Source organism: Ectopseudomonas toyotomiensis (assembly GCF_017167985.1).
Classification (GTDB): Bacteria; Pseudomonadota; Gammaproteobacteria; order Pseudomonadales; family Pseudomonadaceae; genus Aquipseudomonas; species Aquipseudomonas toyotomiensis.
Genome location: NZ_CP070505.1, coordinates 3,165,904 through 3,223,574 on the forward strand (window position 1 = coordinate 3,165,904; position 57,671 = coordinate 3,223,574).

The window sequence follows — 57,671 nt, forward strand, 5'->3', positions numbered from 1 at the left end:
ACCCTTGCCGCCGATCAGCCTGTCGACGCCACCTTTGCCGTCGAGAACGTTGTTGCCAGCATTGCCGGTGATGACGTTTTTCAGCCCGTTGCCGGTGCCATTGATATCGTCGCTGCCGGTGAGGATCAGGTTTTCGACGTTTTTTCTGCCGTCGGTAAGATCGAGGTTGTAGCTGACCGAGGCCTTGACCGTGTCGGTGCCTTCCTTGTCGTTTTCCACGACCTCATCGTCCTCATGATCGACGATATAGGTGTCGTTACCCTTGCCGCCAATCATGGTATCGATACCAGCGCCGCCGTCGAGGATATTGTTGCCGTCGTTGCCCCGCAGGATGTTGTTGAGTGCGTTGCCCGTGCCGTTGAGAGCCGCCCTGCCGGTCAGGATAAGCTCTTCGAGATTCGCGCCGAGAGTGAAGTGAACGGAGGAAATGACCTTGTCCCAGCCTTCGCCAGCGTTTTCGTGCACCTGTGCATTCCTGTGGGCCACATGGTAGGTGTCGTTACCCTTGCCGCCGCGAAGGATGCTGGTGGTCTTGCCAGCATCAAGCACATTATCGGCATCGTTGCCGATTATCTCGAACAGGCCGCTGCTGGCGATCTGTACGTTTTCCACTTCAAGCAGGTTAACCGCGCCCAGGTCGATCACTGCCGGAGCGGAGTTGCTGCCGCCTTTGAAGGTGATACGCAGGGTATCGTTGCCGGAATCATGGTAGGTGTTTTCGTGATCTCGGTTGATCCACATCCAATTCGCGGATGTCGTCAAGGATATAAAGGTCGTCGCCATCCCCGCCGACCATGATGTCGACACCTTTGCCGCCATCGAGCAGATCGTTTCCGGCGCCGCCATATAATTGATCGTCGCCAGCCAGGCCGAACAACTGGTCGTCGCCATCCCCGCCATAAAGTTCGTCGGAGCCGACATTGCCGGTGATCCTGTCATTGCCATCCCCGCCGAAGAGCCAGTTGTGGCGCTTATCGGTGCCGGTGATGACGTCGTCGCCGCTCAGTAGGGCCAGTTGTATGCCCTGCAAATCACCCGTCCCCGTCAGATAGGCGGAAAGTGCCGTCAGCACGTTGGGGGACAGGCCGGTGGACTGGAACGAACCGTTGAAATTGTCCAACGATGACTGGGTCGAGGAGTTCTTGCCGGTGTATGTCAGGCTGTCGAGCGTGCTGGCTGGAGTAAACATGCCTGCAGTGGCGTCATAGGTAAGTCCGGCCTTGCTGGTCAGGCCGAAATTGTAGGATGAACTTGTGCTCTGGCTCTGAGTGCCCTGTGGCGTATTGTTCTTTTCGCTCTGGCTCCAGCTGTAGTTGTCGGTGTAGCGGTTGATAGTGAGTGACTGGAGCTGAGGGCTGCCCGCGCTTTGCTTGTATTCGGCCTGTCCGGTGAAGGCCAGGGAGCCGACCTTCCTGCTTGAACTGCTGTCGCCGCTGAGCGATGCGTCTTGAGTGTAGGTATAGCTCGACTGTGCCTGGCTGATGGAGAGTGGCTTGCCGGCGCCGTACTTCTGCAAATTGAGGTTGGCGCCGAGGCTTTCCTTGTAGACGTCCTTGCTCATGGAGCCCGGCTGATTGTCGGTGACGGAGTAGTTTTCGTTCCAGGCCAGCTTGGAGTATGTGTAGTTACTGCCGGTCAACTCAGCCTTTCTGCTGCCATTGGCGAAACCGACGCTATTGCCGCCGCCATCATGGGCCGGTGTATTGCGGTAGAGGATGGCCTTCGAGATCAGGTTACCGGCGTTCATGTTTACCGATGGGTTGCCCCAATCGAGATTGCCGCCTTCGAGTCGATAAGTCTGGCTGGCGACCATGCCCGTGATGCCGAAGCTGAATGCGTACTGCAGGGCGAACGCCGTATCGTAGATAAGCGTAGATACGTCGTTAGTCTTTATCGTGGCCATAAATGTTCTTCCCTGATCAATAGAGTTCTGCTTATCAGTCCGCCGCGCTCCGGGACAGTGCAATTTCTCTTGTTGCGTTCGAATGTGGCGCTGGATTTTATAATTCGGCGTATAGCGTGGAAAGGCGAGTTAGCGCGTAGTGTGAGTTCCGTACAATTCCACCCGATTACGCCCGCCATGTTTGGCCTTGTACAGCGCCTCGTCGGCACGCTTGGACAGGGCATTGCCATCCAGCCCCGGTTGCAGCATGGCGATGCCGCAACTGAAGGTGCAGGACAGGTCCTGCGGCTGGGCAGGGTAGTGAATCTCGGCGAAGCGCTGGCGAATCTCCTCCAGTACCTTGAGCGCCGATTGCTCGTCGGTATCGGGCAGCACCACGGCGAATTCCTCGCCGCCGTAACGACCGATATGGTCGGTCTTGCGCAAGCGCTGCTTGAGGAACAGCGCCAGGCTCTTGATCACCCGGTCGCCCATGGGGTGACCATAGGTGTCGTTGACCTTCTTGAAGTGGTCGATGTCGAGCATGGCGAAGGCCAGCGGCTGCTCTTCGCGGCGTGCGCGAAAGCAGGCGTCATCGAGCAGTTGCAGGGTATGGGTGTGGTTGTACAGACCGGTCAGGCTGTCGCGCACCATGCGCGCCTTGAGGTTGCGCGCACGGGCCGCGCGGTTGCGCACGGTGGCGATCAGGTGGCGTGGTTTGATCGGCTTGGTGAGGAAGTCGTCGCCGCCCTCGCTCATGGCGTCGAGCTGCTTGTCCAGGTCGTCCTCGGCCGACAGATAGATGATCGGTACGCTGACATAACGGTCGTTATGGCGGATCACCTTGGCCAGCTCGGTGCCGTTGCACTCGGGCATGTACATATCGAGGATTATCAGGTCCGGCTGGAATTCGGCCAGCGCGTCCATCGCCTGGATCGGCTCGGTCAGAGTGTGGGTGAGGATGCCGGCGCTGTTGAGTACGCGCTCGGTATGGGTCGCCTGGGCCTTTGAGTCGTCGACGATCAGCACCTTGTACGGGTCGTACTGCGAGACGTGGGTCAGTACCTCGATACGTTCGAGCAGGCTGGAGGCATCCAGCGAACCGGTGAAGAACTCCTGCCCGCCGGCGCGCACGGCGGCCAGGCGCGTTGGCGTGTCGGTATCGCAGTGGCTGAAGAACAGCAGCGGAATCTTCTGCTCCAGACCCTCTTGTACCGAGTTGGCAAGTTCCAGGCCGGCACCGGCGAAGTCGACGTCCATGACGATGGCCGCCGGGTGGCGCTCGCTGATGGCGGCGCGGAAGGCGAGCTCATCACCCAGGGCCTGCGCGGCCAGGCCGAAGAAATCCAGTTGCTGGGCCAGACGCTCGGCACGCTGGGCATCCTGCAAGGCCAGGTACACCGGTTTGCGCAGTGGTGGCAGGAAGGTCTGTTCGAAGGCATCGCTATGCCGCAGACCGGTTCTCGACAAGCGCTGCATGGCCTGATTGAGACGGGCGATCAACGTGCTGTTGAGGCGGCCGCGATTTTCCACCACTTCATCGAGGCTGACGCCAATGCTTTGCGCCAGCTGCGCGTGCTCGATCTGCTCGAAGCGCTCGGCGTAACGCAGCAGTCGCAGGTTGGCCTCGGTCAGCTCAGCCATGCCGGCATCGTTCCATTCGCTGCGTTGCAGGCGCTGCCAGACTTCCAGCACCTGGCGTGCCTGGTGAATCACGCGCTGGGCGAAATGGTGCTTGAGGCGATCTCGACTGGGATCCGGGTGCTCGGTCATGGGCCGACTTCTATAGATGGTTAAGTCAGTGGTGGCTTGATGCTATCACTTGCTGGAAGCGCTGACATTGCCGTCGATCAATTGGCGTCGGTATTTCTGTCGAATAAGCGACAGAAATGTAGTTTTCCCTTACCAGCGGTAAGTTTGCCCCTCTGCCCTGCGTTTTGCTGTGGGCTTGCCTTATAGTGCGTAGCAGGTCGCAACCCGTTGGTCGGGTTGTGGTCGAACACTCGAATTCGTTTGAAAAGGACACTGCCATGCTGGATTGGAAGAATCGCGCGACGAACTCGCCAGACGACGCCGCCAAGACCTCAGGGGGCAGTCGCACTGGCGGCAGCCTGATCGCTCGCGCTCTAGGCAGTCTGATCGGTGTCTATCTGCTGATCGCCCTGGTGGTCGGTTGGTACTGGAGTCAGGAACCGTCTGCCTTCCAGGTCCAGCAGCATGCGCAGAATTCGGCGCAGCAGGCGCAACGGCAGATGGTCACCGGCTACACCTCGGTGGAAACCCTCAAGCAGGTCGCCAGCACGCTGCTCGACAAGCCAGGTGGTTATCTGTCCAACGATCTCGCGCCGCCCGGCCTTTGGCTGGACAACATGCCGAGCTGGGAATACGGCGTGTTGGTGCAGGTACGCGACTTTTCGCGTGCGTTGCGCAAGGACTTCGCCCGTTCGCAGTCGCAGTCCACGGAAAACCCCGACCTGGCCAAGGCCGAGCCGCGCTTCCACTTCGATAACAAGAGCTGGGCATTGCCGGCCTCGGAGTCCGAATATCGCGAAGGCATCAAGGCGCTGGATCGCTACCTGGCCAGCTTGAGCCAGAAGGACGCGCAGTTCTATGCCCGTGCCGACAACCTCAACAACTGGCTGGGCGATGCCGGCACCCGCCTGGGTTCGCTGTCGCAACGCCTGTCCGCCAGTGTGGGGCAGGTGCGCCTGAACGAGAGTCTGAAGGTCGGCAACGACGCGGAGGAATCCGGCATGGTGGGCGAGGGCGGGGTCTACGAGACGCCCTGGCTGCAGATCGACAATGTGTTCTACGAGGCCCGTGGCCAGGCCTGGGCGCTGGCGCACCTGCTGCGCGCCATAGAAGTGGACTTCGCCGACGTGCTGGCCAAGAAGAACGCCACCGTCAGCGTGCGTCAGATCGTCCGTGAGCTGGAGGCCGCGCAGGCCACCCTGTGGAGCCCGATGATCCTCAACGGCAGTGGCTACGGCGTTCTCGCCAACCACTCGCTGGTGATGGCCAACTACATCTCCCGCGCCAATGCGGGTCTGATCGACCTGCGTCAGTTGCTGAGCCAGGGTTGATGGTCGCGATTTCGGCAGCGGAGGCGGCGCATCGTGCTGCTTCTGACCGCGAGCGGGTGGCCTGGGTCGACGAGCATGATCGGCCACTGGGTGGTGTTTCCCGGGCCGAGATGCGCGAGCGCCGGCTGATCGGGCGCGGTACCTACATTCTCCTGTTCAACACGGCTGGTCTGCTGTGCGTGCATCGGCGCACCCTGAGCAAGGCGCTGTATCCCGGTTACTGGGACGTGGCGGCCGGCGGCATGGTGCTCGAGGGCGAGGACTACCGCCTCTCAGCCGAGCGAGAGTTGGCCGAGGAACTGGGCATCGTCGATGCCGAACTGGTCGAGCATGCGCACTTTCTCTATGACGCCCCGGAAAGTCGCCTGTGGTGCATGGCCTATTCGGCGGTATCCGACGCGCCGCTGGTGTTGCAGCCGGAAGAAGTACTGGAAGCGCGTTTTATCAGCGTCGAGCAGGCCCTGGAAGAAACCCATCGTCTGCCCTATTGCCCCGATTCGTTGGCGGCGCTGGAGCGCTATATAAAAAGGCCATAAACAGGCCGCCTGCGGCTAGCTGATGTCCCTCTCCCATTTATGGGAGAGGGTGCCCGAAGGGCGGGAGAGGGTGTTTGTCTCGCCTCCTGTGTGTCGTCTAACTCGTAGGGTGCGCTGTGCGCACCGGCTTTACTCGGATGTGGGACCATGGTGCGCACGGCGCACCCTACGGGCCGAGCTCGCTACGGCGTCGCGGATTCCGAGCGCGCCGTGCGCGATGGCGAACAGCGTCGCCAAAGTGCCGCACAATGACGCAAATTTGGTCTTAGCAAGCCTGGCCTTTGCCGTTACACTGCGCGGCCTTTTCGGCGGACGTCTGTCCGCTTGCGCTGCCCCTGCCTGAGTGGGGCTTCGCGGCTGAACCCGTTCAGCCAGTCGCTATCCTGACCCCTACGAGGACAAGCCGGTGGTCAAGAAAGCCTCTTCATTTGCCGCCCTGAGCGGTCTCGTCTATTCCACCGATGGCGGTCGCCATTGCCCGGATTGCAACCAGGCGGTGGATGCCTGCATCTGCAAACAGACACGCATTCCCGATGGCGACGGTATTGCCCGTGTGCGCCGTGAAACCAAGGGCCGTGGTGGCAAGACCGTCACCACCGTCAGCGGCGTGCCGCTGGCCGAGGAGCCGCTCAAGGAACTGGCCAGCGCCTTGAAGAAACGCTGCGGCACCGGTGGCGCACTCAAGGACGGGGTGATCGAGATTCAGGGTGATCATGTCGAACTGTTGCTCGCTGAGCTGAGCAAACGCGGATTTACCGCGAAGAAGTCCGGCGGCTGATAAGTCCTTTTCTAAACTTCGACGATGCTCGTGCGGTCAACCGCCGAGCAAATGTCATCTTGCTTTCATAATTTCTAAACTGGCCGCCAGCAAGGTCAGGCTTTTCTCATGGGAGAACCCGATGTCCGCACGACGCACCCGCAAAGACGACGGCAGCCAATGGACCGTAGCCGATAGCCGTAGTGTCTATGGCATTCGCCATTGGGGCGCCGGTTACTTTTCGATCAACGATGCCGGACGTATCGAAGTGCGTCCCAATGGGCCGGACAGCCAGCCCATCGATCTTTATCAGCAGGTCGACGAGCTGCGTCAGAGCGGCCTGTCGCTGCCGCTGCTGGTGCGTTTCCCGGACATTCTGCAAGATCGCGTGCGCCGCCTGACCGGTGCCTTCGATGCCAGTATCGAGCGCCTGGAATACCAGAGCCGTTACACCGCGCTGTACCCGATCAAGGTCAACCAGCAGGAAGCGGTGATCGAGAACATCATCGCCACGCAGAACGTCTCCATCGGCCTCGAGGCCGGCTCCAAGCCCGAGCTGCTGGCCGTGCTGGCACTGGCGCCGAAGGGCGGCACCATCGTCTGCAACGGCTACAAGGACCGCGAGTTCATCCGCCTGGCGCTGATGGGGCAGAAGCTCGGCCACAACGTGTTCATCGTCATCGAGAAAGAGTCGGAAGTCGCCCTGGTGATCGAGGAGGCCGCTGACCTCAAGGTTGCGCCGCAGATCGGCCTGCGCGTGCGCCTGTCCTCGCTGGCATCTTCCAAGTGGGCCGACACCGGTGGCGAGAAGTCCAAGTTCGGTCTGTCCGCCGCGCAGATCCTGCAGGTGGTCGAGCGCTTCCGCGCTGCCGGGCTGGATCAGGGCATCCGCCTGCTGCACTTTCACATGGGTTCGCAGATCGCCAACATTGCCGACTACCGCAAGGGCTTCCGCGAGGCCATCCGCTATTACGGTGAGCTGCGCGCCATGGGCCTGCCGGTCGATCACATCGACGTCGGCGGTGGCCTCGGCGTGGACTACGACGGTACTCACTCGCGTAACGCCAGCTCGATCAACTACGACATGCAGGACTACGCCGATGCCGTGGTCGACATGCTCAAGGAGTTCTGCGACCGCCAGGAAATCCCCCATCCGCACATCTTCTCCGAGAGTGGCCGGGCGATGACCGCGCACCATGCCGTGCTGCTGGTGCAGGTCACCGACGTCGAGCGGCACAACGACAAGGTGCCGGAGATCGATGCCGGCGCCGAACAGCCGGAAGTGCTGCAAGTGCTGATCGAGCTGCTGGAAGACAGCGACCCGGAAATGGTCGCCGAAACCTACTGGCGCGCCACCCACTACATCGAGGAAGTGGCAGCGCAGTATTCGGCCGGCAAGCTGAGCCTGGCGCAGAAGGCCCTGGCCGAGCAGTGCTACTTCGCCATCTGCCGTCGTCTGCACAACCAGCTCAAGGCGCGTCAGCGTTCGCACCGTGCGGTGCTGGACGAACTCAACGACAAGCTGGCCGACAAGTACATCTGCAACTTCTCGGTATTCCAGAGCCTGCCGGACACCTGGGCCATCGGCCAGATTCTGCCGATCCTGCCGCTGTCACGCCTGGACGAAGAGCCGCTGCGCCGCGCCGTACTGCAGGACCTGACCTGCGACTCCGATGGCAAGATCCGTCAGTACGTCGACGAACAGTCGATCGAGACCAGCCTGCCGGTGCACGAGATTCGCGAGGGTGAGGACTATGTGCTGGGCATCTTCCTGGTCGGCGCCTATCAGGAAATCCTTGGCGACATGCACAACCTGTTCGGCGATACCGACTCGGTGAACATCTACCAGGGCGCCGATGGCAGCGTGGTGCACGCCGGCATCGAGACCCACGACACCATCGAGGACATGCTGCGCTATGTGCACCTGTCGCCGGAAGAGCTGATGACCCACTACCGCGACAAGGTGGCCAGCGCCAAGATCAGCGCCCGTGAACGTACGCAGTTCCTCGATGCCTTGCGTCTGGGGCTGACCCGCTCGTCCTACCTGGCTTCGTAAGCCGTCAGCGGCAACTTCGATAGCCCGGATGCAACCGGCTACGGTGCTTCCTGAGGCCCTTGGTGCGCACGGCACACCCTACTATAGGGTGCGCCGTGCGCACCGAGCCGAAGATTCAGCCGATCATCCCGTAGCCACGCGCCATCAGCGTCGCCAGCAGTGGTATCACCAGCAACAGCAGCAGTTCGATGCGGATGCTCCAGGTCACCAGGCGTACCTGCCGAGCGCTCGGCGTGGGCACCTGGCCTGCCTTAACGGTTTTGCGCCATTTGATGAACACCACCGTGGGCAGGATCGACAGCAGGCCAACCAGGATGAACAGCCCTAACTTCGCATGCAACAGGCTGTTACCCATGTAGTAGGCGGCGCCCTTGCCGAACCACAGCACGCGGGCGACACCGGTGGCCAGCACCAGACCGGCACAGATGCCGTAGACCAGGTCGGTGATCATCAGGCTGCGCGCACGGGACAGATCCAGCGGCGCCTTGAACAGCACGTGTTCGATGCTGAGCAGGGCGAACAGGGCGAAGATCGACAGGTAGTGCAGGTAAGCGACGAACGCGGCAGCCATGATTGCTTCCTTTCAGTGGGAACTTGGGGCGATTTCACTGCGGTTGCGGCCGCCATGTTTGGCCCGGTAGAGCGCCTGGTCGGCGCGTTTGAGCGCATCCACGCTGCTCTCGCCGGGGCCAAGCAGCGTGCAGCCCAGGCTGATGGTCTGCTGCAGTTGGGCGTGCTCCAGTAGCATCGGCTGGCTGGCGATGGCCAGGCGGATGCGCTCGGCGATCTGCAGCAATTCCTGGTCATCGTGCACCTGGGTGAGGATGACGAACTCCTCGCCGCCATTGCGGGTCACCACATCCTGCGGGCGCACGGCACTGCTCATGCGTCGCGCGCTTTCCCACAGCACGTGGTCGCCGCCATCGTGGCCATGCCTGTCGTTGACCTGCTTGAAGTGGTCCAGGTCGCAATAGATAACGCCCAGGCGCAGCTGGTTGCGCTCGGCAGTGGCCTGCTCCTGCGGCAGAAAGTGCAGCAGCCCGGCGCGATTCCACAACTGGGTAAGTGGGTCGAGCATGCCCTTGCGCTGCTCGCGGCTAAGGGCGTCGCGCAGGTCGTTGGCCTGTTGCGAGCAGTGCTGCAGGTGCAGATAGTTTTCGGTCAGGTAGGCCAGGTCGCGCAACTGGCATCTCTCCTGACTGCCGAACAGACGCGGTTTCGGGTCGGCCAGGCACAGCGTCCCCAGCGGCAGACCATCGGCGTCATGCAGCGGCCAGCCGGCATAGAAGCGCACATCCGGCGTGCCGCGGGCCAGTTCGGTACCGGCGAATCGCTCGTCCACCTGGCTGTCCTCGACGATCAGCGGTTCGTCGCGCAATACCGCATGAGAACAGTAGGACAGACTGCGCGGCGTCTCTGCTACATCCAGCCCCTGGCGGCTCTTGAACCACTGGCGATCTCGGTCGACCAGCGTCACCAGTGCGGTTTTTACCTGGAACAGGTCGTGCGCCAGGCGCGTCAGGGTATCGAGGTAAGGGTCGGCAGGTGTGTCGAGCAGTTCCAGGCGATCAAGGGCCTGCTGGCGTTCGGCTTCATTGGCGGGCAGCGGGACGTTGAGCATGAGCGATCTCTCCTAATGCCGGGGAAGGGAACCACTGGTCGCGACGGCTCAACTTCCAAGCATAGCCAGCCAATATCAGGCTGCGCAGCCCCATGAAACTCAGAAATGCCAACCACAGCCCATGATTGCCCAGGCCTTGCAGCCCCCAGGCCAGCGGCAGGGCCAACGCCAAGGCGATGAGCATGGCGTCGCGCATTTCCCGGGCGCGGGTGGCACCGATGAACAGACCGTCGAGCAGGTAGCTCCACACCGCCAGCAGCGGCAGCAGCGCCAGATAGGGCAGGAAGTTCAGGGCCAGTTCGCGCACTTCGGCGATATTGGTGAGCATGCCGACGAACCAGTGCCCGCCGAACAGGAAGAACAGGGCGAAGCCGGCGCTGGCCAGCAGCGACCAGGTACCGGCTACCAGCAGCGAACGGCGCAGCGCAGCGCGATCACGCGCGCCCAGTGCATGGCCGCATAGGGCCTCGACGGCATGGGCCAGACCGTCGAGGGCGTAGGCGGTCAGCGTCAGGCCATTGAGCAGCAGCGCGTTGGCGGCCACCGTGGCATCGCCGAGGCGCGTGCCTTTCACGGTGATCAGGAAGAACACCAACTGCAGCGCCAGGGTGCGGATGAAGATATCGCGGTTGACCGCCAGCAACGGGCGCCAGTTGCTCCAGCGTTTCAGCGCGCTACTGTCGAGGTGGCCGGGATAGTGTGCGAGCGCACCGCGGGCCAGCCACAGGCCGAGCAGGGCGCCGCTCCACTCGGCGATCACCGAGGCCCAGGCCGCACCGGCCACACCCCATTCGAGCCCGAGCACGAACAGCAGGTCGAGCGCCACGTTGATCAGGTTGGCCGTCAGCAGAATGGCCAGCGGGCCACGGGCGCTCTGCGTGCCCAGCAGCCAGCCGATCAGGGCATAAGTCGCCAGGCTGGCGGGCAGGCCGAGCAGACGGATATGGAAATACTGGCGCGCCAGTTGATCCAGTTCGGCCGAGGGTTGCATCAGGCTCAGCGCGGCGTGACTGAACGGCAACGCCAGCAGGCCCAGGAGCAAGGCCAGCAGTACACCCAGGCCCAGCCCCTGCGCCAGTACCTGACGCAGGGCGCTGCCATCGCCGCGGCCTGCAGCCTGGGCGGCGAAACCGGTGCTGCCCATGCGCAGAAAGCCCATGGCCCAGGTCAGCAGGGTGTAGAGGCTTCCACCCACCGCCACGGCAGCCAACTGGTGGGCATGCGGCAGGTGGCCGACCACGGCGGTGTCGACCAGCGCCACCAGCGGCACCGAGAGGTTGGAGAGAATCATCGGCGCCGCCAGTGCCCAGACCTTGCGCTGGGTCGGGGTGTGGCGCCAGGCATCGAGCAGGGCGGACATGGGCGACTCCGACAAAACGCCGATTATAGGCACAGCGCCGGGGTGGTCGCACGTCGCCTCAGGACTGTGAGTGGCTTGGCGAATTCTTATGCACGGCTCGTCGTCGGCAGGGCGCCTCGGCTATAGTTGTCGGTCTCTGCGCCCCCTGATTCCGGAGCCCGCAATGCCGAACAAAGGACTGCTTCTGGCCTTGGTGCTGACCCTGCTCAGCGCCTGTGATTCTTCTGAACCCCCTGCCACGGTGACCCCCGCTGCCCCTGCTGCGCAACAGCCACAGGCGCCCAAGCCAGCGGTCGACCGCGACGCGCTGGCCAAGCGCTACGCCGGGCGCGAGCTGGAGGTGGTCGACGTTTCCGAGGTGCAGCTCGACGGTGCCAGTGCGCTGTCGGTAACTGTCTCTATTCCGCTGGACCCCGACCAGCCCTTCGCCGAGCGCCTGCACCTGGTCGACAGCACTGCCGGCAAGGTCGACGGCGCCTGGGAGCTGACCGACAACCTCAGCGAGTTGCGCCTGCGCCACCTGGAGCCGCAGCGCAAACTGGTGCTGACCATCGATGCTGGCCTGAAGTCGATCAATGGCGGCAAACTCGCCAAAGAGCATGTCAGCCGTTTCGAAACCCGCGACCTGCAGGCCAGCGTCGGTTTCGCCAGCCGGGGTTCACTGCTGCCGACCCGCCTGGCCGAAGGCCTGCCAGTGATCGCGCTGAACGTCGACAAGGTCAACGTCGAGTTTTTCCGCATCAAGCCCGAGGCGCTGCCGCGCTTTCTGTCGCGCTGGGGCCGGGCCAGCAACCTGGATACCTGGGAAGCCCGCGAACTGCTGCCGATGGCCGATCTGGTCTATGGCGGGCGTTTCGACCTGAACCCTGCGCGCAACACCCGTGAAACCCTGCTGCTGCCTATCGCCGGCCTGGAGCCGTTCAAGCAGCCCGGCGTGTACCTGGCGGTGATGCGCGTCGCCGGCAGCTACAGCTATTCGCAGCCGGCGACGCTGTTTTCCCTGAGCGATATTGGCCTGTCCGCGCATCGCTATCGCGACCGTCTCGACGTCTTCACCCAGGCGCTGGAGGGCGGCAAGGCGCAGTCCGGTGTGCAGCTCGAGCTGCTCGATGGCGATGGCGCGCTGCTGGCCGAAGGCAAGACCGATTCGGCCGGCCATGCGCAACTGCCGCTGCCAGCCAAGGCCCAGGTGCTCCTGGCCAAGCAGGATGAGCAGACCAGCCTGCTGCGCCTGAACAGCCCGGCGCTGGACCTGGCCGAGTTCGACATCACCGGCCCGAAAGCGCACGCCCTGCAGTTCTTCGTGTTTGGTCCGCGCGATCTGTATCGCCCCGGCGAGACCGTATTGCTCAACGGCTTGCTGCGCGATGCCGACGGCAGCCCGGTCAAGGCCCAGCCGGTCAGCGTCGAGGTGCGCCGTCCGGACGAGCAGATAAGCCGCAAGTTCGTCTGGAATGCCGGCGATGATGGTCTCTATCAGTACCAACTGCCGCTCGCCGAAGAGGCCCCGACCGGCCGCTGGCAACTGCTGCTCGACCTCGGTGACGGCAACCCGCAGCTCTACGAATTCCTCGTCGAGGACTTCCTGCCCGAGCGCATGGCCCTGGAGCTCAAGGGCCAGGACCAGCCCTACGCGCCGGGCGACAGCGCCGAGTTTGCGGTGACCGGACGCTACCTCTATGGTGCGCCGGCCGCTGGCAATCGTCTGACCGGCCAGCTCTATGTGCGTCCACTGCGCGAGGCGGTGGCGAGCCTGCCGGGTTACCAGTTCGGCGACATCACCGAGGCCGATCTGAGCCAGGATCAGGAACTCGACGAGGTCAATCTCGACGACCAGGGACGCGCCGTACTGCTTCCGGAAAACCGCTGGGGTGATGCCAAATCGCCGCTGCGTTTGATCCTCCAGGCCAGCCTGCAGGAGTCCGGCGGCCGTCCGATTACCCGCCGCATCATTCAGCCTGTATGGCCCGCCGAGCGTTTGCCGGGGCTGCGCGGCCTATTCGACGGCGAGGAAGTCGACGCCGATAGTCTGGCCGAGTTCGAAATACTGGTGGCCGACGCCGCCGGCAACAAGCTGGCGGCCGACAACCTCAACGTGCGCCTGGTGCGCGAACGCCGCGACTACTTCTGGAGTTTCTCCGACGGTGAAGGCTGGCGTCACAACTACAACGAGAAGTTCCTCACCCTCAGCGATGAGCCGTTGAAGATCAACGCGGGCGGTACCGCCAAGGTCAGCTTCCCGGTGGAGTGGGGCCCGTACCGGGTCGAGGTGGTGGACAGCCAGACCGGTCTGGTCAGCAGCTTGCGCTTCTGGGCCGGCTACCGCTGGCAGGACAACGCCGACGGCGGCGCGGTGCGCCCGGACCAGGTCAAGCTGGCGCTGGACAAGCCTGCCTACGCCGCGGGCGACGTGGCCAAGATCACCGTCACCCCGCCGGCTGCCGGCAACGGCTACCTGCTGGTCGAGTCCAGCGACGGTCCGCTGTGGTGGCAGGAAATCAGCGTGCCGGCTGAAGGCAAGACCTTCGAACTGCCCATCGACGAGAAATGGGCACGCCACGACCTCTACCTCAGTGCTCTGGTGATTCGCCCTGGCGAGCGCAAGGCGCAGGTCACGCCGAAGCGCGCCGTCGGCCTGCTGCACCTGCCACTGGAGCGCGCTCCGCGCAAGCTGGCGCTGAGCCTGGAAGCGCCGGAAAAAATGCGTCCGAAGCAGCCGCTGAAGGTCAAGGTCAGTGCGCGCAACGCCGACGGCAGCATCCCCGACAAGGTGCATGTGCTGGTCGCCGCGGTGGACGTGGGCATCCTCAACATCACCAGCTACGCCACGCCCGATCCTTTCGCCAACTTCTTCGGGCGCAAGGCCTATGGCGCTGACCAGCTGGATATCTACGGTCAGCTGATCGAAGCGCAGGGGCGTGTTGCCAGCCTGGCCTTCGGCGGTGACGCCGGCCTCACCGCCGGTGGCAAGCGCCCGGATACCAGCGTGCTGATCGTCGCGCTGCAGAGCGATGCACTGAAGCTCGACGACAGAGGGGAAGGTGAAGTCAGCCTGGATATCCCCGACTTCAATGGCGAGCTGCGTCTGATGGCGCAGGCCTGGACCGACGAGCGCTTCGGCATGGCCGAAGCCAAGACGGTGGTCGCAGCGCCGCTGATTGCCGAACTGTCGATGCCGCGCTTCCTCGCCGGTGGTGATGAAACCACCCTGGCGCTGGACCTGACCAACCTGTCCGGCAGCGAGCAGAAGCTCGATGTGCAACTGGGCGTTGAAGGCCAACTGCGTCTGCTCGGCAAGGGTGAATCGCCGATCAGCCTGAAGGATGGCGAGCGCACCACCCTGCGTATTCCGGTACGCGCCGAGGGCGGTCTGGGCCAGGGCCGTATCCATGTCGAGGTGCAGGGCCTGGTGCTGCCGAATGAGGCGCTGGGTGATTTCAGCCGTGAGTGGACACTGGGCATCCGTCCGGCTTACCCGGCGCAGTTGCAGCACTTCCGCGCGGTACTGGGGGAGGGCGAGCCCTGGAGCCTGCCGGCGGGCACCCTCAATCAGTTCGAGCCTGCTGGCCTGGAGGCCGTGCTGGCGCTGTCGAGCCGACCGCCGCTGAATCTCGGCGAGCAGATTCGTGCGCTCAAGGCTTACCCCTACGGTTGCCTGGAGCAGACCACCAGTGGCCTGTACCCGTCGCTGTATGCCGATGCTGCCAGCCTCAAGCGCCTCGGCCTGGAAGGCGAGCCGGACGAGCAGCGGCGCAAGAGCATCGAGCTGGGCATCGAGCGTCTGCTCGGCATGCAGCGTCACAATGGCGGCTTCGGCCTGTGGAGCGCCGAGAGTGAAGAGGAATACTGGCTCACCGCCTACGTCACCGACTTCCTCCTGCGCGCCCGCGAGCAGGGCTTTGGCATACCGGCCGAGGCGCTGAAGAAGGCCAGTGATCGCCTGCTGCGCTACCTGCAGCAGAGCAGCCTGATCGAGGCCAGCTACAGCCAGGACTTCGCCCACACCCGCTTCGCCGTGCAGGCTTACGCGGGCTACGTGCTGGCACGCAGTCAGCAGGCCCCGCTGGGCGCGCTGCGCAGCCTGTTCGACCGGCGCAGCGAGGCGCGCTCCGGCCTGCCGCTGGTACAACTGGCCGCCGCACTAAAGCTGATGGGCGATGCGCCGCGTGCCGAGCAGGCGTTGAATCAGGGCTTGATCCAGCAGCGCGATGGCGAACGTTGGATGGCCGATTACGGCAGTCCGCTGCGCGACCAGGCGCTGATCCTCGCCCTGCTGGAAGAGCACGACCTGGCTGCGGGCCAGCGTGAGCAGCGCCTGTTCAACCTGGCCGATGAGCTGGCTGGCCAGCGCTGGCTGTCGACCCAGGAGCGCAATTCGCTGTTCCTCGCCGGTCGCGGCATTCTCGGCAAGCCGGAGCAGGCTTGGAGCGCTGCGCTTACCAGCGGCGCCTTCCAGTTCGAGCTGAGCAACCAGCAGCCCGGCATCAAGCTGGAGCGTGGCGAACTGGCCGAACCGCTTAGTGTGAGCAACGCCGGCAGCGCCACGCTGTATCAGCAACTGACCCTGTCCGGTTACCCGACTCAGGCGCCGCGCGCCGGTGGCGAGAACCTCAGCATCGAGCGCGAGTACCTTGGCATGGACGGCCGTCCGCTCGATCTACAGCGTCTGGACAGCGGTGAGCTGGTACTGGTGCACCTGGCTGTGCGGGCCAAGCAGCGCGTACCGGACGCGCTGGTGGTGGACCTGCTGCCGGCTGGCCTGGAGCTGGAGAACCAGAACCTGGCGCAGAGCGCGGCGAGCCTCGATGACGCTGGTAGCAACGTCAAGGAATGGCGCCGCTCCATGCAGAACGCGCGGATCAAGCACCAGGAATATCGCGGTGATCGCTACGTGGCGGCGGTGGACGTGGAAGGCTACGGCACTACCCATCTGCTCTATCTGGCCCGCGCCGTGACGCCTGGCAGCTATCGGGTACCGCCACCGCAGGTGGAGTCCATGTACCGGCCGAGCTGGCAGGCGCTGGGCAGTGCGCCGGAAGGGATGGTGGTGCGGGGCCGGTAAGAGCGGCCCTCTCCCCAGCCCTCTCCCATGAATGGGAGAGGGAGCCGATCATGTCAGCTGTCAGATGTGCGTCACACGGCTTGCAAGGCAGGGTGCACTCGGTATCAGGCTTACCTCATATCGCTCCCCTCTCCCGCTTGCGGGAGAGGGGCTGGGGGAGAGGGCAAAAAAGGTTCAAGGAGGAACCATGACCTTACTCGACAACGCCAAACGCCTGCGCCGCCAGATGACCGATGCCGAGCAACGGCTCTGGTATTACCTGCGTGCTCACCGCTTCCTGGGCCTGAAGTTCAAACGGCAAAAACCCATTGGCCCCTATATCGTCGACTTCATCTGCACCGAAAGCTGGCTGGTCATCGAACTGGACGGTGGCCAACACCAGCAGCAGACGGAATACGATCAACATCGTGAGCGTTATCTGGAGACTCGAGGCTATCGTGTGCTGCGTTTCTGGAATCATCAGGTGCTGGCCGAAACGGAGGCGGTACTTGAACAGATTCGCCAAGTTGCTCGTCCTGATGAATAGGTGCGGCTTCGTTGTGGGCGGGTGTTGATATGACTGATGCCAAACGCCGAACGGCTCCCCTCTCCCGCTTGCGGGAGAGGGGCTGGGGGAGAGGGCAGCGAGCGCTCCTTATCCTCCTGCTTCCCCTCGTCCTGCTCTGGCTAGCCGACCGCCTGTTCCCGCTGCCTCTGCCCGAAGACGACCTGGCTCGCGTCGTGCTGGCCGAGGACGGCACGCCGCTGTGGCGCTTCGCCGACCACGACGGCGTATGGCGTTACCCGGTGACGCCCGAAGAAGTCTCACCCTATTACCTCGAAGCCCTGCTGACCTACGAGGACCGTTGGTTCCGCCAGCACCCCGGCATCAATCCACTGGCATTGGGGCGCGCGGCCTGGCAGAACCTCACCGGCGGGCGCGTGGTGTCCGGCGGCAGCACGCTGTCGATGCAGGTGGCGCGGCTGCTCGATCCGCATGGCCGTGACCTGCCAGGCAAGCTCAAGCAACTCTGGCGCACCGCACAGCTGGAGTGGCACCTGTCCAAAGACGAAATCCTCACCCTGTATCTCAATCGTGCGCCCTTCGGCGGCACTCTGGAGGGCGTCGCGGCGGCGAGCTGGAGCTACCTGGGCAAGCCGCCAAGCCAGCTCACCCGCGCCGACGCCGCGCTGCTCGCCGTGCTACCGCAGGCCCCCAGCCGCTTGCGCCCGGACCGCCACCCCGAGCGCGCCCAGGCCGCGCGTGACAAGGTGCTGCGGCGCCTGGGCGAATTTCAGGTATGGCCGCAGACCCTGGTGGACGAAGCGCTGGAGGAACCGGTGTTCCTCGCCCCGCGCCGTGAGCCGAGCCTGGCTCCGTTGCTGGCGCGGCGGCTGAACCGCGTCGGCAGTCCGCCGCTGATTCGCACTACGCTGGATGCCGGTTTGCAGCTGCGCCTGGAGGATCTGCTGCTCGGCTGGCGCGCGCGCCTGCCCGAGCGCACCTCGGCGGCGATCCTGGTGGTGGAGCACGAAAGCATGGCCGTGCGCGCCTACCTGGGTTCGGTGGATATCGCTGACACCGCGCGCTTCGGTCACGTCGACATGGTGCGCGCCCTGCGCTCGCCTGGTTCGACGCTCAAGCCCTTTCTCTACGGCATGGCCCTGGATGCCGGGCTGATTCACTCCGAGTCGCTGCTGCAGGACGTGCCGCGGCATTACGGCGACTACCGCCCCGGCAACTTCGCCGCCGGCTTCATCGGCCCGGTGTCGGCCAGCGAGGCACTGGCCACCTCGCTTAATCTGCCAGCCGTGCAACTGCTCGAAGCCTATGGGCCGAAGCGCTTCGCCGGCGAGCTGCGCAGTGCCGGCGTGCCGATTCGCCTGCCGGCGCTGGCCGAGCCGAACCTGGCGCTGATCCTGGGGGGCGGCGGCTCGCGCCTTGAGTCGCTGGTGGCTGGCTACAGCGCCTTCGCGCGAGGTGGCACGGCGGCCAAGCCTCGCCTACAGCCGGGTGATGAGCTGCGCGAACGGCGCCTGCTGTCGCCCGGCTCAGCCTGGATCATCAGGCGCATTCTCAGCGGTCAGGCACGGCCTGATCGTGACCCACGCGCACAACTGGCGCAGCGCCCGACCCTGGCCTGGAAGACCGGCACCAGCTACGGCTTTCGCGATGCCTGGGCCATCGGCGTCGGCCCGCGCCATCTGATCGGTATCTGGATCGGCCGCCCGGACGGCACCCCGGTGCCCGGCCAGTTCGGCCTGGCCTCGGCCGCGCCGCTGCTGCTGCAGGTGCATGATCTGCTGGTCAATCGCGACAGCCAACGCGGCATCGCTGCACCGGCCGACCCGCAGCCGGCCGAGGTCGGCGTGGCCGCCATCTGCTGGCCGTTGGGCCAGCCAATGAGCAAGGACGATCCCAACTGCCGTCGCCTGCGCTTTGCCTGGACGCTGGAAGGCACCACGCCCCCCACGTTGCTGGCAGCCGATCAGCCATTGGGTAGCGGCCTGCGCGAGCGCTATTGGCTCAATGCTGAAGGGCGGCGCGTTGGTCCAGGTTGTTCCGGGGCCGAGGCGCGTGAACTGGCCTTGTGGCCAGCGCCATTGGAACCCTGGCTGCCACGCCGTGAGCAGCGCACGGCACGATTGCCGAGCGTCGATCGAAGCTGCCCGCCACCGCGCAGCAGCCAGGTGGCGCCGCTGTCCATCGTCGGGGTGCGCGATGGTGATCGTCTGCGTCGCCCGCAAGGCAATCACGAGCCACTGCGGCTCAGCCTTTCGGCGCTAGGGGGAAGTGGCCGGCGCTGGTGGTTCCTCGATGGCCGACCGCTGGGTGACACTGCGCTGGATGCGCCCTTCAACCATGCCTTCGACAGCGGCAGGCATCAACTGAGCGTGCTCGACGAGGGTGGCCAGACCGCTCGTCTGGAATTCAGCGTAGGGCCGTGACGCGACTCGCTGGCGGTGTGCGAGTGCCGACCGCTCTGGCCTGAGCCCTGATCATCCCTGCAAATAATGCCGCCTAGAGCGAATAAAGCTTGGTCGTGAGCCGCCGATATGAAATCTGGCGGTAACCGATTTGCAATTTGTGTACATTTTTGTATCCAATTGTTCGGCGAGCTCAAAATAATAACCGGGAGAAGCCTCCATGCGCCTCTGGCAACGCAGTATTCAGTGGCAGTTGATCCTCAGCATGGGCGCTGCCCTGTTGGCCAGTATTCTAATCGTCGTCGGCATCTACTCGGCGGTGGTCAATCGCCTGACCGAGCGCTACCTGATTGAGGAGGCCTTGCCGGCGCGGGTGCTGGCGATCCGCAACGATCTGGAACGCGTTCTCACCGCACCGATCACCGCCAACGCCTCGATTGCCGAGAACAGCCTGGTACAGGACTGGTTGGCCGCTGGCGAGGACGCGGCCCGGCGTGACGAGTTCGCGCGCTATCTGGAGGGCGTGCGCGCCCAGCAGAACGCCATGACCACTTCCATCGTCGCTCTGGCCAGTGGCAACTACACCACCGGTGAAGGGCTGATGCGTACCCTCGATCGCAGTCAGGCCGAAAACCAGTGGTTCTATCGCCTGGTCGACAGCGACCGTGATCGGGTGCTGGAAATCGATATCGACAAGACCACGCGGCTGCCCACGCTGTTCATCAACCAGCGCATCAAGCACGGTGGCAAGACCCTTGGTGTTTCCGGCCTGGGCTACAACCTGGCGGACATGTCGAAGATGATCAGCGAATTCCGCTTCGGCGAGCGCGGCCAGGTGTTTCTCATCGACAGCCAGGGCAGCATCAAGGTGCACCCGCGTTCGGAGCTGAGTGGCAGTGGCAAGCTCGCCGAACTCTTCGGCGCCGATGCCAGCCGTCAGGTGCTTGCAGGCGATAGCCGGGCGGTACGTTTCGAGCGTGATGGCGAGACCTTTCTCGCCGTGGCGCAGAGGTTCGCCAGTATCGACTGGCTGCTGGTCAGCGAAGTGCCCGAGGGCGAAGTCTACGCCGAGGCGCGGCAGGCGCTACTGATGACCAGCCTGATCGGTGTGGCCGTGGCACTGTTGTTCCTGGGGCTGGTGGTGCTACTGGCTCGCGGCCTGGTGCGGCCGATCCGTCAGGTGACTCAGGCGCTAGTGGAGATCGGTGGCGGCGGTGGCGACCTGACGCGGCGCCTGGATGAATCGCGGGCCGATGAGCTGGGTGACCTGGCGCGGGGTTTCAACCGCTTTCTCGCCAGTCAGCGCGATCTGATCGGCGATGTGCTGGCCACCAGCGAGCGACTGCGTACCGCGGTCGGCCAGGTGGCGCGGGTGGTGGAGAACACTGCAGGGCGTGCTGTGCAACAGCAGGAAATGACCGACATGGTGGCCACCGCCGTGCACGAAATGGGCCTGACCGTGCAGGAGATCGCGCGCAACGCCAGCAACGCCGCGCAGTCCTCACACAGCGCGCGCGACGAGGCGCAGAGTGCGCGTCAGGTGGTGGGCCAGTCCATCGCCCATATCGAGCGCATGTCCGCCGATATTGGCAGCGCGGCGGGAGCGGTGACCGAATTGGCCGAGCAGGTCGCGTCGATCGATCAGGTGCTGGCGGTGATCCGCGGTATTTCCGAGCAGACCAATCTGCTGGCGCTCAACGCGGCCATCGAAGCCGCGCGCGCCGGGGAGATGGGGCGCGGTTTCGCCGTGGTCGCCGACGAAGTGCGTACCCTGGCCAGCCGCACCCAGGCCTCCACCGACGAGATCCAGCAGATGATTCAACGCCTAAAGCAGGGCGCCGAAACTGCCGTCAGCTCCATGCACGCGGGGCAATCGGCCACCGGTACCGGCGTCGAATCCAGTCAGCGCACCGGGCAGTCGCTGGGCGCCATCACCGAGCAGGTCGAGCGCATCAGCGACATGAACACTCAGGTGGCCGCGGCGACCGAAGAACAGAGCTCGGTGACCGAGGAAATCAATCGCAACGTGCAGGGCATCGCCGACCTGGCGCACGCCACTGCTGGTGAGGTGCGCGTCTGCCGTGAGGATTGCCAGACCCTTAGCCGCCTGGCTGATGATCTGGCCGGGCAGATGGGCAAATTCAGGCTGTAGTCCTGAGGTCCGTTCTCAGTGATCGGCTGCAACCAGGCGGTTGCGGCCCTCGCGTTTGGCGCGATAGAGCGCACCGTCGACGCGCTTGAAGAAGGCATCGGCGTCGCCGTCATGACTGCTGCTGAAACAGCCGACGCCCAGACTGGTGGTCAGCTCCAGGCGCTGGCCGGCCAGCATCAGGCCTTCTGTTTCCAGTTCCTGGCGAAAGTGTTCGGCCAGATCCCACGCCTGGGCCAGGGTGGTGCCCGGCAGCAGTACGCCAAATTCTTCGCCACCCAGACGCAGCAGTGCGTCGGCATCACGGCGAAACACCTGGCGCATGCGTTCGGCGAAGGCGCTCAGGCAGGCATCGCCACCGGCGTGGCCGTGTTCGTCGTTGACCTTCTTGAAGAAGTCGATATCCATGAGCACCAGTGACAGCGGCTCGCCCTGGCGTACCGCATTGGCCACCAGGCTGGGGAACAGGTTGTTGAACTGATAGCGGTTGCCCAGCTGGGTCAGGCTGTCGGTGCGGCTGAGCAGATCGAGCTGACTCTGCTGCTCCAGCAGCTTCAGCTCCAGATCGAGGGTGGCGCGGTATTCACGGTGATTTCGCCCCAACACCAGAATCAGATAGCCGAGGTAGAAGGTCAGGGTGATCAGCATCGCATGCTTCTGCTGCCAATTCAGCGCCATCACTGTCAGGCCCGGCAGGTAGAGCAGGGCCAGCGCCAGCAGGGCGCAGCCGCGGCGCATGGCGAAGTTGAAGGTCATTGCCGTGGCGAAGGCTACCGTGGCCAGGGTGGCGATCATTTCCGAGTCATTGTAGGCGTCGCTGTACACCGCCAGCGCATGGGCCTGGCCCCAGCACAACGAAGTCAGGAGGATCAGACCCCAGTGACGATCCAGCCAGCACTGCAACTGTTCAGGGCTGTCGAGGCCATCGGGGCGGTGCAGCAGGCGCGCAGCCAGGAGTACGACGAACACCGTGCAGCCCAGCACGCCGCTGACCATCAGGCTGCCCGGTGCCGCACTGAATACCCAGGTCAGCAGCCAGGCGAGGACGTAGAAGAAACCTCCCAGGCGCGTACGGATGCGAGTGTCATCCACTTCACGCCACAGGGCGAAGGTATTGGGCTGGCGCGGTACTTCGGCGTCGGTCATTTTTGTGATCACAGAATGCTCTCGTGTGAGCATAGCGCTTTTTGATTGCAGCAAGGGTGTCGATTGGCCAGCATCCTGTGCCGTTCGGTTCTCAACACCTTGTTACCTTTGCCGCCCGTTCGCAGCGAACCCACCGCTCTGTAGGCAGTCAGACCCGAGGCTTTGCTGTCTCGAACGACTGCAACAAATCCGCCGCACACTGCCCCATCCACCTTCATGCGAGCGCTACGCGATGATGTCCGCAGCCAAGGGGATGCTTGGAAAGCTTCCTGTTCTGAGTCCATGGACATGGGCGTTGCTGCTGGGGGCCGTGCTGGCTGCCTACCAGATGAACGCGATGCACCTGGACGACCGTCTCTATTTCTGGATCACGACGTCCTGGCATCAGGATGACTGGGCTAAACGTAGTCTGTGGCTACCGGAGTATCGGGTCGAGGTCGATGCCAAGCCGGTCGTCGGCGTTTCCGATAATTTCTCTGGTCTTAGCTATGACGACGACCGCCATCAGATCTGGGCCGTGCTCAACAACCCGGAGCAATTGCTGAGGCTGAGCGTCGATGGCGAGGTTTTGGGCCGCTATCCCCTGCATGGCTTTCAAGATGTCGAGGGTGTGACCTACCTCGGTGATGACCTGTTGCTTCTGGCCGAGGAACGCAAGCATGCGTTGGTCGCAGTATCTGTGCCGCACCGTGAGGGTACCTTGCTGCGTGCCGATTATCGCGCACTGACCCTTGGCATCGATCTGAGTGGCAACCAGGGCTTTGAAGGGCTCGGCTACGACCGGGCTGGCGACCGTCTGTTCGTCGTCAAGGAACACTCACCGCGCAAGCTCTATGAGATTCGTGGTCTCAAACGCAGCCTGCAGGGCGAGTTCGGCCTTGAAGTGATCGATCGCCAGGACTGGATAGATCACCGGATATTCGCGAGCGATCTATCGTCTGTACATTTCGATGAGCGCACTGGCCACCTGGTGTTGCTGAGCGATGAATCGCGCTTGCTGATTGAACTGGGCAAAGATGGGCAACTGATCAGCTTCCGTTCCCTGCTTCGAGGTTTCGCAGGGTTGCGTGGCAGTGTGCCGCAGGCCGAAGGTGTCACCTTCGATGCACAGGGAAATCTTTACCTGGCCAGCGAACCCAATCTCTTCTACCGGCTGCAACGCCAATGACTTTTCACCCCCGGCGGATCAGCCAGATGCCGGCAACAATCAGCAGCAAGCCCGCCACCTTGCTGAAGGTTATCGGCGCTTCACGAAAGCCTGCCCAGCCGAAATGATCGAGGGTGATGGCCATGGCCAGCTGCCCGGCGATCACCAGCACCATGAACAGCAGCGCGCCCACGCGTGGTCCGGCGAAGGCGGCGGTGGCGATGAAGAATGCGCCGAGCAGGCCGCCGCTCCAGTGCCACCAGGTCAGCTCCTTGAGTGCACCAGGCCCGGGCATCTCGCGCTGGCTCAGGGTCATCAGCAACAACGCCAGGCTACCGACGGCAAAGGAGATCAGCGCCGCGGCGAAGACGCTGGACAGATGGCGGGCGAGTTGGCCGTTGATGCCGGCCTGCAATGGCAGTACCGCACCGGCGAGGAAGGGCAGGGCCAGCAGCCAGCCACTGATGTGGTTCATGGGTAACTCCAGCGAGGAAGGGAGGATGGGGCGAGGCGTTACGGCAGGGCTTTTTCCAGTTGCACCAGCGCCACGCGGCTGCCATTCGGGCCTCGGCGTTCGACGATGCCGACGGTCTGGTAGCCGAGGCGGGTGTAGAGCAGCAGGCCGCCAGCGTTGGCGTTGAAGCAGGACACCTTCATCAGCGGCGCCTTGTAGCGTTCGCGGGCGATCTGTTCCATCACTTCCACCAAGTATTGAGCCACGCCCTGGCTGCGCGCCCAGGGCGCCACCATCAGGTTGCCAAGGGCACAGAACTCGCTGTGTTGCCATTGGTAGAAGTTGGCGAAACCGGCGACTTTCCCATCCAGTTCCACCACGGTGCTTTCGCGCCGTTCGGCGATGGCGGCGGCGAGCTGGCCGACGTTGAGCGGCCAGATGGCCTTGGGGTAGCAGAAGAACAGTTCATCGATGTTCTGCGGGAAGCCGACCACGTCGCCCAGGTCGGTGGCCGTGGCCGGGCGGTGTTGCAGGTGTGCGTTCAAGCCGGGTGGTCCTTGTTCAGCGCGGTGGATATTGCGAGAGCACCTGGGTAACGGTTTCGCGGATCGCTCGTTCGCGTTCGGCCGGCGTCGGTGGTTGGCTGCGCATGACCTGCTCACCGCTGCCGCGCCAGACCAGTTTGCCGTCTTTGGCGTCGTACAGGTCGATCTGCAGGGTCGCGACCTTGTAGTCCACGCGGCGCGTTTCGGTGAAAGCCGGGCCGCCCCAATAGCCACCCCAATAGCCGCCCCAGCCACCGCCGTACTGGGTGGTGATCTGATCCTGGCGCTCGTCGACGATCAGTACGCTCTGGACTTTCAGGTCACCGTTGCCGTCGGCTGCCTGGCGCAGGCCGCGTTGGTCGAGTTGTTCGGCGACGGCCTGGCTGATGCGCGCCTCGGTGATATCGCTCTTCAGGCGCGCATCATTGGGTTGGTAGGCGAGCTTGTCGTCCATCCAGCTCCAGCTGCGGTAGGCGCCGAAGTCGCGGCTGGGGTCGAAGTCGCGCTCCAGGCTGACGCTGGCGCAGCCACTCAGCAGCAGGGCCAGGATCAGGTAGGACAGGTTACGCATGATGCTCTCCGGGGCGGTCGATCAATAGGGGGGATAGCCGTCCAGCGCGCTGCGGATGGCCGCGCGCATGGCGTCGGCCTGCGCCGCCTGGTCCTTGCCGGCCACGGCTTCGCCGCTGCCTGACCAGACCACCTGGCGGTCGCGTGGGTCGATCAGTTCGATGCGCACTACCGCTACTTTCTGTTCGTAGGTGCGCATGATAGGGACACTACCGTAGGCGCCGTAGCGGCGGTCCCAGTGGCTGCCGGTGCCGTAGTAGCCACCGACGTTGTCCTGATATTGGCGCAGGCGGATTTCCTGGCTGATACGGGCGTTGACCAACACGTCGCCGGGACCATTGAGTGCCGGACGTAGGCCGTACTGGTCGAGGCCGGCGCTGACGCTGTCGGCCAGTTGATCACCGCCTGGCGCACGGCCATCCAGCCAACTCCAGCTGCGGTAGCGGCCGTAGTCGCGCGGTGCCGCTGGATAGGCGCTGCGGTCGAAGGTCGTCGCCGCGCCAGGCGGTGCTGGTGGCATCGGCAGTGATTCGGCCTGGTACGGGTTCTGGCTCTGGCAGGCGGCCAGCAGCGGCAGGATGAATATGGCTATGGCGGTGCGCATGGTTGTCTCCGTAGTCGCGCGCGACATCCCCGATGGCTTCAGGCTACGCCGGACTGCCGGCTTCGTCCAACGCGCTCAGCGTGGTCGGCAGATCCAGTGCAGGTAGCGACCCAGGCCGGCGAAGCTGGGGTGGCGGCGGTGCGCCAGTTCCATTTCCAGCAGGTCGATCAGTTCGGCCTTGGCCTGAAATTGCGGCGGCATGTAATCGTGGAATACGCGTACGCCGCTACGGCTTTCGACCTGCCAGTAGGCCGCGAGTTGCGTGGCCAGTTCGCGTGGGTCGACCGGTCGCTGTGGGGTCAGGCTCTGTTTCTCGCCGGCGAAGTGTTCCTTGCGCAGCTTGCGAAAATGGCCCTTGAGCAGGTTGCGGTAGATCAGCGCGTCCTTGTTGTAGAAGGCCAGCGACAGCCAGCCATCTTTGGCCGTCAGTTGGTGCAGCACCGGCAGGATGGCTGCCGGCTCGGCCAGCCACTCCAGTACGGCGTGGCACAGCACCAGATCGAAGGGCTCTTGCAGTTGGCCGAGCAGTTCCTGCCAGGGCGCCTGGATGAACGTGGCGTTCTGGCCTGCTTCTGCAAAACGCTGGCGCGCACCTTCGAGCATGGGTTCGGCAGGCTCGGCCAGGGTAATCTGGTGACCACGCTGGGCCAGCCACAGGCTCATATGACCCAGGCCGGCACCTGCGTCCAATACGCGTAGCGGGCGATCCGGCAGCGCCTCGGCCAAATCGGCCTGCAGCACGGCGAGGCGGATGGCACCCTTGGCGCCGCCGTAGATCTTCTCGGCGAAGCGGGTCGCGAGTTCGTCGAAGTGGCGGTCGCTCATTTGAGGAAGCGCCGTTCGTTGTCGGCGAGCTTGTCGAGCACCGCCTGATTCATGTCGATACCCAGTTCACTGCACAGCTGCAGGAGATAGAGCACCACGTCAGCCACTTCCTGGCCGGCATGGGCGAGCTGTTCGGCAGGCAACTGGCGCGACTGCTCCTCGCTCAGCCACTGGAAGATTTCCACCAGCTCGGCCATCTCTACGCTGGCGGCCATGGCCAGGTTCTTCGGGCTCTGGTAACGGCGCCAGTCGTTGTGATCGCGAATGGCGTGCATGCGGGCGGTGAGTTCAGCAAGGTTCATGGTACGGCTCCGTTCGAGCCGCATAGCTTCGGCTTGAACGGGGCGCGCTGCAAGTTACCGAGTGCTTTTATCCACTTGTAGGATCGGCTTCAGCCGCGATCCATTTCGCGGCTGAAGCGGAATGCCGCCCAGCCGCTCCTACAGGAAGTGGAGATCAGCTTTCCAGCGGCTGCCAGCTACCGGCCATATGCGGCGTGTCGTTCTCGCCGATCAGGCGAAACTGGCCGCTCGGGCCAGGCTCGCTGGCTTGCAGGGCCACGTGGGTGGGCAGCAGCACCGGCTTCTGGAAACGCACCTCGACCACGTAGCCGGCCTGCGGCAGGTGGGCATGCAGGGCCGCCAGGCTGCGCGCCTTGTTCCACAGGCCATGGGCGATGGCGCGCGGGAAGCCGAACAGGCGCGCCGTTGCGGCGTACAGGTGGATCGGGTTGTAGTCGCCGGCCACACGCGCGTAGCGCCGGCCGGTATCGGCAGGCGCGTCCCAGTCTGCCAGTGGTGTCAGTTCCAGCGGCGGCTGTTCGGCGCGCAGTGGCGCCTGCCCTTCGAGACGCAGGGCGCGGCAGAGAATGCGGCTGTCACCTTCCCAAAGCAGGCCGAGCTGATCTTCCAAGCGGGTGATCAGGCTGAAGGTGGCGCCCTTGTCGTGCGGTTGCAGGTCGGTGACCTGCACGCTGATCTGGAACGGCCCCAGCCCACCCAGTGGACGCAGCACACGGATACGATTTTCCAGATGCACCAGGCCCAGCAGCGGGAAGGGAAAGCGGCGGTCGGTGAGCAACTTCATCTGCAGGCCGAACGCGAGCACATGCGGATACATCGGCGGCAGGTACGGGCTGTTTTCGATGGTACACACCTGGCGATAGCGCGCCAGGTGCTGCGGCTCCACCTCAACACGGCAGCGCAGACCGATATTCGGTAACTTTCGGCCAGTCACCTTGCGACGCAGGGCTGCGCGCAGGAACAGGCCAGGCAGGGCAGGTGGTGTATCGAGATCGAGCCAGTCGATGGCCATCGGCGAACTCCTTGGCGGATGAATGACAGCAGCTTAACCCTCAGACCCGCGCTGGCATTGGCTGTTCTGCCCAGCGTGTGGGCAGGCTAGCCAATCCGTCTGCGACGTGGTTTGCGCGCGGCGGCTCGCTGCCCCTGGTAGGTCTTTGAAGAACGTCGGCGAGGCAGGCAAGACAAGGCAAAAACGGGCGAGAAAGCGCAGTTTACGTGGTGTAAATGAGCATTTTTAGGCCGTTTTTAACGCAGAATTGCCAACGTAGGTAGTTCTTCAATGGCCTGCTAAGATGGCGCCGCTCACGAAAAACGCTCACTAATAAGAAGAACAGCAGGAATCATGCGTGACCTGACCGACGATGTGGCGCTGATGCGCCCGGTAATCGATGCCCTGCGTGCCAGCGGAACCGATCCTGACCGCGTGCTGGTGCGCGTTGGCCTGCCTCCTGGCGGGCTGCCGGCTGGCCGCTTTCCCCATGCGGCCCAGGCCGCGTTCTGGAAGGCTGCCAGCGAAGAGTGTGGCGAGGAGCACGTCGGCCTGTACCTGGCCCAGCACCTGCCCGCCTTCCATGGCCTGCTTCTGGAATACCTGTTTCTCTCCAGCGAAACCTTTGGCGTTGGCTTGCGCCACGCGCTGCGCTACGTGCGCCTGCTCTCCGACACCCTCAGCGCGCGTCTGGACGTGGACGGCGATATGGCCGTGCTGACGTTGGGCGTGGAGGCCGACACGCCGCGTCATTTCCCGGAGATGTTGGCAGGGGCGGTGATCCGCCTGTTCGCGGCCTTGACCGAAAACGATTTCCGCCCACGTGAAGTGCGTTTCATGCATGCCGAGGGCGCATCCGCTGAGCGCTATCAGGCGGTTTATGGCTGCCCGGTGCGCCTCGGCGCCGAGGACTGCGCGCTAGTGTTCGACGCTGCAGTTCTGGACAAGGCTTCGCGCCACGCCGCCCCGGAATTGCTGCGCATGCACGAGTCGCTGGCGCGGCGGCAATTGGCGGAAGTGGAGAGGCTGGACCTGGTGCGCCAGGTGCGAGAGTTGATCGCCGAGTTATTGGTCAATGGCGGCGCCACCCTGGAACAGGTAGCAGCGCGCTTGAACATGCCGGCGCGACGCTTGCGCGAGCGCCTGGCCATGGCTGGGGTGCGTTTCAACGACCTGATCACCGACTACCGCTGTCGCCTGGCCAAGGAGCTACTGCTCAAGACCGACGAGCGCATCGAAGTGATCGTCGAGCGCACTGGCTTCTCCGAGCCGAGCACGTTCTACCGCGCGTTCAAGCGCTGGGTCGGGGAAACGCCGGTGGAGTTTCGCAAACGGGGCAAGATGTGAAGTCGTAGGGTGCGCCCAGGCAGTAGGGTGGGCCGGGCGGCGATCCGCTTCAGCCCACCAGCGCAGCGGTCTCAGGCGCCCAGCAGGCTCTGCCCACACACGCGTAGCACCTGCGCGGTCACCGCGCCCGAGCCCGGTTGGGCGAACCAGGCCACGGCTTCGGCGACATCCTGCGGCAGGCCACCCTGACTCATCGAGTTCATCCGTCGCCCGGCTTCGCGAATGCCCAGCGGAATGGCGGCGGTCATCTGGGTTTCGATGAAACCGGGGGCCACCGCGTTGATGCTGATGCCTTTCTTTGCCAGGGCCGGCGCCCAGGCTTGAGCCAGGCCGATGACGCCGGCCTTGCTCACCGCGTAGTTGGTCTGGCCCATGTTGCCGGCGATGCCGCTGATCGAGGCGATCAGCACCACGCGACCATTGTCGTGCAGCTTGTCGGCGTCCAGCAGCGCCTGGGTCAGCACCTGCGGCGCCTTGAGGTTGACGTCGATCACAGAGCTCCAGAACGCATCGCTCATCTTCGCCAGGGTCTTGTCGCGGGTGATGCCGGCGTTGTGCACAACGATATCCAGGCCCTCGGGTAGCGCCTCGACCAGGCGCTGTGGCGCATCCTCGGCGCAGATGTCCAGGGTCACCGCCTGCCCACCCAGGCGCGCGGCCAACGCCTGCAGCGCATCGGCCGCCTGTGGTACGTCGAGCAGCACCACCTCGGCGCCGTCACGGGCCAGCACTTCGGCGATGGCAGCACCGATGCCGCGCGAGGCGCCGGTGACCAGGGCCTTCTTGCCGGCCAGCGGGCGCGTCCAGTCCTTGACCTGTTCGCCGCAGGCGCCCAGGCGCAGCACCTGGCCGGAGACATAGGCGCTCTTGGGCGAAAGGAAGAAGCGCAGCGCGCCTTCCAGTTGTTGCTCGCCACCCTTGCCGACATAGAGCAACTGCACGCTGCCGCCGCGACGGATTTCCTTGCCCAGCGAGCGGGTGAAACCTTCCAGTGAACGCTGCACGCTGGCGGCGATCGGGTCTTTGATCGACTCGGGCGCACGCCCCAGTACCACCACGCGAGGGCTATTGGCCAACCCCTTGAAGGTGGGCTGGAAGAAATCGCGCAGCTCGATCAGCTGTTCGAAACGGGTCAGGTGGCTGGCGTCGAATACCAGCGCCTTGAGTTTGGGGCCGTGCTCGGCGGTCCAGCGGGGCAGGTCGAGCTGGCCGTCGCGAGCTGAGAACAATTGATCGGTGAGCTTGTTGGCGAAGGGCATCACGGCCTGGAGCAGTTCGCCTTCACCACCGAGCAGCAGGGCGCCGTCCACAGGTCGCACGCGGCCGGCCATCCAGCGTTCCAGGCGCACAGGCGCCGGCAGGCCGAGGGCGCCAACCAGGCGACGGCCGGTGGCGGAGTTGGCGAAAGCGAGGTAACGATCGGACATGAAGGGCTCCTGCGGGCGAATCGAAAGTCGTGTCACTGTACGCGGCAGTTGGCAAAGCGCAATTGACTCTGTCGCCTCACATGCCGGCAAGGCGGCCAATGTTCGCAACTGTCTGAGGTTTAGCCTGTGCGGCCAGAAGGCTACAGTGTCACTCTCATGTTTCTGGGAACCGGCGGACGGGCAATAGTTCGCCACAGGTTTCTTCGATTTCTCGACCAGCAAGGAGTCCTCATGACCCAGTTGCGCCGGGTCGCCATCGTAGGCGGCAACCGTATCCCGTTCGCCCGTTCCAACACCGTCTACGCCAGGGCGAGCAATCAGGAGATGCTGACCAGCGCCCTCGAAGGGCTGGTGGAACGTTTCAATCTGCATGGCGAACGCCTCGGCGAGGTGGTGGCCGGCGCCGTACTCAAGCACTCGCGGGACTTCAACCTGACCCGCGAGTGCGTGCTGGGCTCGCGCCTGGCGCCGGAAACCCCGGCATACGATCTGCAGCAGGCCTGCGGCACTGGGCTGGAGGCGGCGATCCTGGTGGCCAACAAGATCGCCCTCGGGCAGATCGACTGCGGCATCGCCGGCGGTGTTGACACCACGTCCGACGCGCCCATCGGCGTTAACGAAGGGCTGCGTCAGATTCTCCTTGAGGCCAATCGCGGCAAGAGCACTGGCGACAAGATAAAGAGCCTGCTGAAGATTCGCCCGCGCCACCTGGCGCCGCACATTCCGCGCAACGGCGAGCCGCGTACCGGGTTGTCGATGGGCGAGCACTGCGAGCTGATGGCGCAGCGCTGGGCCATCCCGCGTGACGAGCAGGATCAGCTGGCACTGGCCAGTCACCAGAAGCTCGCGGCGTCCTACACCGAGGGTTGGCACGATGACCTGATGACGCCGTTTCTCGGCCTGGCCCGCGACCAGAATCTGCGCCCGGACATCAGCGCCGAGAAGCTCGCCACCCTCAAGCCCTGCTTCGAGCGCGGACCGCGTGGCACGCTGACCCCGGCCAACTCCACGCCGCTGACAGATGGCGCCTCGCTGGTGCTGCTGGCCAGCGAGGAATGGGCCAAGGCCCGCGGCTTGCCAGTGCTGGCTTACCTGCGCGATGGCGAGGCAGCGGCAGTGGATTTCGTCCAGGGCAAGGAGGGCCTGCTCATGGCCCCGGTGTACGCGGTGCCGCGCCTGCTGGCGCGCAATGGCCTGACCCTGCAGGACTTCGACTACTACGAGATCCACGAGGCCTTCGCCGCGCAGGTGCTTTGCACGCTCAAGGCCTGGGAAGACGCCGAGTACTGCAAGGAGCGCCTGGGCCTGGACGCGCCGCTGGGGTCCATCGACCGCAGCAAGATGAACGTCAAGGGCAGTTCGCTGGCTGCCGGCCACCCATTCGCAGCCACTGGCGGACGCATCGTCGCCAATCTGGCCAAGCTGCTGTCGGTAGCTGGAGAGGGGCGCGGTCTGATCTCCATCTGCGCGGCAGGCGGTCAGGGTGTGACCGCAATCCTCGAGCGGTAATCCAATACGGGTGGTCGCAAGTCATCGCGATCACTCGATGTAAGAACCTGTTCACGACCTGCTGTGCGTCGGCCCTACTGCGTTAAAAACAGGCTCGGCAAGCCGCTTGCGGCTAACGCGCTTAAGCGCGGCCCGGAGGGCGAGCAAAGCGAGTACTGCTCATTTACAGCTCGTAAAGTCGAGCGCGACTCCGAGCGCTCCTCGCCTGTTTTTGCCTTGTATGGCCCTAGCTCGCAAGGTCGTGACCAGGCTCTAAGCAACTCCGTGATTCGGGCGGCCCGCGTAGTGCGTGGCCGCCTTTTTTTGCGCGCCGCCTGGCTGTGGGAGGAGCTTCAGACGCGACAAGCGCTCGCAGCGTGCTGTTTCCGGTGAACGCTGCGGTGGCCTGTCGCGCGGCAAATCACCACAGCGCCAGTTAGGCCTTTAGCGGCTAGTCTTTTAGTGCGCATTGATCCAGGTCAATACGCCTTTTCGCGCTTTACCCAGCAGCTTCTCGGCTGCACACCACTCCCATAAGAACAATTTCAGCTCGTTTGACTCCAACACCAGGAGTCTATGGATCGGCTTTGCGTGCTGGGGCCGAAATAACCCTGAATGAGGATGTGACATGTTCGGCCTAGAGGCGCTTGATCTCGCCCGAATCCAGTTTGCCTTCACCATTTCCTTCCACATCGTCTTTCCGGCCATCACCATCGGTCTGGCCAGCTACCTGGCGGTGCTCGAAGGGCTGTGGTTGAAGACCAGCAATACGCTGTACCGCGATCTTTACCACTTCTGGTCGAAGATCTTTGCGGTCAACTTCGGCATGGGCGTGGTCTCCGGTCTGGTCATGGCCTATCAGTTCGGCACCAACTGGAGTGCGTTCTCCGACTTTGCCGGGGCGGTCACCGGGCCACTGCTGACTTACGAGGTGCTCACCGCGTTCTTCCTCGAAGCGGGCTTCCTCGGCGTCATGCTGTTCGGATGGAATCGCGTCGGGCCGGGCCTGCACTTCTTCTCCACGGTGATGGTGGCCATCGGCACGCTGATCTCGACCTTCTGGATTCTCGCCTCCAACAGTTGGATGCACACGCCACAGGGCTACGAGATCATCGATGGCCGGGTGATTCCGGTGGACTGGTTCGCCGTGGTCTTCAACCCCTCGTTCCCCTATCGCCTGGCACACATGGCCACGGCGGCGTTCCTCGCCACCGCCTTCTTCGTTGGCGCCTCTGCGGCCTGGCACCTGCTGCGCGGGCGTGACAACCCGGCAATCCGCAAGATGCTCTCGATGGCACTGTGGATGGCCCTGCTAGTGGCGCCGGTGCAGGCCTTCATTGGTGACCTGCACGGCCTCAATACGCTCAAGTATCAACCAGCGAAGATCGCCGCCATCGAGGGCCACTGGGAGAACGTCGGCGACGAGCCGACCCCGCTGATCCTGTTCGGCTGGCCGGACATGCAGCGCGAGGAAACCCGCTTCAAGGTGGAGATCCCCGCGCTCGGCAGCCTGATTCTCACGCACAGCCTGGACAAGCAGGTGCCGGCGCTGAAGGACTTCCCGCCGGAAGACCGGGCCAATTCCACCATTGTCTTCTGGACCTTCCGCGTCATGGTCGCCATGGGCCTGATGATGATCCTCACCGGCCTGTGGGGCACCTGGTTGCGTCGCGGCGAGCGGCTGTACACCTGCCGGCCGTTCCTGCACCTGGCAGTGTGGATGGGCCCCAGCGGCATCATCGCCATCCTAGCGGGTTGGTACACCACCGAGATCGGCCGCCAGCCGTGGATCGTCCATGGCCTGATGCGTACCGCCGATGCTTCATCAGGGCATAGTGCGGCGCAGCTGGGCTTCACTCTGGCGCTGTTCGTGGTGGTCTATTTCGTGCTGTTCGGTGCGGGTATCGGCTACATGCTGCGCCTGGTGCGCAAGGGGCCGAAGATCGACGGGGGCAAGGAAACCTCAGAGGGTGGGCCTGGCAAGCCGCGTACGCCAGCGCGTCCGCTGTCGGCTGCCGAAGAAGGCCTGGAAGATGGCGAAACCGACACCTTGCCGGAGAGGAGCTGAACATGGGTATCGACCTTTCGCTGATCTGGGCGGTGATCATCGCCTTCGGTGTGATGATGTACGTGGTGATGGATGGCTTCGATCTGGGCATCGGCATCCTCTTTCCCTTCGTCCGTGACGACGGCGAGCGCGACGTGATGATGAACACCGTCGCGCCGGTATGGGACGGCAACGAAACCTGGCTGGTGCTCGGCGGCGCCGGTTTGTTCGGTGCTTTCCCGCTGGCCTACGCGGTGGTACTCGACGCCCTGTACCTGCCGTTGATCCTGATGCTGCTGGGGCTGATCTTCCGCGGCGTTGCCTTCGAGTTTCGCTTCAAGGCCAAGGCCGCCAAGCGCCATCTGTGGGATAAGGCCTTCATCGGCGGCTCGCTGACTGCCACCTTCTTCCAGGGCGTGGCACTGGGTGCCTATATCGACGGTTTCGAGGTGGTCAATCGCAGCTTCGCCGGCGGTGCGTTCGACTGGCTGACGCCATTCTCGGTGTTCTGCGGCCTGGCGTTGATCGCTGCCTATGCGTTGCTCGGCTGCACCTGGCTGATCATGAAAACCGAAGGTCGTCTGCAACAGCAGATGCATGATCTGGGGCGCCCGCTGGTATTCGTGGTGCTGGGCGTGACCGGTATCGTCAGTCTGTGGACGCCGTTCGAACACCCGGCGATCGCCGAGCGCTGGTTCAGCCTGCCGAACCTGTTCTGGTTCATGCCGGTGCCGGTGTTGGTGCTGCTGTGCACCTGGGCGCTGCTGCGGGCCGTGGCCAGCAACGCCAACTACTCGCCGTTCCTGCTCACCCTGGCGCTGATCTTCCTCGGCTACAGCGGCCTGGGCATCAGCCTGTGGCCGAACGTGATTCCGCCGTCGATCAGTATCTGGGAGGCCGCCGCACCGCCGCAGAGCCAGGGCTTCATGCTGGTGGGCGCGTTGTTCATTATCCCCTTCATCCTCATGTACACCGCCTGGAGCTATTACGTGTTCCGCGGCAAGGTGACGGTGGATGATGGCTACCACTGAGGGGCGTGAAATGACCAAGGCCGAACAGGATAAAAAGCCGCTGTGGCAGCGTCTGGGTTGGCTGGTGCTGATCTGGGCCTGCAGCGTCACTGCGCTGGGTATCGTGGCCTGGCTGTTGCGCCAGTTCATGAGTGCGGCGGGGTTGGGGGCGCCGGGCTGAGCCCGGCGATCCAGCCAATTGCCATTTGGCCTATAGGGTCGAGTGGATATATTTGAAAATCATTTGCGCTTGTAATATTTTCTCGGGCTTTCCCGGCACCGAGAACCCTTCGTGTCCCTGCCTGTCGATCCACTGCCCCCTGAAGAGCTGTTCCGACGTCATTCCTCGGAGCTGCTGCGCTTCTTCACCCGGCAGACACGCTGCAGCGAGCTCGCCGCCGATCTGCGCCAGGAAACCTGGCTGCGCTTGCAGGGGCGTCGTACCGAGGAGATCGGTAACGTGCGCGCCTTTCTCTACCGCATCGCTCGCAACCTGCTCATCGATCACCATCGCCAACAGCAGACTCGTCCGCAGTCGGCACCGCTCGATGAAGCGCTGGAAAGCGAACTCCCCGAACCCGAACGCGCCATTGAGGACAGTCGCCGTTTGGCTCGTCTGCAAATACTGATGCATGAATTGCCTGAACACCTGCGCCAGGCGCTGTTGTGGAATCGCCTGGACGGCCTGACCCAGCGTGAGATCGGCGAGCGCTTGGGCGTCTCGGAAAGCATGGCCGGACGCTATATCCTCAAGGCCCTCGAATATTGCCAGGAACGCATGGATGACCACTGAGGCTGATCTGCGTAGCCAAGCCCGGGAGTGGCTGGTGCTGCTGAATTCCGGGCGGGCCAGTGCCGCCGATCACGCGGCGATGGAGCGCTGGCGCCGGACCAGTGCTGAGCATGCCAAGGCGCTGGCAGAAGCGGAAAACCTCTGGGCGCTGCTCGGCCAAGTCGAGCGGCCCGCTGCCATCGTACAGACCATGCCCAGACGCAAGCGGCGCTGGCCGCTGCCACTGGCTAGCGCGGCCAGCCTGCTGCTGGCGCTGTGGTTGACCCCGCCGGGCTGGTATGCCGATTTACGTACTCAGGCCGGAGAAATCCGCGAGATAACGCTGGAGGATGGCTCGCGGCTGCAGCTCAATGGCGCCACAGCTCTTGACTGGAACGCCGATGCAGACGGTCAGCGCCGAGTGCGTCTGTATCGCGGTCAGGTCGATTTCCAGGTAGCGGCCGATGCTGTCCACCCCTTCGTGATCGAGGCCGGTGAGGCGCGCATTCGCGTCACCGGTACTCGGTTCGACGTCAACCTGCTGGGTGATCAGGTGTTGCTGGCGGTCAGCGAGGGGCATGTACAGGTCAGCGACGCCGACGGTCGCGAACAAGCCGTTCAGGCTGGCGAGCAGATCGCCTGGCTGGCTGGTCGTTTGCAATCACCCCAGCCACTGGATGCCGCGCGGGCTTTGGCCTGGCAGCGAGGGCGGCTGGTATTCCGCGATCGCCCGTTGCCTGAAGTATTCGAGGAGTTGCAGCGCCAGCAAACTCAGCAGGTGCTGTTTCTCGATGCAGCGGCGCGTGAGCTGAAGGTCACCGGCGTATTCGCCTTGGATGATCCACAGGCCTTACTGCGCGCCATCGAGACCGCTCTGCCGGTCAAGCTGACTCACTTGCCGGGCGTGCTGCTGGTGTCGTCCGACGGCTGATCGTCCTATCTGACAGCCGCCGGATTGCATCCGGGCTACGACTGGGTGATGCCGCGAATCTTTTTTCGAAATATTTGCTGCTCCGGTTCAGGAATGCGAATTACCTTCGTCTTCTGTTTCTGCAAATGCGACTTTTTCGCATGAATAGCCAGCAGAGCACAGGACATCCGCATGCGTTCGATTCCCTTCCTTCCGACATTGATCGCGCTTTCCCTCGGCCTCACTGCCGCGCAGGTGCAGGCCGTCGAGCTCGACATCCCGGCCCAGCCTCTGGATTCGGCGCTCACCGATTTTGCCGAGCAGGCTGGCATTCGCCTGCTCTACGACGCCAGCCTGACTCGCGGGGTCAGCGGTCGCCAGGCACTCAAGGGGGATTATTCCGTCGGAGAAGGGCTGCAGCAGTTGCTGCAGGGCAGCGGCTTGACTTTCAGTATCGGCGCCGACGGCACCGTCACGCTGATCCCGCGTCCTGATAACAGCGATGTGCTGGAGCTGGGGGCTACCACCGTCAGCGGTCAGCTCGATGGTCGCCGCGACCTGCCGACCAGCTATGCCGGCGGCCAGGTGGCGCGCGGCGCGAACATCGGCCTGCTGGGCAACCAGGACATGCAGGACGTGCCCTTCGCTTTTTCCAGCTACACCTCCGAGCTGATCGAAACGCGCCAGGCGCAGACCCTGGCCGACGTGCTGGCCAGCGATCCGGGCGTGCGCCAGTCCTACGGCTTCGGCAACTTCTCGCAGGTCTTCGTCGTTCGCGGCTTCCAGCTGTACAGCGACGACATCGCCTTCAACGGTCTGTACGGGATATTGCCGCGGCAGATCATTTCCACCGAGTCGGTCGAGCGCGTCGAGGTGTTCAAGGGCGCCAACGCCTTCATCAACGGCGTGGCGCCTGGCGGCAGTGGCGTCGGCGGGGCGATCAACGTGGTCTCCAAGCGCGCCGAGGACACCCCGACTCGCAGCTTCACCCTGGACTACGCCAATGACAGCCGCGTGGGTGGGCATCTCGATCTGGGGCACCGCTTCGGTGAGGACAATCGCTTCGGTGTGCGAGTCAACCTGGCGCAGCGTGAGGGCGAGACGGCCGTCGACGACGAGCATTCGCGCTTCAGCCTGGCCACCGTTGCTCTGGATTACCGTGGCGAGCGCCTGCGCCTGGCAGCCGACCTTGGCTACCAGAAGCAGCGCGTCAACGAGGGACGTTCAGTTGTCTACCTGACCACCGAATCCAACACCACCGTCACCAGCACTCTCAATGGCAAGGTGCCGTCCGTGCCTGACTCCAAACATAACTACGCGCAGCCCTGGAGTTGGTCGCAGCTGGAGGACAGCTATGGCATGTTCAGCGCCGAGTACGATCTGTCGCCGTCCTGGACCGCCTACCTGATTGGCGGCGGCAAGTACACGCGGGAAAACGGTGTGTACGCCTCCAACTACGTCTATGGCGCCGATGGTGCGGCCCGCATCGGCCGCCTGTATTCGCCGCTCGATCAGGAAACCCTGAGCCTGGCCACCGGCCTGCGCGGAAATCTGCAGACCGGCTCGGTCAGCCACAAGGTCAATCTGGCGGCCAACGGCATCTGGCAGGAAAAGCGCAACGCCTTCGAGTCCACCACCGCCGGCAACCGTGGGCACGGCAACCTGTACGAGGGGCTGCCCGTGCCCGTGCCGACTGCCAGTCTGCCTTCCGGCGATCTGCATGACCCGGATACCACCGCCAAGGTGCAGAACAAGAGTCTGGCTGTCTCCGACACCTTGGGTTTTGTCGATGATCGTGTGCTGCTGACGCTCGGTTTGCGCCGTCAGAATATCGTTGCCGACACTTGGGCTGCTGCCACAGGGATTCGCGCGCCTGGTTATGACAAGAGCATCACCACGCCCGCCTATGGTCTGGTGATCAAACCCACCGAGTACCTCTCGCTCTATGCCAACCGCGTGGAGTCGCTGCAGCAGGGGCCGACGGCGCCCAATGCCGCCAACAACAGCGGGACGATGTTCGCGCCGTACCGGTCCAAGCAGACCGAGGTGGGAGTGAAGCTCGACTGGGGGCGCTTCGGGGGCAACCTGAGCGTTTTCCGCATCGAGCAGCCGCAAGGTGTACTCGACGGCAACGGCAACTACGGCGTGGATGCCGAGCAGCGTAACCGCGGTATCGAGCTGAGCCTGTTCGGCGAGCCACTCAGCGGGTTGCGCCTGTTGGGCGGGGCGACCTGGACCGAAGCCGAGTTGCGTGGCACGGCCGGTGGGGCCAACGATGGCAACCAGGCCGTCGGGGTGCCCGAATTCCAGTTCAATGTCGGCGCCGACTGGGATGTGCCGGGCGTACCGGGGCTGAGCCTCAATGGCCTGCTGTTGCGCACCGGTGGTCAGTATGTCGATACCGCCAATGACTACAGCATCCCGGCCTGGACCCGCGTCGATCTGGGCGCGCGCTACAAGACCCGTCTGGACCAGCGCGCCGTGACCTTCAACGCGATCGTGGAGAACGTCGCCGACGAGAACTACTGGGCCTCGGCCAATGGTGGCTACCTGACCCAGGGCGCGCCGCGTACTTTCAAGGTCTCGGCCACGGTCGATTTCTGATCGGGAGCGGGACGGCGTCTGGCTTTTGCTTGCCGGTCGGCGGTTGATCCCGGCGCGTGCTTGTTCCCATACTGGCCTCCTTTCGTCGCCAGCCAAGGAGGCCCGATGTTCGCCCTCAGCGATACCCTGCAGCGCCGCTTCGCCGCGCTGAAATCCAGCGCTGATTTCTGGTCGCTGCGCCATGTGCAGGAAAGCCGGGAATCCTATTGGGTGCGGCGGCGCGTGGCGCAGGCGCCTTCCTTCCTCGACGATGCCGGCGCCATGCTCACCGTGCGCATCGCCGGTGTCGAAGCCTATGCGGCCACCAGCGATCTCAGCCAGGCCGGCTTGCAGGCTGCGCTGGAGCGCGCCGAGCTGATGGCCCGTGCCATGGTCGGACATAACCTGCTGGATCTCGCCAGCCTGTCGTACCCCACTGAGCAAAGCGACGATGTGATGCCAAGTTACGCGCAGCCGCTGGCGGGCGCCGCTCACTGGTTCGAGCTGCTGATGGCGGAGTCGGCGCTGATTCCCCAGGATGCGCGTCTGGTCGACAGCCATGTTGGCCTGACCTTCACCTGCCATGAGCAGATCTACCTCAACAGCGCTGGCGCCTGCCTGCGTCGTGCCCAGCGTTACGTCTTTCCGCAGGTAGGTGTCACCGCCAGCGATGACGGCGACAGCCAGAGCCGCAGTTTCGGCGGCACCCATCTGGCGCGCCAGGGCGGTGCCGAAGTACTGCAGCAGTTGGGCGTGATCGGCAGCGCCGCGCACATTGCCGACGAGGCATTGCAGCTGCTGCTGGCGCCTAACACCCCGAACGGTTCGCGCGACCTTTTGCTGATGCCGGACCAGATGATCCTGCAGATCCACGAGTCCATCGGTCATCCGCTGGAGCTGGACCGCATCCTCGGTGACGAGCGCAACTTCGCCGGCACCAGTTTCATTCGCCAGGAAGATTTCGGCCATTACCCATACGGCTCATCGCTGCTCAACGTGACCTTCGATCCGGGCGTGCCAGGCGAGCTGGCCAGCTATAGCCATGATGACGACGGCAGCCCGGCGCAGCGCCACTACCTGATCTGCGATGGCATTCTCCAGCGTCCGCTCGGCGGCGCGCTGTCGCAATGGCGTAGCGGCCTGCCGGGTGTGGCCAACAGCCGCGCCTGCAGCTGGAACCGGCCGCCCATCGACCGCATGGCCAATCTCAATCTGGAGCCGGGTGACAGGACTCAGGCCGAGCTGATCGGCGGCATCGAGCGCGGCATCCTGATGAGCAACAACCGCTCCTGGTCGATCGACGATGCGCGCAACAAATTCCAGTTCGGCTGCGAATGGGGCCAGTTGATCGAAAACGGCGAACTCAAGGGCGTGGTGAAGAACCCCAATTACCGCGGCATCAGCTCGCGGTTCTGGCGCAACCTGCACGCGGTAGGTGACGCCTGCACCTTCGAGGTGATGGGCACGCCCTATTGCGGCAAGGGCGAACCCAACCAGGTGATCCGTGTCGGGCATGCCTCGCCGGCCTGCGTCTTCGCCGATATAGACGTTTTCGGAGGGGCTGCCTGATGGATGCACGTCAGCATTTCAGCGCGTTGCTGGAGCACCTGCAGGCGCAGGTCGTGGGCGAGGAGGGCTTCACCCTGGCCTACGGCGCTGAGGTTTCCAGCTTTATCCGTTTCAACCAGGGCCAGGTGCGTCAGGCCGGCGATGTGCAGCAGATCTACGTCACCCTGTCGCTGTACCAGGGCCAGCGCCACGCCGAAAGCAAACTGGCGCTCAGTGGCGTGCTCAATGAGGATTTGCCGCGCCTGCAGCAGATAGTGCTGCGCCTGCGAGGCGTGCTGCCAACCTTGAGTGACGACCCTTATCTGCGCTTGAATCGTGAGGCCTGGCGCAGCGAGTTGGCGGGCGAGGCGGCGCTCCTGGATAGCGCGGCCATGGCGCAGCAGATCGTCGCTGCGGCTGCTGGCCTCGACCTGGTCGGCTTTCTGGCCGTGGGGCCGCAGTACCAGGGTTTCGCCAGTTCCTGGGGCGCCTTCGGCTGGTACGCCGCGAGCAGTTTCAATTTCGAGTTCAGCCTGTTCCACGACAACGGCCAGGCCGTGAAAAGCACCTATGCCGGCGAGCAATGGGACGCCCAGGCGTTCGCTCGCAAACTCGATGGCGCGCGACAGCAACTGGCGTTTCTCGGGCGTCCGGCCAAGGCGCTGCAGCCGGGTGCCTATCGCGCCTATCTGACGCCGGCTGCGCTGGAGGAACTGGTCAGCCTGTGCTGCTGGGGCTTCGGCGCCCAGGCACTGGCGTCGGGTGGTAGTCCCTTGCAGCGTCTGTTCAATGGCAAGGCCGAACTCAGCCCGTTGCTCACGATCGACGAACGCATCGAGGGTGGCTTGGCGCCGGCTTTCACCTCCGAAGGGCCACGCCAGCCGCTGCGCCTGATCAGCCAGGGGCGAGCTGGTGAGCGCCTGGTCAGCTCGCGCAGTGCCGCCGAGTACGGGTTGATCGCCAATGGTGCATGCAGTGGCGAATATCCGCTGTCCTTGCACATGCGAGGCGGTGAGTTGGACGAGCCCGACGTGCTGCAACGCCTTGGCACCGGCCTGTATATCGGCAACCTGTGGTACGGCAATTTCTCCGACCTGCCCGCCGCGCGCCTGACCGGCATGACCCGCTTCGCCACGTTCTGGGTCGAGGATGGGCAGATCCAGGCGCCGCTGAACACCATGCGTTTCGACGACTCGCTGTTCGACTTCCTCGGCCCGCAACTGGAGGCGCTGACCCGCGAACCGGAGCTGCTGTTGCCAGGCGGCACCTACGGCGCCAGGCAGTCAGGCTCGATGGCCTTGCCGGGCGCCTTGCTGTCGCGGTTCACCCTGACCTTGTAGGGGCCTATTTTCTTGCCCTGAGCACCACGAACTTCGGGTTGGCCGCGACCTGCTCGACACCACGGAACAGCCGCCCCAGCTTGGCGTGGTAGCCCAGGTGGCGGTTGCCGACGATCCACAGTTCGCCGCCGGTGACCAACGCCGCGCGGGCCTGCTGGAACATGCGCCAGGCGAGAAAATCACCGACCACCTGCTGCTGGTGGAAGGGCGGGTTGCACAGCACCAGATCCAGCGAGTCAGCCGGCTGCTCGGCCAGGCCGTCGCCAGCACGGATCGTTACAGGTCGATCACCGAGGGCCGCCCGCCAGTTTTCCTGCGCCGATTGCACGGCCATATAGGACTCGTCCACCAGCGTCAGTTCCGCTTGCGGGCTGCCCAGGGCGTAGGCGATGCCGAGCACGCCATTGCCACAACCGAGATCGGCGACGCGCACGCGCCCGAGATGACGTGGCAGATGCGGAAGAAAGGCGCGGGTACCTATATCCAGGCCGTCGCGACAGAATACGTTGGCGTGATTGACCAGCTCCAGCGCCGGTTTATCCAGGCGGTAGCGGGTCGGGTAGGGTGAGTGCGGTGTTGCCTTGGTTTCAGGCGTGGCGACCAGCAGGCGGGCTTTCTTCACTGCCAGCGAGGCCTGCACCGGGCCGATGTATTGCTCCAGCAGATCACCGGCGGCGCGCGGCAGGTGCTTGATCATCGCCCCAGCGACCACGCGGGCATTTGGCGCCAACTGGCCATGCAGGCGAATCAGTTGCTCCTCCAGCAGTGCCAGGGTCTTGGGCACACGAATCAGCACCCAGTCGAACGGCCCTTGCGGTGTTTCGCAGCTCGGCAGAAAGGTTGCTGCGTCGCCACTCAGGCCATTGCTGGCGAGGTTCTTCTGCAGGGCGAGAAAGCCCAGGTGCGAATCACCGCTGCTGGTCACCTGGCAGTGTCCGGCCAGCGAGCAGGCGAGGGCGCCGAAGTTGTCGTTGAGTAGCAGCACGCGGCTGCCTGCCTCGATACCTTGCTCATGAAGATGACCCAGCAGGTATTCGTCGGCGGCATCGAAGGCTTGGAGCGGCTCATTCGCCTGGTGCGGCTGACGCTGCAGTTCGAGGCTGGCGAAGGGGGTGTCGAGAGTAGGCATGCAAACCTTCGGTGTTTGTCGCTGGCCGATTGCGCCAGACTGGACGGGTATTCAATGAAGGGGGGAGATTATGACTGTCAGCGAGGACAAGTTCACCCGTCAGACGCTGCTTGAGGTACACAGCCTGACCCCGAGCCTGTTCACCCTGCGCACCACGCGGGATGCGGGCTTTCGTTTTCGCGCCGGGCAGTTCGTACGCCTGGGTGTCGAGAAAGCCGATGGCAGCGTGGTTTGGCGCGCCTACTCGCTGGTGTCCGCGCCGCATGATGAGTTCCTCGAGTTCTTCTCCATCGTGGTGCCGGGCGGCGAGTTCACCAGCGAGTTGAGCAGACTGCGCGTTGGCGACAGCTTGCTGGTGGAGAAGATGGCGACCGGCTTTCTGACCCTGGATCGTTTCGTCGATGGCCGCGACCTCTGGTTGCTCGGCAGTGGCACTGGCATCGCGCCGTTCTTGTCGATCCTGCAGGACTTCGAGGTGTGGCAGCGCTTCGAGCGTATCGTGCTGGTGTACAGCGCGCGCAGCTTCGCCGAGCTGGCTTATCAGCCGCTGATCCGGAGTTTCGCCGAGTTGGAACACCTGGCCGAATTCGCTCACAAGCTCACCTACCTGCCGGTGGTCACTCGCGAGCAAGCGCCGGGCTGGCTGAATGCACGTATCACCGAGCTACTCGACAAGGGTGAGCTGGAGCGCGCCGCCGGGCTCGAGCTGACGCCTGAATATTCGCGAGTGATGATCTGCGGCAACCCGCAGATGATCGACGACATTCGTCAGCGTCTGAAGGTGCGCGGCCTGAATCTGAGCCTGACCCGGCGGCCGGGTCAGGTGGCGGTGGAGAATTACTGGTGATCAGTCTTCGCGGATTGCCTTGAGTCGATGTTCCCAACGGCGCTTGGCGAAGCGGCGCATGTTGGGGATATCGTCGGTCTCGTCGAGAATCGGCTTGCCGATGATGGTTTCCATGATGTCTTCCAGCGTCACCAGGCCGTGCCAGCTACCGAACTCGTCGTACACCAGACACATGTGCTGACGCTCCTGCATGAGCAGGGTCATCAGGTTTTCCACGTTCATGCTGTCCGGCACGACCTTGAGCGGCTTCATGATCTGGGTGATCGGTTCGCCATCGTTCTCGGCCGCCAGGGCGTCATAACGGAACACCACGCCCAGCGGCGACTCGTCCTCGCCAATCACCGGGTAACGGGAGAACTGGCTCTCGCGGGCACGTGCCTTGAACGCAGCGATCGATTCATCCGGTGCGGCGGATTCGCAGACGATGCGCGGGGTCATGATGTCGCGCAGACGGATCTCGTGCAGATCGAGGATGTTGCTGATCACCCGCTGCTCGTCTTCGTCGAGCTTGCCCACTTCGCGGCCAAGCAGGGTTAGCGCCTTGATCTCCTGGCGAATGTCGTGCTCCGGCTCCTTGCCGCCGAACAGACGCATGATCAGGTCCGACATGACGATGAACGGCTTGAGCAGCAGGATCATCGCCCGCAGCAGGCTGGGCAGGATAGGCGCCAGGGCACGCCAGTAACGGGCACCGATGGTCTTCGGCAGAATCTCCGAAAGCACCAGGATCAGCAGGGTCATGACCGCTGAGGCGATACCCAGGTAACCGTCACCGAAGACGATCGCCACCTGCGCACCAACGCCGGTAGCACCAACGGTATGCGCCACGGTGTTGAGGGTCAGGATGGCCGCCAGCGGCTGGTCGATCTTGTCTTTGAGCTCCTTCAGCCTTTCGTACAGCTGCGGTTTTGCGACCTTCTGCTGAGCGATGTAACTGGGCGTGAGGGAGAGCAGAGCGGCTTCGAGGATGGAACAGATGAACGAAACCAGAATGGAGAGGACAGCGAACGCTATCAGGAGTGTCATGTAGAGGGATAAGTTGCTAAGGGTCGGTCAATTTAGCGCAAGCGCAGTGGAAAAAGCAGAAAAGCTGCAACATTTCATGTCCTGATGCTGGCGCGGTTGCAGTTCGCTGCCTGACGTCTTGTCTGCCGATAGTTCACTGGCTGCACGTAGCCCAGCTTCGACTAGGCTAAAGGAACACTATCTGGGGAGGTCCTCCATGCCGCTTGAACATCACCCGTTGACCCGCGAATTCCCTCAGCAAGGCGACGTCATGCGCAAGCTGATGCAAAGTCATCCGCACTTCCCTCGCCTGGCTGGCGAATATGAAGCGCTGGACAAGCGCATCTACGAAATAGAGGACGGTCGCGAGGCTGTCGACGACCTGACCTTGCAGGGGCTCAAACTGCAGCGTGTGGGCCTCAAGGACGAGATCGCCGATCTGCTGCGCAAGGCGGGCAGTGCTTGACCCGGATCAAATGAACGGTCGACGTGCAGCGCTAGGCTGGAACTATCTTCCCTGTCAGAGGCTTCCTCATGCACGTCGACCACCATCCGCTGGTTCATGATTTTCCCGAACTGCGCAACGAACTGCAGCGTCTGCGGCAGAGCGATGAACAGTTCTCTCGCCGGGCCGAAGAATACGAAGCGCTGGACAAGCGCATCTGCCGTATCGAGGACGGTATCGAGTTGCTCGATGACGTCACCCTCAGTGCGCTGAAACTCAACCGCGTGGCAATGAAGGACGAACTGGCGCGCCAGCTCAAACGCGCGGCGGGGCAGTGCTGCGGTTGTGGCAATGGCTGTCGAGGTTGATGCCCGTAAAATGCGGCAGGCACGGCGCACCCTACGAGATCGCTACCGGTAGGGTGCGCCGCGCGCACCGGCCTTCCCGGATCTCATCTTGACTTCGCCATCGGAGCAGAAAGGCCTTAATGTACGGGCGGGTTGATCAGATAAGTGAGCAGCCCGTCCGCCTCTTCTTTCGTCCACACCGCGCGTGCCGGTCTGGGCCATTCGCTCAACAGCTGCTGCCAGAAGGCACAGGCCAACTCATCCTGACGGTAGAAACGCAGCAGCCAGGGCCTGCCGTCGCCCATCACCTGCTGTACCAGGGCGCGACCGATGCCCTGGCGACGATACTTTTTCAGGATGAACAGGTCGGCGAACTCCGGCACATCAAGACCGGGTAACTCGCTCTGTTCGATCAGCAGGAAACCGGCAATGAAGCCATCGGCCAGTATCAGTTGCGCACTCCAGTCCGGCTCCTGCCAATAGCGCTCCAGGTGGGGGTGGTGGATGTAGAAGCGACCGTCCGTCTCCACGTCTTCTTGCTCCCAGTCCGAGCTTTCGTAGGCGTAGAACTGGTAGAGGTTGGCCAGTAGCGGCAGCTGTTCGGCACTGGTGGGTAGCAGTTGGATCTGCATATGTGCATTCCGGGAAAAGTGGCTGTGGTCTGTAAATTTATCCAGTTGTTCGGTATCGTTCCAGCCTTCGTTCAGCGGCAGGATTGATCGCAATGGCCAAGGCAAAACGCATGTACGGCTGCACCGAGTGCGGCGCCACCTTTCCCAAATGGGCAGGGCAGTGTGGTGAATGCGGCGCCTGGAATACCTTGGTCGAAACCGTGGTCGAGGGCGCCACGCCCAGCGGGCGCACTGGCTGGGCCGGCGACAAGGCCAATATCAAGACCCTGGCTGAAGTCAGTGTCGAGGAAATCCCGCGTTTTTCCACCGCCTCCGGCGAGCTGGATCGGGTGCTCGGTGGCGGTCTGGTGGACGGTTCGGTGGTGCTGATCGGTGGCGACCCAGGCATCGGCAAGTCGACCATTTTGCTGCAGACCCTTTGCAATATCGCCACGCGTTTTCCCGCCCTCTACGTCACTGGCGAGGAATCGCAGCAGCAGGTGGCCATGCGCGCGCGGCGGCTGGATCTGCCGCAGGACAAGCTCAAGGTAATGACCGAAACCTGCATCGAATCGATCATCGCCACCGTGCGCCAGGAAAAGCCCAAGGTCATGGTCATCGACTCGATCCAGACCATTTTCACCGAGCAATTGCAGTCTGCCCCCGGCGGCGTCGCTCAGGTGCGCGAGAGTGCGGCGCTGCTGGTGCGCTTCGCCAAGCAGAGCGGCACGGCGATCTTTCTCGTCGGCCACGTCACCAAGGAAGGCGCGTTGGCCGGCCCGCGCGTGCTGGAGCACATGGTCGACACCGTGCTGTATTTCGAGGGCGAGTCCGACGGTCGCTTGCGCCTGCTACGGGCGGTGAAGAACCGTTTCGGCGCGGTCAACGAACTGGGCGTATTCGGCATGACCGACAAGGGCCTCAAGGAAGTCTCCAACCCCTCGGCGATCTTCCTCACCCGCGCGCAGGAGGCGGTGCCCGGCAGTGTGGTGATGGCCACCTGGGAAGGCTCGCGACCGATGCTGGTGGAGGTGCAGGCGCTGGTCGACACCAGTCATCTGGGCAACCCGCGTCGCGTCACCCTGGGCCTGGATCAGAACCGCCTGGCCATGCTGCTGGCGGTACTGCACCGCCACGGAGGCATTCCGACCTATGACCAGGACGTGTTTCTCAATGTGGTTGGTGGGGTCAAGGTGCTGGAAACGGCGTCCGACCTGGCGCTGATGGCGGCGGTGATCTCCAGTCTGCGCAACCGGCCGTTGCAGCACGACTTGCTGGTGTTCGGCGAGATCGGCCTGTCCGGCGAGATTCGTCCGGTGCCGAGTGGTCAGGAGCGTTTGAAGGAGGCGGCCAAGCACGGCTTCAAGCGCGCCATCGTGCCCAAGGGCAATGCGCCCAAGGAGGCGCCGCCTGGGCTGCAGATCGTCGCCGTTACGCGCCTGGAGCAGGCGCTGGATGCGCTGTTCGAATAGAGGAGGGCGTAACCCGGATGCAATCCGAGGCTTTTGTGGTGCTGTTCTTACCGGATTTCATCCGCGCTACTGGACTGCGGCGTTCTGCCGCGATCAGGCACCGGCGAAAATTGACCGAGGTCAATAGGTAGCAGGCTATCGGCGCGCAGCATGAAGGCGTATCCACTGAAGGAGACTCCATCATGTTTCTGTTCTTCGATTTCTTTTCCCGGGCTTTCAACTTCGACGCCAAGGCCATCGAGTCGCGCGATGCACGCCGCCAGGCGCAGCGTATTCAGGCGCGTCGCCAGCGTCGTGAACAGGCAGAGGCTGCCTGCTTGCGCCACTGACTGCTAGGCTCTGTACGAAAAGTGTCTGCGCTCGGTGATGCTTCGTTAAAAACCGGTTCGGAATGCTCATTTACCACTCGTAAACTGCGCTTCCTCACCGGTTTTTGCCTCGCCTGACCTTCGCTCGACGACTTTTCGTATAGAACCTAGTCGTCTTCGCCCAATGCCGCCAGTTCGCGCTCCAGCAGCTGTTCATCGCCGAGGTTGAGTTCGACCAGGCGGCGCAGGTGGCTGATGGACTCCAGATCGATATGGCGGCAGACGAAACCGAGAGACTGCGGCTGGGCGCGCGTCAGTACCACTTCCATCTTCACCTTGGCTTCGTCCCCCAGTTCGATAAGGGCTTCGAAGGGCTGGTTCGGGTCCCCGTTCCAATCACGAGGGGTCTTGATCAGCAGGCCCTTGAGAGAGATATCGTGCAGAGCTGCCGACCATTGCCGCTCACCCTGAGCGATGACGGTGGGGGCGTCGAAGGCAATGCGCTGAAAGCGCCGACGCTCGTTGGCTGATTCACTCATGCCCATACTCCTGAAGGATTTACATCACTATAGCCAAGGCTGACGGCCCCGTGCTTCGTCCCTGTGTCGCAGGATGCAACCGAGACGCATGAGTTTGACAGGTGGCCAAGTCTCGCCAAAGCTCCTTGTGTAGTTTTTATTACTCGATATTGCGGAGCGATAGACATGAGCAAGCGACTGCTAGGCAAAGGTTTGGTCTTCGGCCTGTTGAGCATGGCCAGTGTTGGCGCATTTGCCGACGCTGCGGGCGGCAATGGCTGCGGCTGGGGCAACATGCTGTTCGAAGGGCAGCGTGGCATGGCCCCGCACTTCTTGGCCACCACCACCAATGGCACCTCGGGTAATGCCACCTTCGGCATGACCTCCGGTACCAACGGTTGCGACACCAGTGGTGCGCTGGGCTACAACGGCCGCTCCATGCTGGCGATGAATGGCATGCTCGATTCGATTGCCGAAGACATGGCCATGGGCCAGGGCGAAGCGCTGGACGCCTACGCCACCTTGCTGGGTGTGGAGGCTCAGGATCGTGCGCACTTCGCCAAGGTCACTCACGACAACTTCGGCAGCATCTTCAGCAAAGCCGAGGCTACCAGTGAGCAGGTGCTGGCAGCCACGCTCGAGGTGATGAGCCGTGACGCGCAACTGGCGCGCTACGTAAAACAGCCGGCCTGAGGCAAATTGAAGGCAAAAAGAAGCCCGCCAATCGGCGGGCTTCTTTGTTTCAGGCTGAGCCTTAGAACCTGTTCACGATCTGCTGCGCGTCGGCGCTACTGCGTTAAAAACAAGCTCGGAATGCTCATTTGCCACTTGTAAACTCCGCTTCCTCGCTTGTTTTTGCCTTGTATCGCTCTAGCTCGCTAGATCGTGAATAGGTTCTTAGTTGGCATAGACCGGGAACTTCGCGCACAGCGCCTTGACCTGCTCACGCACGCGGCCTTCGACTTCATCATTGCCGATGTTGGCCAGTACGTCGCAGATCCAGCCTGCCAGTTGACGGCACTCGTCTTCCTTGAAGCCGCGAGTGGTGACGGCAGGGGTGCCGATACGCAGGCCGGAGGTGACGAACGGCGAACGCGGATCGTTCGGTACGCTGTTCTTGTTGACGGTGATGAAGGCGCGGCCCAGGGCAGCGTCAGCATCCTTGCCGGTAATGTCCTGCTTGATCAGCGAGAGCAGGAACAGGTGGTTCTCGGTGCCGCCGGAGACCACGTCGTAACCGTTGTCGATGAACACCTGGGCCATGGTCTGGGCGTTCTTGATCACCTGCGCCTGGTAAGCCTTGAACTCAGGCTGCAGCGCTTCCTTGAAGCACACCGCCTTGGCGGCGATAACGTGCTCCAGCGGGCCGCCCTGGCCGCCCGGGAATACCGCGGAGTTGAATTTCTTCTCCAGCTCTTCGTTCTTGCGCGCCAGGATCAGGCCACCGCGCGGGCCGCGCAGGGTCTTGTGCGTGGTGGTGGTAACCACGTCGGCGAACGGCACCGGATTCGGGTACAGACCCGCGGCGACCAGGCCGGCCACGTGGGCCATGTCGACGAACAGGTAGGCACCGACCTTGTCGGCGATGGCGCGGAAGCGCGGGAAGTCCAGTACCTGCGAGTAGGCGCTGAAGCCGGCGATGATCATCTTCGGTTTATGTTCAACGGCCAGGCGCTCGACTTCGTCGTAGTCGATCAGGCCCTGGTCGTTGATGCCGTACTGCACGGCGTTGTAGATCTTGCCGGAGAAGCTGACGCTGGCGCCGTGGGTCAGGTGGCCGCCGTGGGCCAGGCTCATGCCCAGCACGGTGTCGCCGGCGTTGAGCAGGGCCATGTATACGGCGCTGTTGGCCTGGCTGCCGGAGTGCGGCTGGACGTTGGCGTAGTCGGCGCCGAACAGCTCCTTGGCGCGGTCGATGGCGAGTTGCTCGACCACGTCGACGTACTCACAACCACCGTAGTAACGCTTGCCCGGATAGCCTTCGGCATACTTGTTGGTCAGCACGCTGCCCTGGGCTTCCATCACCGCCGGGCTGGTGTAGTTTTCCGAGGCGATCAGCTCAATGTGCTCTTCCTGGCGCTGGGCTTCCTGCTCCATCGCGGCAAAGAGTTCGGCGTCATAACGAGCGAGGGTCAAATCACGGCTGAACATGGCGGTCCCCTGAAATCAGCTGGGCGGTAGAAAGAGGGGGCGGATTCTACCGCAAAGGTCGCATTCAGGCATATGAAGGTCGGTCATGAGCCTGACAAATGGCCTTCATGCTGAGTTGGACCTAGGGCTCGCTCGTCAATTGAGGATGAACAGCGCTGCGCCGCTGAACTGGGCAGTGAGCTGACGTGCAGGCATGGGCCTGCCCAGCAGGAAGCCCTGTACTTCGTCGCAGTCGTGTTCACGAAGGAAGTCCAGTTGGGCCTGGCTCTCCACACCCTCGGCGATCACCATCATGTTCAGGCTGTGCGCCATGGCGATGATGGCGCGGGCGATCTGTGCATCTTGCTCACCATCGGGTAGGCCGTCGACGAAGCTGCGGTCGATCTTCAAAACGTCGATGGGGAACTGCTTGAGGTAGTTCAGCGACGAGTAGCCGGTGCCGAAATCATCCACGGCAATGCACAGGCCCAAACGCTTGAGGTTGCCGAGGGTCTGCATCGCGCTGGCGACGTCACGCATCAGTATGCTTTCGGTCAGCTCCAGCTCCAGGCAGGCCGGGGCTACTCCGGTTCTGGCCAGAATGGCGGCGATGCGTGCGCTCAGATCGCCTTCGGCGAACTGCCGGGCCGACAGATTGACCGAAATCTTGGGGATGCGGATCTTTTCCTCGTGCCAGGCCTTGAGCTGCCGGCAGGCTTCCTCCAGCACCCATTCACCGACCTGCACCACCAGGCCGAGCTCCTCCAGCACCGGGATGAACTCATCCGGTGGCACCAGGCCGCGTGTCGGGTGACTCCAGCGCAACAGCGCCTCGACCCCGGTCAGGCGATTGCCGTCGCCGGAGAACTGCGGCTGATAATGCAGGACGAACTGGCCCTGCTCCTGAGCGTGGCGCAGATCGCTTTCCAGCTCCAGGCGCTCCAGGGCACTGGCGTTCATGTCGGCCTGGTAGAACTGGAAGTTGTTCTTGCCGCGTTCCTTGGCGTGATACATCGCGGTGTCGGCGTTCTTCATCAGTTGGCTCAGCTCGCTACCGTCCTGCGGGGCGAGGGCGATACCGATACTGGCGGTGACGAAGAATTCGCGGCCTTCGAGGACGAAAGGGCGCGCCAGGCTGGAGAGAATCTGCTCGGCGACATGAATGGCGCGATTCAATGCGCCCTCGCGGGTGGCGCGCGGCTGCAGCAGCAGGGTGAATTCGTCGCCGCCCATGCGCGCCACGGTGTCGTCGCCGTCGACACAGGCCGACAGGCGCACGGCCACGTCCTTGAGCATGCGGTCGCCGGCGGCGTGGCCGAGCGAATCGTTGATCGGTTTGAAACGGTCGAGGTCGAGGAACATCAGCACCACCCATTCGTCATGTCGATCCGCATGCTGCAGGGCACTGTGCAGGCGATCCTGGAACAGAGTGCGGTTGGGCAGGTGGGTCAGGGCGTCGTAGTAGGCCAGACGATGGATGCGCTGTTCGCTGGCCTTGCGCTCGCTGATGTCGCTGAAGAAGCACACGTAGCTGACCAGGTCGCCTTCCTCGTCATGCACCGCGGTAATGCCGACCCAGGCCGGGAAATTCTCCCCACCCTTGCGCTTTAGCCACACTTCGCCTTCCCAACTGCCGCGCTGGTTGAGTTGGCCGAGGATGTACTGCAGGTGCGCCGCCTGCTGGCGGTCGGCGGTGAGCATGCCGGGAAGCTGGTCGAGCACCTGGCCGGCGGAATAACCACTGACGCGGCTGAAGGCCTTGTTGACCTGAACGATGTAACCGGCCGGGTCGGTCACCAGAATCGCCGCGGTGGAATGCTCGAATACCGTGGCGGCCATGCGCAGGTCTTTTTCCGCGCGGCGTTGCTGGCTGATGTCGCGGCCAACGCCGAGGATGCCTTCGAAGCGACCGTTCTCGTCCCACATCAGCACCAGGCGCAGTTCCACCGGTATCTTGTGGCCGTCGGCGCGCAGGCAGTCGAAGACGAACAGCTGATCCGGCAGCTCCTCGCGCAGACGCTCGAGGCGGTCACGCTCGCCGAGCGAATCGCGAATCCGCTCGAGCAGCAGGTACAGGCTGGCGAGCTGCTGCGGGTTGGCCGCCAGGCCTTGCAGGCCGTTGGCCGTCACCCATTCGGCGTTGTAGCCGAGCATGGCTTCCACCGACGGGCTGACGTAGTTCAGGGCCAGGCTGTCATCGGTGGAGACGATCACGTCGCTGATGCTTTCCGCCAGCAGGCGGTAGCGTTGCTCGCTGTCGCGCAACGACTGGTTGCGCTCGATCTGCTCGGTGATGTCCTTGGCCACGCCGATCAGCCGGCTGACGCGACCGCGCTCATCACGCGCCAGAGCCTGCTCACGGATGCTGAACCAGTGCCATTGGCCACTGCGGTGACGCCAGCGCAGCACCGATTCGAGCAGCAGGCCGTTGCCGACTACTTTCTGCAGGTTGCGAATGCGCCAGTAGTAGTCGCTGTCGTCCGGGTGCAGTACCTGCTCCCAGAAGTCTCCGGCCATCGCCTTGAGCTCGCTGACGCTATAGCCCAGCTGCAATCCGAGGCTGTGGTTGCTGAACAGCACCTGCCGGTTCTGCATGTCATGCACGTAGAGCAGGTCGGGGACCGAGCGAACCACTTCGGACCAGAAGCGCTCACGCTCGATCAGCGACAGTTCGATGCGCTTGCGGCTGGTGATGTCGCTGATGCTCAAGGTGACGGCCTGATAGTCCTGGAGCATTTCCGGCAGGCGCAGCACCAGCCAGACGTGACGCTGCAAGCCTTGTGCGGTGACCAGCTGGGTTTCCAGCTCCATCAGGTTGGGGCCCTCGAGCACGGCCACGGCCAGGCGGTAACACAGATCGTCGGGCTGTACCGGACCGTTGTCGATCAGTTGCTGCCAGGCCTGTTCGGTGGACTTCACCCCGAGCAGGTTGAGCGCCACCTGGTTGGCCTCGGTAATGCGCAGTTGCTCGACCAGCAGTTGCTGATGCTCGGCATCGGCCTGCAACCAGCGCTGCAGACCCGCCGCATCGCGCAACTTGTGCTGCAGCAACAGGCTGCGCAGGCCGGAAAGGTCGAGCACGCACAGGGCAACACCGGTGCCGTCGAAGATGTCCTGATAGCGCCTGCGGGTTTCCTGCAGTACGCGCATGGCCTGCTGCTCATCGGTCACATCGCGCAGCACCCAGACGTAACCGGCATGACGCCCGACTTCGCTGATATCGCTCCGGGTCACGGCGAACAGTCGCTCGCGCCCCTCGCTTTCGACTCTGATCAGCTCCGGTCCCAGATCGCTGCTCAGTTGTGGGCTGTTGAGCAGCAGCGGGTCGAGATCGGGCAACAGATCAAGCAGATGGAGTTCCCCGGCCACGTCGCTGGGAACCCCGAACAGCGCTTCGGCCTGCGGGTTCAGGTAGCGCACCTTGCCATCGGCCTGGGTCACCAGAATGCGTTCTTCGACGGCTCCGAGCGCGCTGGCGGCCTGGCGCAGCGAGCGGCGTGTTTCGGTATTCAGGCGCTGCAGGCTGCGCTGCTCGCGTTGCAGGCCGTACAGGGCCAGCAGGGTAAGCAGGCTGCACAGCGCGAACAGCAGGAACTTGCCGGCCAGGGTCGGCATCAGCTCGTTGCCGGCGCGTTCTGCATCGAACAGGGCGCGCAGTTGCCAGTCGCTGCCGGGCAGGGTGATCAGTTCCAGGCTTTGTGCCTGTTCTGCCGCAGTAACCGGAGCGATGATGCCGCCAGTCTGTTGCAGGTCATCGGCACGCGCTATCACGCGGTGACTGAGCAGATCTTCGAGCAACCAGTTGTGCTCGCTCTGGTGCTGCTCGCGCAGCCAGCCGCGCAACGCACTGACGCGCATGCGCAATACTCGGTGACTGTCGTCAGGCTGACGCAGCAGCAGGTAGAGCGCGCCGCCGTCCAGTGCGCTGAAAGCGAAGTGATAGGGCGCCGCGCCGCTGCGTTGCTGCTGGCTGCGAATGAAGCTGAGGTCGCGCGACTCGCTGGCGCTGTCGGCCAGCAACTGCCCGTTGGCATCGAGCCAGGCCACGCTGTTGACGGTTGGGAAAATGCTGCGCAATGCCGTAACCAATTCGCTGCCGTCGCCAGCGCGCGCTGGGCTGCTTTGCAGCATTGCCTGGCCCGCCTGCGCCTTGAGGCGCATGTTCAGACTCAGGTGCTTGGCCAGTTGGGCGCTGTAACCCTGGCTCAGTTGCTTCTGACTATCGAGCAACTGGCGGTATTCCTGAGTCAGCTGCCAGGCCAGCAATCCCAGCATCGCCAGCACCAGCACCACCAGTGCACGGCGCAATGCTGCGCGCGACTCGCCCGGGGAGGAGGAAGGCAGGGATGAGGGAGTCGACACGTTCTGTGAACCTGCAGCCAGTGCTGGGCTATTTTAAGCGTTGAGACGCGCGGGCATGCCTGCGCTCGCGCGGGCCGGCTAGAATGCCTGCAAACGTGGCCAAGTGCCAGCTGCGCCGACGAACGTAGGTTTGCCCTGCCACGCACATTCCGGTAGTTTTGCGCCGCGCGCGTGAACTGTCCGCGCGGTACTTGGCGTTCGCTCCGGCAGCGGCTAAGGTCTCTGCAAACGCCCCGCTGCAGGCTTGGTGAAAACTGCCTGCAGCCGGTAATACGGCGGCCAGGCCGGCGCGCAGCAGATGGTCAGACTGTCGGCGTTGCCGGTTTCGTCACTCGCAACGTTATCGCAGTGTCTGCAAGGCCCGCCATTCTCAGCCCTCATTCTCACCAGTCAGGTTCTCCATGGCTCAGTACGTCTACAGCATGCATCGGGTCAGCAAGGTTGTCCCGCCGAAGCGTGAAATTCTCAAGGACATCTCCCTGTCATTCTTCCCAGGCGCCAAGATCGGCGTTCTGGGCCTCAACGGTGCCGGTAAGTCCACGCTGCTGCGCATCATGGCCGGCGTCGATACCGAGATCGACGGCGAAGCCCGTCCGATGCCGGGGATCAAGGTCGGCTACCTGCCGCAGGAGCCGCAGCTCGACCCGAGCAAGACGGTGCGCGACATCGTCGAAGAGGCAGTAGGCGAGATCAAGCAGGCCCAGGCCCGTCTTGACGAGGTCTACGCCGCTTACGCCGAGCCGGACGCCGACTTCGACGCCCTGGCTGCCGAGCAGGCCAAGCTCGAGGCCATTCTGCAGGCTTCCGATGGCCACAACCTGGAGCGGCAGCTGGAAGTCGCCGCCGACGCCCTGCGTCTGCCGGCATGGGACGCCAAGATCGAGCACCTGTCCGGTGGTGAGAAGCGCCGTGTGGCGCTGTGCCGCCTGCTGCTGTCGGCGCCTGACATGCTGCTGCTCGACGAGCCGACCAACCACCTGGACGCCGACTCGGTCGCCTGGCTGGAGCGCTTCCTGCACGATTTCCCCGGCACCGTGGTGGCCATCACCCACGACCGTTATTTCCTCGACAATGTCGCCGGCTGGATTCTCGAACTCGACCGCGGCCACGGTATCCCCTACGAGGGCAACTACTCCGGCTGGTTGGAATCGAAGGCCAACCGTCTGGCTCAGGAAGCCAAGGCCGAGGCGTCGCACGCCAAGGCGATGAAGGCCGAACTGGAGTGGGTACGCCAGGGCGCCAAGGCACGCCAGTCCAAGTCCAAGGCACGTCTGCAGCGCTTCGAGGAAATGCAGTCGCAGGAATTCCAGAAGCGCAGCGAGACCAACGAGATCTACATCCCGGCTGGCCCGCGTCTGGGCGACAAGGTCATCGATTTCCACAATGTATCGAAGTCCTTCGGCGACCGCGTGCTGATCGATGACCTGTCCTTCAGCATCCCCAAAGGCGCCATTGTCGGCGTGATCGGTGGTAACGGCGCTGGTAAGTCGACCCTGCTACGCATGATCACCGGCAAGGAGCAGCCGGACTCCGGCACCATCGAGATCGGTGAAACCGTACAGATCGCCAGCGTCGAGCAGAGCCGCGAGATGCTCGAGGGCAACAAGACCGTGTGGGAGCAGATTTCCGATGGCTTCGACATGATCAAGGTCGGCAACTACGAGGTGCCGTCGCGCGGTTACGTCGGCCGCTTCAACTTCAAGGGCGCCGACCAGCAGAAGTTCGTCAAGGACCTCTCTGGTGGTGAGCGCGGTCGCCTGCACATGGCGCTGACCCTCAAGCAGGGCGGCAACGTACTGCTGCTCGACGAACCGTCCAACGACCTCGACGTGGAAACCCTGCGGGCGCTGGAAGAGGCGCTGCTGGACTTCCCGGGCGCCGCCGTGGTGATTTCCCACGATCGCTGGTTCCTCGACCGTATCGCCACGCACATCCTCTCCTATGAGGACGACGGCAAGGTCAACTTCTTCGAAGGCAACTACACCGAGTTCGAAGCCGACCGCAAGAAACGCCTGGGCGATGCCGCCG

Annotated in this window: 47 protein-coding genes (2 of these 47 only partly in view); 26 read left to right on the forward strand and 21 right to left on the reverse strand. The window is 63.6% G+C overall.

What is annotated here, in order from left to right:
* The 3 genes from JWV26_RS24605 to JWV26_RS14520 form a co-directional block, all read right to left on the reverse strand.
* A protein-coding gene (locus JWV26_RS24605; RefSeq protein WP_338138744.1) for a calcium-binding protein crosses the window boundary here: on the reverse strand, window positions 1-819 show its 5' portion. It extends 699 nt beyond the left edge of the window; the window shows 819 of its 1,518 coding nt (coding positions 1-819); it begins with the start codon at window positions 817-819; the stop codon falls past the left edge of the window.
* On the reverse strand, window positions 704-1,903 hold the full coding sequence (locus JWV26_RS24520; RefSeq protein ID WP_277425963.1) for a calcium-binding protein: 1,200 nt from the start codon (window positions 1,901-1,903) through the stop codon (window positions 704-706). Before JWV26_RS24520 ends, JWV26_RS24605 begins: the two co-directional genes overlap by 116 nt.
* Window positions 1,904-2,032: 129 nt before the next feature.
* On the reverse strand, window positions 2,033-3,655 hold the full coding sequence (locus JWV26_RS14520; RefSeq protein ID WP_206417166.1) for a response regulator: 1,623 nt from the start codon (window positions 3,653-3,655) through the stop codon (window positions 2,033-2,035).
* A 257-nt stretch (window positions 3,656-3,912) separates the two neighbouring features.
* On the opposite strand from JWV26_RS14520, the gene JWV26_RS14525 reads away from it, so the two are divergent.
* From JWV26_RS14525 to speA, 4 genes are all read left to right on the forward strand, one after another.
* The gene (locus JWV26_RS14525; protein ID WP_206417167.1) at window positions 3,913-4,965 is read left to right on the forward strand and encodes a DUF2333 family protein; all 1,053 of its coding nucleotides are present in this window, start codon (window positions 3,913-3,915) and stop codon (window positions 4,963-4,965) included.
* The gene (locus JWV26_RS14530) at window positions 4,965-5,501 is read left to right on the forward strand and encodes an NUDIX hydrolase (protein ID WP_072423192.1); all 537 of its coding nucleotides are present in this window, start codon (window positions 4,965-4,967) and stop codon (window positions 5,499-5,501) included. The genes JWV26_RS14525 and JWV26_RS14530 overlap by 1 nt, the downstream gene beginning before the upstream one ends.
* Window positions 5,502-5,907: 406 nt before the next feature.
* Window positions 5,908-6,279, forward strand: coding sequence for a translation initiation factor Sui1 (locus JWV26_RS14535; protein WP_072423191.1), 372 nt, complete (start codon window positions 5,908-5,910; stop codon window positions 6,277-6,279).
* Window positions 6,280-6,400: 121 nt separating this feature from the next.
* Entirely contained in the window at window positions 6,401-8,314 is a 1,914-nt protein-coding gene (gene speA / locus JWV26_RS14540) for an arginine decarboxylase (RefSeq protein ID WP_074913870.1), read from the forward strand.
* Between the two features lie 115 nt (window positions 8,315-8,429).
* Here speA and JWV26_RS14545 read toward each other — a convergent pair whose 3' ends face one another.
* From JWV26_RS14545 to JWV26_RS14555, 3 genes are read right to left on the reverse strand one after another with little or no spacing between them, the layout of a single operon-like run.
* Window positions 8,430-8,885: a DUF2214 family protein gene (locus JWV26_RS14545; protein ID WP_093048486.1), complete on the reverse strand. Its 456-nt coding sequence runs from the start codon at window positions 8,883-8,885 to the stop codon at window positions 8,430-8,432.
* A gap of 12 nt (window positions 8,886-8,897) precedes the next feature.
* Window positions 8,898-9,935 (reverse strand): GGDEF domain-containing protein, encoded by a 1,038-nt coding sequence (locus JWV26_RS14550; protein WP_206417168.1) that lies wholly within the window; start codon window positions 9,933-9,935, stop codon window positions 8,898-8,900.
* A complete protein-coding gene (locus JWV26_RS14555; protein ID WP_206417169.1) occupies window positions 9,907-11,295 on the reverse strand; it encodes an MATE family efflux transporter in 1,389 nt (462 codons plus the stop codon). The genes JWV26_RS14550 and JWV26_RS14555 overlap by 29 nt, the downstream gene beginning before the upstream one ends.
* A 163-nt stretch (window positions 11,296-11,458) precedes the next feature.
* On the opposite strand from JWV26_RS14555, the gene JWV26_RS14560 reads away from it, so the two are divergent.
* The 4 genes from JWV26_RS14560 (at window position 11,459) to JWV26_RS14575 (ending at window position 21,416) form a co-directional block, all read left to right on the forward strand.
* Window positions 11,459-16,357 (forward strand): alpha-2-macroglobulin family protein, encoded by a 4,899-nt coding sequence (locus JWV26_RS14560; protein ID WP_206417170.1) that lies wholly within the window; start codon window positions 11,459-11,461, stop codon window positions 16,355-16,357.
* Between the two features lie 187 nt (window positions 16,358-16,544).
* Window positions 16,545-16,883 (forward strand): endonuclease domain-containing protein, encoded by a 339-nt coding sequence (locus JWV26_RS14565; RefSeq protein WP_206417171.1) that lies wholly within the window; start codon window positions 16,545-16,547, stop codon window positions 16,881-16,883.
* A 29-nt stretch (window positions 16,884-16,912) separates the two neighbouring features.
* The gene (gene pbpC, locus JWV26_RS14570; protein WP_241201219.1) at window positions 16,913-19,285 is read left to right on the forward strand and encodes a peptidoglycan glycosyltransferase PbpC; all 2,373 of its coding nucleotides are present in this window, start codon (window positions 16,913-16,915) and stop codon (window positions 19,283-19,285) included.
* Between the two features lie 199 nt (window positions 19,286-19,484).
* Complete coding sequence (locus JWV26_RS14575) at window positions 19,485-21,416, forward strand: methyl-accepting chemotaxis protein (RefSeq protein ID WP_206417172.1); 1,932 nt, start codon at window positions 19,485-19,487, stop codon at window positions 21,414-21,416.
* A gap of 15 nt (window positions 21,417-21,431) precedes the next feature.
* Here the strand turns inward: JWV26_RS14575 and JWV26_RS14580 are convergent, their stop codons facing one another.
* The gene (locus JWV26_RS14580) at window positions 21,432-22,559 is read right to left on the reverse strand and encodes a GGDEF domain-containing protein (protein WP_206417173.1); all 1,128 of its coding nucleotides are present in this window, start codon (window positions 22,557-22,559) and stop codon (window positions 21,432-21,434) included.
* 232 nt (window positions 22,560-22,791) lie between these two features.
* Between JWV26_RS14580 and JWV26_RS14585 the strand changes: the two genes are divergently transcribed.
* Complete coding sequence (locus tag JWV26_RS14585) at window positions 22,792-23,727, forward strand: SdiA-regulated domain-containing protein (RefSeq protein ID WP_206417174.1); 936 nt, start codon at window positions 22,792-22,794, stop codon at window positions 23,725-23,727.
* A gap of 4 nt (window positions 23,728-23,731) precedes the next feature.
* On the opposite strand, the gene JWV26_RS14590 is transcribed toward JWV26_RS14585, so the two are convergent.
* From JWV26_RS14590 to JWV26_RS14620, 7 genes are all read right to left on the reverse strand, one after another.
* Window positions 23,732-24,181: a DMT family transporter gene (locus tag JWV26_RS14590; RefSeq protein WP_206417175.1), complete on the reverse strand. Its 450-nt coding sequence runs from the start codon at window positions 24,179-24,181 to the stop codon at window positions 23,732-23,734.
* A gap of 38 nt (window positions 24,182-24,219) precedes the next feature.
* A complete protein-coding gene (locus JWV26_RS14595) occupies window positions 24,220-24,705 on the reverse strand; it encodes a GNAT family N-acetyltransferase (protein WP_206417176.1) in 486 nt (161 codons plus the stop codon).
* Between the two features lie 16 nt (window positions 24,706-24,721).
* Window positions 24,722-25,279: a DUF4136 domain-containing protein gene (locus JWV26_RS14600; protein ID WP_238597256.1), complete on the reverse strand. Its 558-nt coding sequence runs from the start codon at window positions 25,277-25,279 to the stop codon at window positions 24,722-24,724.
* A gap of 18 nt (window positions 25,280-25,297) precedes the next feature.
* Window positions 25,298-25,879 (reverse strand): DUF4136 domain-containing protein, encoded by a 582-nt coding sequence (locus JWV26_RS14605; RefSeq protein WP_072423177.1) that lies wholly within the window; start codon window positions 25,877-25,879, stop codon window positions 25,298-25,300.
* 75 nt (window positions 25,880-25,954) lie between these two features.
* Window positions 25,955-26,704: a methyltransferase domain-containing protein gene (locus JWV26_RS14610; RefSeq protein ID WP_206417177.1), complete on the reverse strand. Its 750-nt coding sequence runs from the start codon at window positions 26,702-26,704 to the stop codon at window positions 25,955-25,957.
* Window positions 26,701-27,006: a nucleotide pyrophosphohydrolase gene (locus tag JWV26_RS14615; protein ID WP_072423175.1), complete on the reverse strand. Its 306-nt coding sequence runs from the start codon at window positions 27,004-27,006 to the stop codon at window positions 26,701-26,703. The genes JWV26_RS14610 and JWV26_RS14615 overlap by 4 nt, the downstream gene beginning before the upstream one ends.
* Before the next feature lie 154 nt (window positions 27,007-27,160).
* On the reverse strand, window positions 27,161-28,018 hold the full coding sequence (locus tag JWV26_RS14620) for a MaoC family dehydratase (RefSeq protein ID WP_206417178.1): 858 nt from the start codon (window positions 28,016-28,018) through the stop codon (window positions 27,161-27,163).
* 333 nt (window positions 28,019-28,351) lie between these two features.
* On the opposite strand from JWV26_RS14620, the gene JWV26_RS14625 reads away from it, so the two are divergent.
* Window positions 28,352-29,344 carry an AraC family transcriptional regulator gene (locus JWV26_RS14625; RefSeq protein ID WP_074913899.1) on the forward strand — a complete coding sequence of 331 codons (993 nt, stop codon included), beginning with the start codon at window positions 28,352-28,354 and terminating at the stop codon, window positions 29,342-29,344.
* A gap of 71 nt (window positions 29,345-29,415) precedes the next feature.
* On the opposite strand, the gene JWV26_RS14630 is transcribed toward JWV26_RS14625, so the two are convergent.
* On the reverse strand, window positions 29,416-30,771 hold the full coding sequence (locus tag JWV26_RS14630; protein ID WP_072423172.1) for a 3-oxoacyl-ACP reductase: 1,356 nt from the start codon (window positions 30,769-30,771) through the stop codon (window positions 29,416-29,418).
* Window positions 30,772-31,002: 231 nt separating this feature from the next.
* Between JWV26_RS14630 and JWV26_RS14635 the strand changes: the two genes are divergently transcribed.
* From JWV26_RS14635 to JWV26_RS14675, 9 genes are all read left to right on the forward strand, one after another.
* Window positions 31,003-32,280: an acetyl-CoA C-acetyltransferase gene (locus JWV26_RS14635; RefSeq protein WP_206417179.1), complete on the forward strand. Its 1,278-nt coding sequence runs from the start codon at window positions 31,003-31,005 to the stop codon at window positions 32,278-32,280.
* Window positions 32,281-32,887: 607 nt separating this feature from the next.
* A complete protein-coding gene (locus JWV26_RS14640; protein WP_072423170.1) occupies window positions 32,888-34,327 on the forward strand; it encodes a cytochrome ubiquinol oxidase subunit I in 1,440 nt (479 codons plus the stop codon).
* Between the two features lie 2 nt (window positions 34,328-34,329).
* Window positions 34,330-35,337, forward strand: a complete 1,008-nt coding sequence (gene cydB, locus JWV26_RS14645; protein ID WP_072423169.1) for a cytochrome d ubiquinol oxidase subunit II — start codon at window positions 34,330-34,332, stop codon at window positions 35,335-35,337.
* 10 nt (window positions 35,338-35,347) lie between these two features.
* Entirely contained in the window at window positions 35,348-35,497 is a 150-nt protein-coding gene (locus JWV26_RS14650; RefSeq protein WP_206419219.1) for a DUF2474 domain-containing protein, read from the forward strand.
* Between the two features lie 111 nt (window positions 35,498-35,608).
* Entirely contained in the window at window positions 35,609-36,109 is a 501-nt protein-coding gene (locus JWV26_RS14655; RefSeq protein ID WP_093048525.1) for an RNA polymerase sigma factor, read from the forward strand.
* Window positions 36,099-37,019, forward strand: a complete 921-nt coding sequence (locus tag JWV26_RS14660) for a FecR family protein (protein WP_206417180.1) — start codon at window positions 36,099-36,101, stop codon at window positions 37,017-37,019. Before JWV26_RS14655 ends, JWV26_RS14660 begins: the two co-directional genes overlap by 11 nt.
* A 171-nt stretch (window positions 37,020-37,190) precedes the next feature.
* On the forward strand, window positions 37,191-39,602 hold the full coding sequence (locus tag JWV26_RS14665; protein WP_093048531.1) for a TonB-dependent receptor: 2,412 nt from the start codon (window positions 37,191-37,193) through the stop codon (window positions 39,600-39,602).
* Between the two features lie 105 nt (window positions 39,603-39,707).
* A complete protein-coding gene (locus JWV26_RS14670) occupies window positions 39,708-41,150 on the forward strand; it encodes a TldD/PmbA family protein (RefSeq protein WP_206417181.1) in 1,443 nt (480 codons plus the stop codon).
* Window positions 41,150-42,469, forward strand: coding sequence for a TldD/PmbA family protein (locus JWV26_RS14675; RefSeq protein WP_206417182.1), 1,320 nt, complete (start codon window positions 41,150-41,152; stop codon window positions 42,467-42,469). Before JWV26_RS14670 ends, JWV26_RS14675 begins: the two co-directional genes overlap by 1 nt.
* A gap of 4 nt (window positions 42,470-42,473) precedes the next feature.
* Here the strand turns inward: JWV26_RS14675 and JWV26_RS14680 are convergent, their stop codons facing one another.
* Complete coding sequence (locus JWV26_RS14680) at window positions 42,474-43,598, reverse strand: methyltransferase (protein ID WP_206417183.1); 1,125 nt, start codon at window positions 43,596-43,598, stop codon at window positions 42,474-42,476.
* A 70-nt stretch (window positions 43,599-43,668) separates the two neighbouring features.
* Between JWV26_RS14680 and JWV26_RS14685 the strand changes: the two genes are divergently transcribed.
* Window positions 43,669-44,445: a ferredoxin--NADP reductase gene (locus tag JWV26_RS14685; protein ID WP_206417184.1), complete on the forward strand. Its 777-nt coding sequence runs from the start codon at window positions 43,669-43,671 to the stop codon at window positions 44,443-44,445.
* Here JWV26_RS14685 and JWV26_RS14690 read toward each other — a convergent pair whose 3' ends face one another.
* Complete coding sequence (locus tag JWV26_RS14690) at window positions 44,446-45,471, reverse strand: CNNM domain-containing protein (RefSeq protein WP_074913914.1); 1,026 nt, start codon at window positions 45,469-45,471, stop codon at window positions 44,446-44,448.
* Window positions 45,472-45,667: 196 nt separating this feature from the next.
* On the opposite strand from JWV26_RS14690, the gene JWV26_RS14695 reads away from it, so the two are divergent.
* Both JWV26_RS14695 and JWV26_RS14700 read left to right on the forward strand, forming a co-directional pair.
* Window positions 45,668-45,916 carry an HP1242/YdcH family protein gene (locus JWV26_RS14695; RefSeq protein WP_017678808.1) on the forward strand — a complete coding sequence of 83 codons (249 nt, stop codon included), beginning with the start codon at window positions 45,668-45,670 and terminating at the stop codon, window positions 45,914-45,916.
* Window positions 45,917-45,984: 68 nt separating this feature from the next.
* Window positions 45,985-46,263 (forward strand): HP1242/YdcH family protein, encoded by a 279-nt coding sequence (locus JWV26_RS14700; RefSeq protein ID WP_206417185.1) that lies wholly within the window; start codon window positions 45,985-45,987, stop codon window positions 46,261-46,263.
* 116 nt (window positions 46,264-46,379) lie between these two features.
* Here the strand turns inward: JWV26_RS14700 and JWV26_RS14705 are convergent, their stop codons facing one another.
* The gene (locus JWV26_RS14705) at window positions 46,380-46,874 is read right to left on the reverse strand and encodes a GNAT family N-acetyltransferase (RefSeq protein WP_206417186.1); all 495 of its coding nucleotides are present in this window, start codon (window positions 46,872-46,874) and stop codon (window positions 46,380-46,382) included.
* A gap of 92 nt (window positions 46,875-46,966) precedes the next feature.
* On the opposite strand from JWV26_RS14705, the gene radA reads away from it, so the two are divergent.
* Both radA and JWV26_RS14715 read left to right on the forward strand, forming a co-directional pair.
* Entirely contained in the window at window positions 46,967-48,325 is a 1,359-nt protein-coding gene (gene radA / locus JWV26_RS14710) for a DNA repair protein RadA (RefSeq protein WP_017678811.1), read from the forward strand.
* 182 nt (window positions 48,326-48,507) lie between these two features.
* Window positions 48,508-48,654 carry a hypothetical protein gene (locus tag JWV26_RS14715; protein ID WP_017678812.1) on the forward strand — a complete coding sequence of 49 codons (147 nt, stop codon included), beginning with the start codon at window positions 48,508-48,510 and terminating at the stop codon, window positions 48,652-48,654.
* Between the two features lie 146 nt (window positions 48,655-48,800).
* Here the strand turns inward: JWV26_RS14715 and JWV26_RS14720 are convergent, their stop codons facing one another.
* On the reverse strand, window positions 48,801-49,172 hold the full coding sequence (locus JWV26_RS14720) for a PilZ domain-containing protein (protein WP_079784629.1): 372 nt from the start codon (window positions 49,170-49,172) through the stop codon (window positions 48,801-48,803).
* A gap of 165 nt (window positions 49,173-49,337) precedes the next feature.
* Between JWV26_RS14720 and JWV26_RS14725 the strand changes: the two genes are divergently transcribed.
* Complete coding sequence (locus JWV26_RS14725; protein ID WP_206417187.1) at window positions 49,338-49,844, forward strand: DUF3015 domain-containing protein; 507 nt, start codon at window positions 49,338-49,340, stop codon at window positions 49,842-49,844.
* A gap of 204 nt (window positions 49,845-50,048) precedes the next feature.
* Here JWV26_RS14725 and glyA read toward each other — a convergent pair whose 3' ends face one another.
* Together glyA and JWV26_RS14735 are read right to left on the reverse strand one after the other, a co-directional pair.
* Window positions 50,049-51,302 (reverse strand): serine hydroxymethyltransferase, encoded by a 1,254-nt coding sequence (gene glyA / locus JWV26_RS14730; RefSeq protein WP_021487979.1) that lies wholly within the window; start codon window positions 51,300-51,302, stop codon window positions 50,049-50,051.
* A gap of 135 nt (window positions 51,303-51,437) precedes the next feature.
* Window positions 51,438-55,643 carry a sensor domain-containing protein gene (locus JWV26_RS14735; RefSeq protein ID WP_420890272.1) on the reverse strand — a complete coding sequence of 1,402 codons (4,206 nt, stop codon included), beginning with the start codon at window positions 55,641-55,643 and terminating at the stop codon, window positions 51,438-51,440.
* A gap of 401 nt (window positions 55,644-56,044) precedes the next feature.
* Between JWV26_RS14735 and ettA the strand changes: the two genes are divergently transcribed.
* Window positions 56,045-57,671: the 5' portion of an energy-dependent translational throttle protein EttA gene (gene ettA, locus JWV26_RS14740; protein ID WP_017678815.1), read on the forward strand. It continues 41 nt past the right edge of the window; only the first 1,627 of its 1,668 coding nucleotides appear in the window; its start codon is at window positions 56,045-56,047; the stop codon falls past the right edge of the window.

Bases quoted from the DNA above. Each gene is read 5' to 3' on its own strand.
- JWV26_RS24520 (WP_277425963.1), bottom strand. From the start codon at position 1,903: ATGGCCACGATAAAGACTAACGACGTATCTACGCTTATCTACGATACG.
- JWV26_RS14520 (WP_206417166.1), bottom strand. From the start codon at position 3,655: ATGACCGAGCACCCGGATCCCAGTCGAGATCGCCTCAAGCACCATTTC.
- JWV26_RS14525 (WP_206417167.1), top strand. From the start codon at position 3,913: ATGCTGGATTGGAAGAATCGCGCGACGAACTCGCCAGACGACGCCGCC.
- JWV26_RS14530 (WP_072423192.1), top strand. From the start codon at position 4,965: ATGGTCGCGATTTCGGCAGCGGAGGCGGCGCATCGTGCTGCTTCTGAC.
- speA (WP_074913870.1), top strand. From the start codon at position 6,401: ATGTCCGCACGACGCACCCGCAAAGACGACGGCAGCCAATGGACCGTA.
- JWV26_RS14545 (WP_093048486.1), bottom strand. From the start codon at position 8,885: ATGGCTGCCGCGTTCGTCGCTTACCTGCACTACCTGTCGATCTTCGCC.
- JWV26_RS14550 (WP_206417168.1), bottom strand. From the start codon at position 9,935: ATGCTCAACGTCCCGCTGCCCGCCAATGAAGCCGAACGCCAGCAGGCC.
- JWV26_RS14555 (WP_206417169.1), bottom strand. From the start codon at position 11,295: ATGTCCGCCCTGCTCGATGCCTGGCGCCACACCCCGACCCAGCGCAAG.
- JWV26_RS14560 (WP_206417170.1), top strand. From the start codon at position 11,459: ATGCCGAACAAAGGACTGCTTCTGGCCTTGGTGCTGACCCTGCTCAGC.
- JWV26_RS14565 (WP_206417171.1), top strand. From the start codon at position 16,545: ATGACCTTACTCGACAACGCCAAACGCCTGCGCCGCCAGATGACCGAT.
- pbpC (WP_241201219.1), top strand. From the start codon at position 16,913: ATGACTGATGCCAAACGCCGAACGGCTCCCCTCTCCCGCTTGCGGGAG.
- JWV26_RS14575 (WP_206417172.1), top strand. From the start codon at position 19,485: ATGCGCCTCTGGCAACGCAGTATTCAGTGGCAGTTGATCCTCAGCATG.
- JWV26_RS14580 (WP_206417173.1), bottom strand. From the start codon at position 22,559: ATGACCGACGCCGAAGTACCGCGCCAGCCCAATACCTTCGCCCTGTGG.
- JWV26_RS14585 (WP_206417174.1), top strand. From the start codon at position 22,792: ATGATGTCCGCAGCCAAGGGGATGCTTGGAAAGCTTCCTGTTCTGAGT.
- JWV26_RS14590 (WP_206417175.1), bottom strand. From the start codon at position 24,181: ATGAACCACATCAGTGGCTGGCTGCTGGCCCTGCCCTTCCTCGCCGGT.
- JWV26_RS14605 (WP_072423177.1), bottom strand. From the start codon at position 25,879: ATGCGCACCGCCATAGCCATATTCATCCTGCCGCTGCTGGCCGCCTGC.
- JWV26_RS14610 (WP_206417177.1), bottom strand. From the start codon at position 26,704: ATGAGCGACCGCCACTTCGACGAACTCGCGACCCGCTTCGCCGAGAAG.
- JWV26_RS14615 (WP_072423175.1), bottom strand. From the start codon at position 27,006: ATGAACCTTGCTGAACTCACCGCCCGCATGCACGCCATTCGCGATCAC.
- JWV26_RS14620 (WP_206417178.1), bottom strand. From the start codon at position 28,018: ATGGCCATCGACTGGCTCGATCTCGATACACCACCTGCCCTGCCTGGC.
- JWV26_RS14625 (WP_074913899.1), top strand. From the start codon at position 28,352: ATGCGTGACCTGACCGACGATGTGGCGCTGATGCGCCCGGTAATCGAT.
- JWV26_RS14630 (WP_072423172.1), bottom strand. From the start codon at position 30,771: ATGTCCGATCGTTACCTCGCTTTCGCCAACTCCGCCACCGGCCGTCGC.
- JWV26_RS14635 (WP_206417179.1), top strand. From the start codon at position 31,003: ATGACCCAGTTGCGCCGGGTCGCCATCGTAGGCGGCAACCGTATCCCG.
- JWV26_RS14640 (WP_072423170.1), top strand. From the start codon at position 32,888: ATGTTCGGCCTAGAGGCGCTTGATCTCGCCCGAATCCAGTTTGCCTTC.
- cydB (WP_072423169.1), top strand. From the start codon at position 34,330: ATGGGTATCGACCTTTCGCTGATCTGGGCGGTGATCATCGCCTTCGGT.
- JWV26_RS14650 (WP_206419219.1), top strand. From the start codon at position 35,348: ATGACCAAGGCCGAACAGGATAAAAAGCCGCTGTGGCAGCGTCTGGGT.
- JWV26_RS14660 (WP_206417180.1), top strand. From the start codon at position 36,099: ATGACCACTGAGGCTGATCTGCGTAGCCAAGCCCGGGAGTGGCTGGTG.
- JWV26_RS14665 (WP_093048531.1), top strand. From the start codon at position 37,191: ATGCGTTCGATTCCCTTCCTTCCGACATTGATCGCGCTTTCCCTCGGC.
- JWV26_RS14670 (WP_206417181.1), top strand. From the start codon at position 39,708: ATGTTCGCCCTCAGCGATACCCTGCAGCGCCGCTTCGCCGCGCTGAAA.
- JWV26_RS14675 (WP_206417182.1), top strand. From the start codon at position 41,150: ATGGATGCACGTCAGCATTTCAGCGCGTTGCTGGAGCACCTGCAGGCG.
- JWV26_RS14680 (WP_206417183.1), bottom strand. From the start codon at position 43,598: ATGCCTACTCTCGACACCCCCTTCGCCAGCCTCGAACTGCAGCGTCAG.
- JWV26_RS14685 (WP_206417184.1), top strand. From the start codon at position 43,669: ATGACTGTCAGCGAGGACAAGTTCACCCGTCAGACGCTGCTTGAGGTA.
- JWV26_RS14690 (WP_074913914.1), bottom strand. From the start codon at position 45,471: ATGACACTCCTGATAGCGTTCGCTGTCCTCTCCATTCTGGTTTCGTTC.
- JWV26_RS14695 (WP_017678808.1), top strand. From the start codon at position 45,668: ATGCCGCTTGAACATCACCCGTTGACCCGCGAATTCCCTCAGCAAGGC.
- JWV26_RS14700 (WP_206417185.1), top strand. From the start codon at position 45,985: ATGCACGTCGACCACCATCCGCTGGTTCATGATTTTCCCGAACTGCGC.
- JWV26_RS14705 (WP_206417186.1), bottom strand. From the start codon at position 46,874: ATGCAGATCCAACTGCTACCCACCAGTGCCGAACAGCTGCCGCTACTG.
- radA (WP_017678811.1), top strand. From the start codon at position 46,967: ATGGCCAAGGCAAAACGCATGTACGGCTGCACCGAGTGCGGCGCCACC.
- JWV26_RS14715 (WP_017678812.1), top strand. From the start codon at position 48,508: ATGTTTCTGTTCTTCGATTTCTTTTCCCGGGCTTTCAACTTCGACGCC.
- JWV26_RS14720 (WP_079784629.1), bottom strand. From the start codon at position 49,172: ATGAGTGAATCAGCCAACGAGCGTCGGCGCTTTCAGCGCATTGCCTTC.
- JWV26_RS14725 (WP_206417187.1), top strand. From the start codon at position 49,338: ATGAGCAAGCGACTGCTAGGCAAAGGTTTGGTCTTCGGCCTGTTGAGC.
- glyA (WP_021487979.1), bottom strand. From the start codon at position 51,302: ATGTTCAGCCGTGATTTGACCCTCGCTCGTTATGACGCCGAACTCTTT.